Source organism: Arenimonas sp., assembly GCF_036275555.1.
Taxonomy (GTDB): domain Bacteria; phylum Pseudomonadota; class Gammaproteobacteria; order Xanthomonadales; family Xanthomonadaceae; genus Arenimonas.
This window is the reverse complement of sequence record NZ_DASUDO010000047.1, coordinates 1-57671: the sequence shown is the minus strand read 5'-3', so window position 1 is coordinate 57671 and position 57671 is coordinate 1. Positions and strand designations below refer to the sequence as shown.

Genomic DNA, 57671 nt, shown 5'->3' with positions numbered 1-57671 from the left:
CGACGGCACGCTGCTGCGTTCCGACCTGCTGCTTGAATCGACCCTGGCCCTGCTGGCCAGCCGCCCCTGGCTGCTGCTGGCGCTGCCGTTCTGGCTGTTGGGTGGCAAGGCGCGCCTCAAGCGCGAGATCGCCTCGCGGGTCACGCTCGACCCGGCCCACCTGCCCTACGACGAGCGCGTGCTGGCCCTGCTTCGCGGGCAGCCGGCGCGGCATCGCGTCCTCTGCACCGCCTCCGACGACACGCTGGCGCGGCCCGTGGCCGCGCACCTGGGCTGCTTCGACGAGGTCATTGCCAGCGACGGCCAGCGCAACCTCTCCGGCCGCGGCAAGGCGGAGGCCCTGGTCGCGCGCTTTGGCGAGCGTGGCTTCGACTACGCCGGCAATGCCCGGGTCGACCTTGCGGTGTGGGAGCGTGCCCACGGCGCCCTGGTGGTGAACGCCGGCGACGGCCTGGCCCGCGCGGCCGGCCAGCGCTGCGAACTGCTGGGCCACTTGCCCGACACCGGCGGCGGCCTGAAGGCCTGGCTGCGCGCACTGCGCCTGCACCAGTGGCTCAAGAACCTGCTGGTGTTCATCCCGCTGCTCGCCGCGCACCGATTCCTGGATCCCGGGGCCGTGCTGGCGTCGGTCGCCGGCTTCCTCGCGTTCGGGCTGTGCGCCTCCGGCGTGTACGTGCTCAACGACCTGCTCGACCTGCCCAGCGACCGCCAGCACCCGCGCAAGCGGCTGCGCCCATTCGCCGCCGGCACGCTGCCGCTGCTGCCGGGCATGCTGCTGGCGCCGCTGCTGGCCATGGCCGGCCTCGCGCTGGCCTGGTGGGCCGAGCCGCGCTTCGCCGCCGTACTTGCCGCGTACTACCTGCTGACGCTTGGCTATTCGCTGCGCTTCAAACGGGTGGCCATGCTCGACGTGATGCTGCTGGCGATGCTGTACACGCTGCGCATCATCGGCGGCACCGCGGTGATCGGCGCGGCGCTGTCGTTCTGGCTGCTCGCGTTCTCGATGTTCATCTTCCTGAGCCTGGCCCTGCTCAAGCGCTACGTGGAGCTGGCGTCGATGCTGGCCGAGGGCAAGATCTCCGCCGCCGGCCGGGGCTACGGCGTGGACGACCTGCCGCTGCTGCAGTCGCTGGGCGGTTCGGCCGGCTACCTGGCGGTGCTCGTGCTGGCGCTGTACATCAACAGCCCCGAGAGCATCGCGCTGTACACGCGGCCGCAGGTGCTGTGGCTGCTGTGCCCGCTGGTGCTGTACTGGGTCAGCCGTACCTGGGTGGTGGCGCACCGCGGCGGCATGGACGACGATCCGGTGGTGTTCGCCGTGACCGACCGCGTCAGCCAGGTCGTGGGCCTGCTGTGCGCGGTGATCGCGCTGTCGGCGATCTAGGCCGGGCATGGCGCGCACGGGCGAAAGCTGGGGCCGCTGGCCCCGCTCCGCGGACCAGGCGCTGCATCCGTTGCGCCGCCGCGACGCGGCGCTGCCGGTGGGCGAACGCACGCTGCTGGCGCACGGCCAGGGCCGCAGCTACGGCGACAGCTGCCTCAATGACGGCGGCCGCCTGCTGCTGACGCGCGGGCTCGACCACTTCCTGCATTTCGATGCCGACGCCGGCGTGATCACTTGCGAGGCGGGCGTCACGCTGGGTGAAGTGCTGGCGGTCGTGCTGCCGCGCGGCTGGTTCCTGCCGGTGACGCCGGGCACGCAGTTCGCCACCGTGGGCGGCGCGCTGGCCAACGACGTGCACGGCAAGAACCATCACCGCAACGGCAGCTTCGGCGACCACGTGCTGGCTTTCGAGCTGCTGCGCAGCGACGGCAGCCGCCAGCTGCTGCGACCGGGCGAGCCGCTGTTCGCCGCCACCGTCGGCGGGCTGGGCCTGACCGGCGTGGTGTCGTGGCTGCAGCTGAAGCTCCAGCGCGTGCCCGGTCCGTGGATGGCGGTGGAATCGGTGCGCTTCGGGAACCTGGCCGACTTCTTCGCGCTGTCGGCGGAATCGGCCGACAGCCACGAGTACACCGTGGCTTGGGTCGATTGCCTGGCGCGCGGCAAGGCGCTGGGTCGCGGCCATTTCCTGCGCGCCAACCACGCGCCGGCCGGCAGCAGCGGGCGCCTGCCCGGGCGCGGGCTGGCCATGCCGGTGACGCCGCCGTTCGCGCTGGTGAACCGGCTGACGCTGCGGCCCTTCAACACGCTGTACTTCCAGCGCCAGCAGGCGCGCTCGCGCGCGGGCATCCAGCACTACGCGCCGTATTTCTATCCGCTCGACGGCATCCGCGACTGGAACCGGATGTACGGGCCGCGTGGTTTCCTGCAGCACCAGTGCGTGCTGCCGCCCGCGTCGGCGCGCGATGCGGTCGCGGCGTTGCTGGGCGAGATCGCGCGCAGCGGGCAGGGTTCGTTCCTGGCCGTGCTGAAGGAGTTCGGCGACCGCGCCGCGCCCGGCCTGCTCTCGTTCGCGCGGCCGGGCACCACGCTGGCGCTGGATTTCCCGCGCGCCGGGCCGTCCACCCTCGCCCTGCTCGACCGCCTCGACGCCATCGTGTCCGCGGCGGGCGGCGCGCTCTACCCGGCCAAGGACGCGCGCATGTCGCCGGCGATGTTCCGCGCCGGCCAGCCGCGCCTTGACGAATTCATCCCCCACCTCGACCCCGCCTTCTCGTCGTCGTTCTGGCGGCGGGTCATGGAGTAAGCATGCAACGCATCCTGATCATCGGCGCCAGTTCCGCCATCGCCCAGGCCACGGCCCGGGAACTGGCGCGCGACGGCGCCCGCCTGTTCCTGGTCGCGCGCGACCCCGACCGCCTCGAAACCATCGCCGCCGACCTGCGCGTGCGCGGCGCCACCGTGGACGGCCACGTGCTCGACGCCAACGACCTCGCCGGCCACGCCGCGATGCTCGATGCCGCCTGGGCGGCGCTGGGCAGCGTCGACCTGGCGCTGGTAGCGCACGGCACCCTGCCCGACCAGGCCGCGTGCAGCGCCTCGGTCGAGACGGCGCTGAAGGAGTTCGCCACCAATGGCACGTCCGTCATCGCGCTGTGCATTGCGTTGGCGCAGCGCCTGCAGGCGCCGGCCACGCTGGCCGTGATCAGCTCGGTGGCCGGCGACCGCGGCCGCGCCAGCAACTACCTCTACGGCAGCGCGAAGTCGGCCGTCAGCGCCTTCACCAGCGGCCTGCGCCAGGCGCTCAACGGAAGCGGCGTCAACGTGCTGACCATCAAACCCGGCTTCGTGGACACGCCGATGACGGCCGCCTTCAAGAAGGGCGCGCTGTGGGCAACGCCCGAGCAAGTGGCCCGCGGCATCGTGCGCGCCGTGGCCAAGCGCAAGTCGGTGGCCTACCTGCCCGGGTTCTGGTGGGGGATCATGCGGGTGATCACGCACATCCCGGAGTTCGTGTTCCGGAGGATCAAGCTCTGAACCGGCTGCGCCTGCCCGCGCTCTACCTCGCCTTCGCCATCGTCGCGATCGCAGTGAACATCGGCACGCAAGCGGCCGTGGTCGCGGTCTACGGCGGACCGTTCGCGATCATCGCCTCGGTACTGGCCGGCACCGCGACCGGGCTGGTCGCGAAGTACGTGCTGGACAAGGCCTTCATCTTCCGCTTCGTGACCCGCGACACGGCGCACGAAGCAAAGACCTTCGCGCTGTACACGGTGATGGGCATCGCCACCACGGCCGTCTTCTGGGGCACCGAGGCGGCCTTCCACTGGATCTGGAAGACCGACGCCATGCGCTACCTCGGCGGCGTCATCGGCCTGGCGATCGGCTATTGCACCAAGTACTACCTGGACAAGCGGTTCGTCTTCCGCTGATCGCAGGGCACGAGGTCAGCGGACGTGGACATTGATCCAGTCGCTGTCCGGGCTGCCGCCGTTGTCGATCGACACGCGTACGCGCGGATGGTCCGCCGGCGCGATGTCGAGGGTCATCGGCTGGTCGAAGCTGACGTCCTGCACCGCCAGCACGGTCTCGCCGTCGAGCACGGTGGCGCGCACCCGGCCGCCGCCGCGCGCCAGCGCTTCCTGCGGCAGATGCGGCGCCACCGATACCGCCAGCCGCAGCTGGCGTCGGCCGCTGGCCGCTTCATAGGCCGCCAGGTCGAGGTCGAAGGCGGTCGGGGTGCTGGCGCCCGGATGCACGAACAGGGCCCGGTCGCCGATGTACCGGATCTCGCCGAACTGGTCGCCCGGTGACTGGGCCGATACGAACGCCGTGAGGTCGCGCGGCGGATCCATGCCGCGGACCTGGCCGACGAGGTCGTCACGCACCAGCACCGCGTAGAAGTAATCCCGGCCGGCGTTGAACGATTCGTCGAACACCTTGGCGATGGTGTAGCCCACGTCGACATGGTTCGTGAATACCGGCGCATTGGGCGTGCTGCCCGGGTTGTTCTGCATGATCAGCACTTCGGGCTTGAAGTGCGCGACCAGGTTCGGATGATCCAGCCGACGGTTGAGGAAGGACCCATCGAACACGTGCCGGCGCGAGTGGTAGGCCGGGTTCCCCCACATGGTGTAGACGCGGAAGTCCTCGGGCGTGTTCTCGGCCACCCATCGCCCCGCCTCGGCGCGGTCATGCTCGTAGAGGGCGGTGAACTCGATGTTGAAGGCGGTGACCTTGCGCTCGGCATCGAGGTTGAACCAAACGATGGCGGAAAGGACGGCGGCGGTGGACGCCAGCTTCAGTACCCCGCCACGCGCCGGCGCGAGCGCGGCCACCCGCGCGGCAAGGCCGCCGATCGTGATCGACGCCAGCACCAGCAGGCACAGCACCGCCGGCATCGCATACCAGTTGTAGGGCTCGAACGGGAACTTGATGCTGTAGGCAATCACGTGCGTGACCAGGGTGCCGACCATCAGCGCCGCCACCGGCAGCAGCAGGCGGCTGCGCGCCAGCGGCAGCAGCAGCACCAGCGCGGCCAGCCAGGGCCGTGCACCGGTGGTGAACACGAGCGTAGAGAACCAGGTCCAGTCGATGGAGCGCGGCAGGTCGTCCTGGTGCAGGAGCTTGGTCAGGAACGAGTTCGGCACCGGGGCGCCGAAGTGGAACCAGGCAAAGGCGTACCACGCGGCGGCGACCACGGCCGCAACGACCACGGCCTTGGCCGGGAAGCGCCGGTCGCGCAGCCACATCGCGAACAACAGCAGGCCGCCGGTGGGCACCAGGTCGAGCTTGTTGATCATCAGCAGGCCGGCCGCCACGCCGACCCACCAGGCGCCCTTGCCTTCGAGCAGCGTCCAGAGCGCGAACGCGAGCACGGCGAAGGTCACCGGGGTCTCGAGGCCGGAGCCGGCGTAGTAAGTCACCCCGGCGTCGAAGGCCGCGAGGCAGACGAAGGCGATGCCGGCGGCAAGGCCGAAATGGCGGGCCAGCAGCACGCCGATGATGGCCAGGCTGGCGGACGTGAGCCCGAGGCCCGTCGCCACCATCGCCGTCATCGGCGCCAGGCCCAGCTGGATCGCCGCCGCGACCACCAGCGGATACAGCGGCGCGCTCGCGCCCCACACCGGCGCTTCGCCCAGGTTCCAGGCCCAGAACTCGCCCGCCACCATGTTCTCGGCATAGCGCAGGAAGAACGCGCCGTCGTCGGCCAGCTCGGGCCCCATCCGTTCATGCATGCCGAACAGCAGCAGCGCGAGGGATCCGATCAGGAAAAACAGGAGCGTCGTCGGGTGGTCGACGGGGGAGCGTTCGTTCACGAGGGAGCCTTTCTTGATGGGCGTACGGCCCGGTCGAAGTCTATAGACCCCGGGAAAACGCGGTCAATGAATCGTTGGACCATTGGCCGCGGTACCGGCCGTCGTCAGTCGGGCCGGGTACCCGCGGCCGAGGCCGGGCCCACGTCGAGGGTAGCGCTCTCGGCGCGCGGAGGCAGGTTGCCGCCAGCGCGAATGCCTGGTCGCACGAGATACCGTCGCAGGGACATGGCGGGCTTCTCCACCATTCGCCACGACAGGTAGGCCAGCACGAGCACCACGGGGAGCGACAGGGCGATGTTGGCCAGCGCGCTCTGCCCGGGCTCCCACACCAGCTGCTGGATCGGCCAGGCATACAGGTAGACGCCGTACGAAATATCGCCGAAGCGATCGAGGCCGATCACCGGCGTCTTGAAGGCCAGGACCAGCAGGACATAGGTAAGCAGAACTGGATAAAGCTCGAGGAAGCGGAAGTCAAACTTCGCCGAAAGCAGGAGTGCCGCCATCGCCAACGCGGCCATGATCCAACCCAGGCGAACCCACTGGCGGTTGACCCAGAACAGTGCGCCGACCAGGAAGAAGCGAAGCGGCTCGAGGAATCGCTCGCTTTCGCCGAACAGCGCCCATCCATCGAACGGCTGGTAAGTGAAGTAAAGCAAGGCCAGCAGCGCGACGTTCGCCCGGCCCCGCTTCTCGAGGACGCCGAAGAAGCCGAGCATCAGCACCATCAAGTAGCACCTCAGCTCGACCGGAAGCGTCCACGCGGACCCATTGGTACTGCCCGGCAGCGGATTCGTGCTGAACGCATAGGGAAGATTTCGGTCCCAAGCCCAAAGCAAGGAATTACGGAAGTTGTCCCAGGGATTGGCGTCGAAGTACTGCTTCAGCGGCACGTCGACCGCGAGCGGGCCGATCACCAGGATGGCGACGAAGGAGTAGGCAATGACGGCCGGGTAGAGGCGGAGTCCGCGCGACACCGCGAAGAAGAGCACGCCACGACTCTGGAACGACGAAGTCACCAGCAGGCCGCTCACGGCGAAGAACCCCGCCACCGCGACGCTGCCGATCCACGCATACGGCAACATGGCCTCGGACAGGGGATCCGTGCCGTTCCCGGTGATGGGGAAAGCGTGGCCGACCAGGACCACCAAAGCCAACACCAGCCGCAGGAGCGTGAAGTTGTTCGTCTTGTCGCCGTGGTGTTCGGCCAGCGTCCTCATGGAGCCTGGGGTCATGGCAGTCGTTCCTGGAGGGGATGCAGGCGCGAAGGCCCGGTGGCCGGAGGCCCGTCGAGCGGACATTGTAGCGGCGGGGAGCGGGAGGCGGGATTCGCATCGCGACCCTTCGCCCGAGGCCTCATTCCGGGGCCGCCTTGCGTGCCTGGTAGCGCCTCACCAGGTCTTCGTGTTGGGCCGTCGAGATGGCCCGCGCGGTGCGGTACGCGCGCAGCTCCACGCCCTCGCCCATCGCGAAGACCTCGGGGTCCGGCGCCATGGCCGCGCCGATGCCGGTGCCGTCCACGATATCGGACTGGATGATCTCCAGGCTGTACTGCTGGTCCCGCTGCAGGTGGTACTGGAACGGCACGCCGACCAGGAAGAGTTCGCAGGCCATGAGGCCCGGCACGGGCGGGCCGTCGAGGCTGTCCACCTGGCCCAGGCGCACCATGCGCGCGTCGTAGGCGTTGCGGCCCACGTCGGGGAAAAGCTGCCACAGCTCGCGGAAGTTGCCCTGGTTGATCGCCACGCTGGAGGCCACGAGGCAGAACTTGCGATCGCGGTTCTCTGGCCGGGCCAGCCAGCGGGACACCTGGCGAAGCCCCTCGGCGTTGGCCTGCTGCCGCGGCCGGAGGTCTTCGAAGCCCGCGAAGGGGCTGATCCCGGTGCGGCCGGGCGCGGACGGCGTGGACAGCAAGCCGCCCACCGCGAGCAGCAGCGTGAAGCCAGCCATGCCCGCGACCCCGAAGCGGCGTGCCAGCGCCAGCGCCACCACCGCCAGCGTCGCGCCCATCAGGGGCATCAGCAGGAAATAATGGTGACGCCCCGGGCTCTGCACACCCAGGAAGAGCGCGACCGCCACCAGGGTGGAGAACGCGAGCAGGAAGAGCAGCCGCCGGTCCTGGCCGCCGCGCCAGGCGATCAGGCCGCCCACCGCGCACAGCAGCGGGACGACGATGCCGAACAACCGTGCGAAGGTCTCGACGTCCTGGAGCGGCGGGACGCGGTAAGACGCGTAAAGGTTTGCGTAGTCGTACTGCGCCAGGTCGCGCGACCACGCGAACAGGAACCAGCACAGCAGCGGCAGCGCCGAGGCGCCCACCAGCACGACCGCGCTAAACGTTCGCGCCAGCATCGCCCGGCGCGAAGCCGGGGAACGCCAGACCTGCGCCAGCACCAGGCACGCCACGCCGCAGGCGATCCCGGCGGCGGAGAACAGATACCAGCGCCGGAACACGAACATCAGGCCGAGCAGCACGCCCAGGCTGACGCTGGCCTTGAACAGCGCCCGGGCCGCGTCCTCGCCGGATGCGCCGCCGCCCCGTCCTTCGATCGCCTCGACCAGCCGCGAGGCGCTCAGCAGCGCGGCCACCACCAGCACCACGCCACCGATGTCCGGCATCAGGTACAGCGTGGTCCCGAGGAACGCGGGCAAGCCGACCAGCACCGGGAAGGCCGCGAGCGCCCAGGGCCGCGCACCCCCGGTGTCGCCGCGGCCATCGAGCAGGCGCCGCCCGAGCCAGGCCACCAGCAGGTAAGCCGGCACGGCATACAGCGCCACGATGCCCACCGCGAAGCCGACGCGCGTCGGGCCACCGGCCACCAGGCCAAGCAGCGCCGGCAGCACCGCGGGCAACAGGGAGTAGTTGCCGGTGTATCGGTCGCCGAACAGGCCCAGGGCCGCGCGCCAGTCGCCGGCGGCCAGCAGGGCGTGCAGGCGCTCGGTGCTGTCCCAGTAGTTCCGGTAATCCCAGAAATAGATATAGGACGTATTGGCCTGCGACCACCCGGCCAGCAGCACCAGGCCCGCGACGACCAGCGCCACCTGCGGCCACGCGGCGCGCCGGCCCGTGGCGACGCTGCGCGCGGGCGCGAGGTTCGACAGCACCATCAGGCCCGCCATGAACACGCCCAGGCACAGCAACAACAGTCGTCCCAGGCGTTCGACATGGACCTTCCAGGTCGAGACTTCGAAGGCCACCAGCGTGGTGTCGAAGTTCGCGGTACTCCCGGGCAGACCCCAACCGACCGACACCTTCAGCGTGGCGATGCCGGACGCACTGGCGACGCTGCGCTCAATCCACTGGCCGGACAAGAACGCGTCCTGCGACAGGTCGAAACGGCTCGTCGGGCCCGGCGCGCCCTCGGCGTCGTAGGGCACGGCTTCGACGGACACGCCATCGCTGGCGTTCAGTGCGCCGTCCGGCGAATGCAGCGCCTCGCGCGGCTTGGCGAACAGCAGCTTCACCTGCGTTGGTTGCGACGGGAAGGTTGCGACGAGCGAATCCGGCACGACGGCCCCATCGAATGCAGGGTGCAGTGCATAGCCCGGCAGCTCGCGGCCCCACGCGCTGACCGGCGCCGGCCTGATCCCAGCCTCCCGGCGTCCGTCCGAGTACACGACTTCGGCGAACGCCGCCGACTCCGGCCTTGGCGCGACCACGCCGGACAGCGCCGCGCCGACGAGCAGCGTGGCGAGCAGCAGCCCGACGGCGCGGCGGCCGAGGTCACGCAGGCCCTGCAGGAGCGCGGGCCCCGCGCACAGCAGCAGCGCGACCGCCAGCCCGACCGCGACCAGCCGGAGCGGCGCCGGCGCCCCGGCCATCCCGCGATGGAAGGCGAACGCCACGGGCGCGACCACCCCGCCGATCCAGGCGGCCTGGAACGCGAGGGCCTTGGCGCGGCTCATCGCGGCGAGAACACCATCGTCCGCGACATCACGTACATCGATGCCGTGAAGACCACGCCTGCGGCCACCTGGGCCACGGGCGCCGGCCACGCCAGCGCATCGAGGGCGAGCCGAAGCGCGAGCAGGTTCAGCAGGAAAGCCAGCAGGAACACGCCGGCATAGCGCAAGGCCTCGCCCGCCGCGCTGCCGCGGCTGCGGAACACCAGCCGTTTCGACAGCGCGAAACCCGCGACGAAACCGCAGCCATAGCCGGCCCCATTGGCCGCGACCGGCGACACGCCGGCCCACATCAGCAGGAAGATGACGCCGAAACCCAGCGCGGTGTTGAACACACCGGTGCCGAGGTAGCGGCCCACGTAGCCCGACTCAGCGCGCCAGCTGGACATAGTACTGGGCCCCGACGGGCACGCGGGCGAGCATGGGTTCAAGGCCGCGCAGCCACGCCAGCGGCCGCGGGAAGAACAGCGTGTAGGCGCGGTGCTCGACCGACAGTCCGGCGCGGCCCGCGAGCTCGAGCGCCGTGGCCAGCGAAAACATCTCCGCGTCCACGTCGAAGGCGCAGCGCTCGAACACCCAGCGCGTCACCGGGTTGCGCGGGTTGTGCTCGAACAGGAACATCCGGCCGTCGTCGCCCAGGGCATCGCGGCAGCGGACGAGCGAGTCGACGCGATCCGCCGGCTCGATATGGTGGAAGACATTCGCGGCGAGGATGGCATCGAACGACGCCCCCGCCAGCGCGGAGGCATCCGCGCAGAGCGTCACGCCGGGGCAATGCGCCGAGGCCGCGGCCAGCGACGCAGGCGACACGTCGTAGCCCCAGAGCTCGCTGTCGGGGAAATACTTGCGCAGGAACGGCAGGCTGCGCCCCGCGCCGCAGCCGAAATCGAGGATGCGGCGCACGGGCCGGCCCCGCAGCCGGCGCGCCATCACGGCGACCTTGTACTCCACGAAATAGCCGGACTCCTCCATGCCCGCCGGCATGGCGTCCGCCAGGACCCGGTCGTAGTCCTTCGCGAACCTATCGAACTCGGGTTCCGCCATCGGCGCCCCGCTCCGTCCAGGTGGTGGTACCGATCACGAACTGCGGCCGCCCGTTCAACTTCAGGTAGGCCCGCCCCAGGTACTCGCCGATCATGCCGATGCAAAGCGTCTGCACGCCGCCGATGAACAGGACCGCGGCGATCAGCGAAGCCCAGCCCTGCGGGTAGTCCGGGTTCATGAACTTCGCCACCACCACGAACACCACCATCGCCAGGCTCAGGCCGGCCATCAGGAAGCCGAGGTAGGAGGCCAGGCGCAGCGGCAGGATCGAAAAGCTGGTCGCCATCTTCGCCCACAGCGAAAGCAGGCGCCGCAGGGTGTAGGTGCTCTTGCCGTCGTGGCGCGGGCGATGGACCACGTCCACCGCGGTGACGGCGTGGGTGACGTCGAGGATCAGGCCGTCCAGGTAGGTGTAGGGGCCGTCGTACTTGATGACCTCGTCGACGATCTCGCGCCGCAGCGCCTTGAACGAGGAGAGATAGACGCCGCGCGGCTTGCCCAGCAGCCGGGTCGCCACCCAGTCGTTGAAGCGGCTGCCCGCCTGCCGCCACCAGCGGTGCTGGCGGTTGAGGTAGCGGGTGTAGCAAACGTCATGGCCCTGGTCGAGGGCGCGCACCATGTCGCCCAGCGCATCCGGCGGATGCTGGAGATCATCGTCCATGATCGCGACGATCCGCCCGCGTGCGTGGTGCAGCCCGGCGATGGTGGCGTTGTGCTGGCCGACGTTCTTGCGCAGGTGGATGCCGCGCAGGAAGCCATGGCCGGCGGCCAGCGAGCGGATGACCGGCCAGCTGTCGTCCGGACTGGCGTCGTTGACGAGGATGAGCTCGAACCGTCCGTCCAGGCCCTCGGCCGCCATCGCCTCCCGCACCTGCCGTACCAGCTCGGGAAGGATGGTCGCGCTGCGGTACACCGGCACGACGATGGACAGCTCGAGCCCCGCGTCAGGCTGGTTCATGGTGCTCCCCGCGCGGCGTGCGCTGCATCCGCGTCAGGCCTTCGGCGGCTTGCGGTTGAGCCACGCCAGCGTCCGCCCCAGGCCCTCGGGCAGGCCCACCTGCGCCGACCAGCCCAGCTCGCGCTCGGCCAGCCTGCAGTCGAGCACGCTCACCGGCACGTCGATCGCGCGGCCAGGCAGGTAGTTGCAGGCCACGGTGGTTCCGGTCACCTCGCCGATCGCGCGCACCAGCTCGTTGAGGCTGGTGCCCACGCCGGAGCCGACGTTGAAGACGGTGACGGGACCCTGGTACGTAGTGGCGCGCACGAAGGCATCGGCCACGTCGCCGACGTAGATGAAGTCGCGCATCACGCTGCCGTCGCCCCAGATGTCGATGGCCTGGCCGGACAGCACGCGGTGCAGGAACACGCCCACCGCGCCCTGCGCCGTCTCCACCCGCTGGCGCTCGCCGTACGGGTTGGCCACGCGCAGGATGGTGGCGCGGATGCCGTGCAGCTTCTGGTAAAGCTGCAGGTACTTCTCGATGGTGAGCTTGGTGATCCCGTACGAGACCTCGGGATCGGTCGGGTGCTTCTCGTCGATCGGCACGTACTGCGGCGTGCCGTACACGGTGCCTCCGGACGAGATGTAGATGATGCGCTTGATGCCCTGCACCACCATCGCCTCGAGCAGGCTGAGCGTGGCGATGACGTTGGTGCTCACGTCATACGCGGGGTCGTCGTTGGAACTCTTGGGCAGCGTGGTCGAGACCAGGTGGATGACGGCGTCGGAGCCCTCGATGGCCTGGGCCACGTCGTGGGCGCTCAGCAGGTCGCCGGTTTCCCACTCCACCTGCTCGCCCGCGGCGAACTCGCGGTAGGGCGCCACGCGCGGGCGCTCGAACACGCGGATGGCATGGCCTTCCCCCAGCAGCCGGTCGACGATCGCCGAGCCGATGAAACCGCCGCCGCCGAATACCGTGAACTTCATCGCCGATCTCCCCGCGTTGCCCTGCTCGCCAAGCTCATCGGGTCACCCCCGGCACGTGCGTCACCGCGCAGCGGAACCCGCTGGCCCGGGCCACGAACGGCACCAGCCGCTCGATCGCATGCAAGCGGGTGCCGTCGTAGCCCAGCGGCTCCGCCGGATAATCATCCCACTGCAGGCCGAGGCCCATCAACGGCGCCAGCGCGGCCGGCTTCGCCCAGAACATGGTGCCGACCGGGAAGTTGAACTCGACCGGGAACTCGACCAGGCCCAGGCGCTCACCGATGTCCTTGGCGAACGGCAGGTTGCCGGTCCAGCCCACCACGTTCGGATCATCCGGGAACACCAGGCCCAGCGACGGATCGGCCAGCAGGCGCGCCACGATGGCATCGGCCATGCGCCGCTGGCGGCCCAGCAGGTTGTCCATCAGGAAGGCATTCCAGCGGAAGCCGAAGGCGGGATCGCTGAGATCGAGCGACTTCTTCGTATGTAGATGGCCGACGATGTCATAGCCCGACCAGTCGGCGCCGAAGGCGCTCAGGAACGGACCGATGTCGCGGCCGCGGTTCGGCACCACCTGCACCTGCGCCACCTTGCCGTCGTAGGCGGCCAGCAGCGGCTCGATCGCCGTCTTCGCGGACTGGCTGGGGACGCTGATGAACAAGTCCGGTCGCAGACGGTTGCCGCCGATGCGGGCCAGGATGTCCGGCAGCATGTCGGGGTAATAGACGTGCACGTGCAGGGCGACGCGCGCGCCGTCGACCACGGGCGCTTCGTCGACATCCGCCGTGATCACTTCCTGCAGCCATGGGCCGGCCGGCTGGCCGGCGCGGATGAAGTCCGCGAGCGGATCATCGGCCAGCCGCAGGCCGTGCTGTTCGCGGTAGACGCCCGGATGGAAGCCCGGGAAGGGTTTGCGGCGGCTGACGCCGCAGGCCCAGGTGCGCAGGTAATCGAACTCGATCACCTTCGGCAGCGCGGCTTCGCTGGAATCGCGCGACCCGTGGAATCCCGCGTCGAACAGGCCCGAGCGCTCGATCTCGGCCGCCTCGACCGGACGACGCGCGAGCTTGCCGGCCGCCTCCAGCGCCATGCCCTCGAGCTGGCCCACGTAGGTGCCCATGTTGAACCGGCGCTCCACCACCTCCTGCACGCGCTGGCGCACGGACTGGCGCAGCTCGGAGGAGGTGGCGAGGTCCAGCAGCTTCGCGGCCATGTCGTGCGTGTCGAGGTAGCCGGCGACGAGTTCGTCGCGCAGGCCGGCCTCGACCAGCACGTCGGCGATGCCGGTGGTCTTGTCGAAGCAGACCACGGGCAGGCCGTGCGCCATCGCGTCGATGGCGACGTTGGGCAGCGGGTCCAGGCGCGAGCTCAGCAGCAGCACGTCGGCGCTGCGGTAGGCGGTCTCGATGCTGGCGGTCTCGGGGATGATCCGGACCACTTTCTCCAGGCCGGCGCGGCGCAGCTGGTCGGCGAGGTAGACCGAGTAGGCCATGTCGCGCTCGGGGTCGTAGCCGCTGCCGATCCAGACGAACCGGCAGCGCTTGCCGCGCCCGGAGGCCATCACCTGGCTGGCGCACTGGATGAACAGGTCCACGCCCTTGCGCTGCTGCACGAAGCCGGCGCCCAGGATGACGAAGGAATCATCGGCCTTGCCGTTCGGGCGCAGCGCCGCCAGCAGGCGCGAATCCTCGCGCCGGCGCACGTCCTCGTCGCGCGCGGTCACCGGCAGCTTGCAGCGGCCCTGCGGGATCACGGTGAACGCCTTCTCCACCAGGTCCGGGAACTCGAGGTAGGCGCTCTCGCGCGTCAGCGGCGTCGAGAACACGGTCTCGTCGGCCCAGTGCAGCGCATTGCGGAACTCGATCCGCGGGCGGGTGTAGGCCGCGAACTCATGCACCAGGCTCAGGGTGGCGACGCCGCGGCGCGACAGCGGTTCGAGCACCATGCGGCACTCGATGCTGTTGACCACCGCGAATTTCGGCTGGTGCAGCGCCAGCAGCTGCTCGATGATGACGGCGGCGCGCACCGGCGCGCCGCGCAGGTCCATCGGGCCGACGAGCCAGCTGCTGCCGGCGCGGAACTCCTCGAGCAGCGGGCCGTCGCCCAGCAGCATCGCCACCACGTTGTAGCGCTCGGCCAGTGCGGTCACCAGGTTGAGGCTGAGCACGGGCGCGCCGGTGCGGGACGCCTCGTGCGCGACCACGAGCACGGTTTCGCGCGTGGGGTCGAAGGGCGCGCCGCCCGGGCTGATGACCAGGCGCGGGCGCACCGCGTGCCGGCCTTCGGCGCGGCCGTGGTGGACGTAGTGCTCGTAGGGATCGACGCCGGCGCTGGCGATGTCCGGATACTGCAGCAGGTAGAACTCGGCATCGAAGTCGGCCTGCGGCGCATCCGCCGCGGCCGCGCCAGGCGCCAGGCCCGGCGCGGCGGGACCGCCGGCGAAGGCCTGCCACCAGCGGCGCCCGCCCGGCACGCGGGCGGGGCTGGCCGGCGCGGCCACCGGGGCATGGGGCAGGCGCCCCTCCTTCCTGCCCGAGGTGACGTAATGCTCGTAAGCATCGATGCCGGCGGCCGCGACGTCCGGGTATTGCCGCAGGTACCACTCGGCGTCGAACGCATCCTCCTCGGCGGCGATGTCGGCCACCTTCTCGCGGCGCAGGCGCGAGCCGAGGTGGCGCAGCGGCCGGGTGAGCTTCCACGACTTTGATTCAAGGATCTTGTGCAGCTTCTCGCGCAGCTCGCGCGTGGTGTCGCGCAGCGTGGCCAGCTGGGATTCGTAGTCGGCGAGCAGGCGCTCGCGATACGCGTCGTCTTCGCGGGTGCCGGCATCAAGGCGGCGCGCCGCGTCGCCCGGGGTCGCCAGGTAGGCGCCGACGCCGGCCTCGCCCAGCGCATCGATCCAGACCGGCGCCAGGAACGACAGCCGCTCGTCGCAAACCACGCTGACGGGTGCGTCGGCCAGGGCCTTCTCCGCGAAAGCGCGGACCGCGGCCAGCGCGTCATGCGCCGCGGGCGTCGCCCGCCAGTCGCCGGCGAGCACGCCGTCGCTACCGAGGCAGGGACGGAGGATGGCCAGCAGCCGCTCGTTCACTGCCGCCGCATCCTGCGAGAGGCCGGCGAAAGCCGAAGCCCCGTCCGATGGCGCCGTCGGCACCAGCAGGCAGAGCCTGGTCGATTTCCCGCCTTGCACGCACTCACTCATCATCAAAACCCTTTGATCAATTCTTGGTTTGTTGCCGGCGCGTCCAGCCCGTGCAGGCGCCGCGCCAACGCCCGCGCCGCCTCCACCTCGCGCGCGTGCGCCTGCGCATCCTGGCCGGCGACCACGCTGTCGCGGTGGCGGCGGTGTAGGTTGCAGGGCGTGGGGTCGAACAGGATGCGGCCGTGCTGCAGGACCTGCAGATAAGTGACCCAGTCGCCCGCCGTCGTCAATGCGACGATTTCCCCCAGGTGCTCCCCCAGCACCTTCGCCAGGACCTCGCGGCGGAACACCACCGCGCTCACGTTCGGGATCGTGTTGCGCAGGCCCAGCCCGGCCCGTGCCTCCTCCCCGCCGGTGGCGACGTAGCGCGCGGTCCAGCGGGTCGGCGACAGGTCGCGCGTCCAGTCCGCGTAGTCCGGCGCCAGCACCCGGCCCTCCGAGTCGATCGGCCGCGACTGGCAGTAAGCCATCACGATGGAGGCGTCCTGTTGCATCGGCGTGACCAGCGTCTCGAGGAAGGCCGGCGTCGAGAGATCGTCCGCCTCGGCGATCCAGACGTAGTCGCCGTGCGCCATCGCCACGCCGTTCGCCCACTGGCGAAACACCGACCGGCCGTTGACGCTGGCCAGGTGCAGGCGCGGCACCGGCGTGATGCCCGCGCGCAGGTCGCGCAGGCTTTCGGCGCTGCCGTCGGTCGAGGCGTCGTCGAGCACGATGATCTCGTACACCGGCAGGTCCTGGCCCGCGATCGACGCCAGCCGGGCGCGCAGGTAGCCGGCGTAGTTGTAGTTCGGCACCACCACCGACACCCGCGGGATGGCGACCCCGGCCAGGTCCAGAAGATCCATCGCATAGCGACGGAAGCAGAATTCCTGCTCGACCACGGCGATCCCGCGCGCCGCCTGGTGCGCGTGCAGGGCCGGGTCCTGCAGCAAGGCGGCGATGGCGTCGGCGAAGGCCGCGGTGTCGAAGCCGGGCACCGTGGCCGAGCCGATCCGCGCCAACAGCCCCGCGCCGCCGCCCGTGCCGGCGAAGGCCACCGCCGGCGTGCCGACCGACAGGGCTTCGAGCAGGACCGACGGGAAGGGGTCCTCGCGCGAGGTCAGCGCGTAGGCGTCCGCTCCCGCATAGAAATCGTCGGTGTCGAAATCCAGGCCGGCGAAATGCAGGTGGCCGGCCAGGCCGGCGCGCTCGAGCCGCGCCATCGCGGCGGCGCGCTGGGCGGCATCCTGGTGGCCAACCCAGACGCCATGCACGCGCGGGTCGCGCGCGGCCAGCCGCTCGATCACCTCCGCGAACAGGTCGACGCCCTTGCGCGCATCGGCGTAGCCCACCGCCAGCACGATGCGGGTGTCGGCCGCCAGCGAGAGCCGCTCGCGCAGCCGTCGCGCCGCCATCCCGCGGCCGCGGCCACCGTAATTCGGGCTGACCACGTAAAGGCCCTGCGGCCGCATCACGCAGCGGGCATCGACCGCCGCCGGATCCGCGAACCGGCGCAGTCCCTCGGCCACTTCCGGGGCAGGCACCACCACCCGCGCGGAATGCGCGACCACGTCCTGCAGCGCCTGCTCGAGTCCCTGCGCCAGCACCAGGCCCGGCATCTCGTGCGCCAGCGTGACCACGCGCAGGCCGGCCTCGGCCAGCGCGCGCACGATCCGGCCCGACACCAGCGAATTGGCGAGCGCGGCGCGATGGCCCGCGGCGTGCAGCGAGGCCGCCAGCCGCTGCACGGCCTCGGCATCACCGGCATCGAGCCGGTCCACGGGCGCCAGTTCGCGGAACGCGGCCTCCAGCGGCCCGGGCCCCAGCAGCACCACCCGGACCGACAGCCCGAGCCCCTGCACCAGTTCGGCCAGCAGGTTCAGCGCCAGGTACTGCGCGCCGTGCGGATGCGCGTCATGCACCACCAGCACGATCGACAGGCCGTGGCGGCGCCCGTAGCCCGAGGGCGCGGGCGCGTCGTCGGCGCCGGCCGGCGCGCCCGGCCGCCTTGCGCGGCGCTGCAGCGGCCGCGACGTGAGCCCGGCGATCGCGGCTTCGGACTGCGCGAGCGCGGCCTCGGCCGCGCGCCGCGCCTCGTCCTCGCGCCAGCGGCGATGGGCGTCGGAGCCCGCGAGCAGCGGCCCCAGGGCGCGGAACAGCGCGCGCTTGATCCGCAGCCGCGCGTCCCATCCGAACGGAAGCAAAAGGTAAAGGCCGCGGAGCAGCGTCTCCACGGTGCCGGGGCGGCGCTCGTTCACGCGCCGGATCCGTCGCCCGCCGGGTCCGACGCCAGCGCCTGGCGGGTCGCGTGCAGGTACGCGTGCCCGTGGCGGGAATCCGGCTCCAGCTTCGCGCCCTCCGCCCACTCGTTCCAGGCGTTGATCATCACGATCTTCTCCCCGGCCACCGGGTGCTGCTCGGCGTAGGCCACCGCGGCGGCGAGCCAGTCCCGGTAGCGCTCGGGGGTCGAGAAGGCGAAGGTGTAGCCCTTGCCCGGGCGCCGCGCCTCGTTGTCCCAGCCCGGGAACACGGCGCGGATGAGCGGGAAGCCCCGGTCCGGCCATGCCTTCGCGCTGTCGACGATGGACTGGTAGTGGAAGACGCTGCCCTGGTACCCCGGGTTGACCACGTCCAGCGCCTCGTTGATGCGCTTGAAGCCGTTGGACAGCTTGTGCGGCGGGAACTCCATCGCGGCGTCGAAACCAAACGGCGTCGGGTCCTCGGCGTCGAACTGCACCATGGCCACGAAGATTTCGCCGATGCCCGCCTCGCGGCAGTAATCGCGCCAGCGCGCCACGGTCGCCGCCGCATCGGGCAACAGCGACGCGCGGTAGACGACCACCAGTGGCCGGCCATCGATGCGCAGGTAGCGCGGGTCGCGCAGGTAGCGCCCGAGGTCCCGGATGAAAGCCAGGTCGTTCTCCGGCCCATGCTCCTGCGAGATCAGCACCTCGTCGTCGCGACCGTCCCAGCGCCGGGTCCAGTTCTCGTTCGCCCAGCACAGGCAAAAGGGGAAATCGATATCGGGCTGCGCCAGGAAGCTTTCCAGCGGCGCTTCCATCAGGCGCTTGCCGCCGAACCAGTAGTAGTGGAAGCAGAACGCGTGGATGCCATAGAGGCGCGCCAGCGCGACCTGGCGCTGCATCACCCCGGGAACGCGCAGGTCGTAGAAGCCCAGGTCCGACGGCAGCTGCGGCTGCTCGTGGCCGACGAACTGCGGCACCGCGCGGGTGACATTGGTCCACTCGGTGAAGCCGGGACCCCACCAGGCCTCGTTCTCCGGGAAGGCGTGGAACTGCGGCAGGTAGAACGCGATCGCCTTGGCGCGCAGCGCGGCCGGCGGTGCCGTGGGCGCCGTCTCGGGGCCGCGGTAGTCCGGCGCGCGGCGGGACTGCGGATCCGCGAACAAATCCCCGAGGTAGCCGGCCAACACTTCGCCGGCACCGGCGTGTGCCAGCGCCGGCGTCGCGATGCCGCCCCGGCCATCGGCCGCCGCGGGCACGTCGAGCATGGCGTCGTACCGCGGCGCGGGGCGCCCCGTCCGCAGGGACGTCCAGGCGCCGCGCAGCCAGCGGATGGGGGCAGTGATGCGCCAGCTCTTGCTCGCCACCAGCTGCTGGACTTCACGCTCGCGCAGCTCCAGCTGCGAACGCAGGTCGCGCAGCTGGAACTCCCGGTCGCGAAGATCGGCGCGGACTGCCGCCAGCGCGGCCTCATGGGCCGTGGCGAGCCGGCGGGTCGCGGCGTCCGCGGCGGCGAGGTCGGCCTCGCCCTGCGCGCGCAGGGCCTGCATGCCGGCCTCGTGCCGGGCGAGCGCGGCGGCGGCTTCGGCTTCCAGGCGGGAGCGCAGGGCGATCTCCGCGTCCAGGCGCCCGCGCACTTCGTTCGACTCCGCCGCCAGGCGCGCCGCGTTCGCCAGCTCCGCGTCCAGGCGACCCTTCAGGCCCTGGGCTTCGGATTCGATGCCGGCGCGCAGGGCCGACTCCGACGCCAGGCGCGCACGCAGTTCCGAAGCCTCGGCGGCGTGCCGGGAGCGGGTGGCGTCCTGTTCCGCCTCGAATGCCGCGCGCGCCGCCGCCAGCTGCTCCTCGAGCCGCTGGCCGGCCGCGGCCAGCGCCTGCTCGCTGCGCACCTGGAGTTGCTCCAGCCGTTCCAGCGCCGAGGCCAGCCCGGCCTCCGCGCCGACGCGGGCCTGCAGCAGCGACTGCCGCTCGGCTTCGAAGGCCTCGAGCGACGTGGACAACCTGGACGCCAGTTCGGCGTCGAAAACGGATCGCGTGGCCTCCTTTTCGGCCCGGCCCGCGTCGTCGGCGGCCGCGCGGTGCAGGCGCAGGTCCTCGAGGAAGGCGGACAGCGCCTGCGCGGGTTCGGCCGCGTCCTGCGCGGAGGCCGCCAGGCCGAGGCGCTCGCGCGCGAGCGACAGGTTCACCCGCAGCTCGGCGCGGATCGCGTCGAGCGCGGCCATCAGGCCGGCGATCTGGGCCGAGGCCGACTCCACCTCCAGGCGCCGCGACTCGAGCTGCGCGCCGAAGCTGTCCATCGCGTGGCGCAGGCTGCTGTCCGCGTTCTCGAACATCAGCTTGTAGTTGGCCGCGTGCTGCACCGCCTCGGCGGTGCGCGCCTCGACCTGCGCGAAGCGATCGAGCAGCGCGAACCGCTGGCCCAGGGCATGGAACAGGTTCGAGACGACCACTTCGTCCGGCGTGCCCGACACGCCGGCCAGCGACCGCAGCGCCGCCGGCACCTGGTCACCCACCAGCAGCACGCCCAGGCCGTGGGTGTGCTTGAACTCGAACGACGGGTAGCGCCCGCGCAGCTCTTCCCAGAGCTGCCAGACCCCGAACTCGCGCTCGCGCACCATGGTGTCGTGGAAGATCACCACGCCGCGGCGCGACAGCTTCGGCAGCCAGGTCTCGAAGTCGTGGCTCACGGCCTCGTAGGTGTGCAAGCCGTCGATGTGCAGCAGGTCGATGCTGCCGTCGGAGAAATACGGCGCGGCATCGTCGAACAGCATGCGCATCAGCTGCGCGAAGCCGGCGTACTTGGCCAGCACCACGCGCTCGAGGCGGTCGTGCACTTCGTCGCCGTAGTGGCCGGCCTGCTCGTCGCCCTGCCAGGTATCCACGGCGAAGGCCTTGGTCGGCGCGCCGTGCGCCTTGATCGCCTGGCAGAAGGCCAGGAAGGAGGTGCCGTTGTGGGTGCCGAGCTCGACCAGGATGGCGGGCCGCAGGGCCTCCACCAGCCAGAACGCGAACGGCACGTGCCCGGTCCAGGCGCTGGGGAGCAGGTCCTCGGGCACCATCGACAGACTGCCGGTGACCGTGACCCCGCTCATGCACGCGACTCCTGCATGCCCAGCCCGACGCGGGCCAGCCAATAGCCGAAGCGCTGGCGCCAGCCCATGCCGCGCGCGCGGAACACGCCGACGGTGTCGCCCCAGGGCGCGCTGCCGATGTCTTCGTGCGGCTCCCAGTCGGTGTGGACCTCGACCATCTCGAAACCGCCGAGCTTCGCCAGCGCGCGGTAGCCATCGGGATAGAAGCGCCAGCAGTCCTGCGGGTAGCGGTGCTCGGGGCCGCGCGAGGGCGCGATCAGGAACACCAGGCCGCCGGGCTTGAGCACGCGGTGCATCTCCAGCCAGGTCATCCAGAAGTGCTCGATGTGCTCGAACGCCTGCCCGGACACCACCACGTCCACCGAGCCGGTGGCGAAGGGCAGCCGGTAGGGCGAGGACAGCACCACGTCCACGCCGGGGCCGGCCTCGAGGTCGACGCCGGTGTAGTGCCAGCCCGGGTCCGTGAACAGCGTCCGGTAGGAACCGTTGACGTCGTAGGAGCCGATGTCGACCACCTTCAGCGCGCGGCCGGGGGCCAGGTGGGTCGAGACCAGGCGCTGCATGTGCTGGTAGGAACTCTTGTGCATCAACTACTCCGTGTTCCGGATCCGTCGGCGTCCCCCGAGACCAACGTGACCGAATGATAAGGCAGGCCTACGAGGCCGGTGGCCACCGAGCTGGTGATCGATTCGATCACCAGGCCGTCGAAGACCCAGGCGGCCTGGACGTGCTCGGCATGGGTGCCGTCCGCGAGGGCGACATCGAAGCTGTACTTGCCCACCGGCAGCCAGGGCATCCGGAAGGCGAACTCGGCGCGCAGGCGCTGGCCGGCCGCCGCGGGCGGGCGCGGACCCTGGCCGCGCAGGTAGGTGTTGGTGCCGAACAGGTGCTGGCCCAGGTGGTCCTTGAGGAAGAACCCGACGACCGGGCTGGCGAGGTCGTCGTTGGCCACGGCGTCCACCTGCAGGCGCACCTGCTCGCCGCCCTCGACCCGCGACAACCGCCGGCCGTCGGCGGCCAGCAGCGCGACCGACGTGATGCGCGCGCGACCGTCGCCAAAGGCGGCGGCGCCGGGGTTGAAGCGGAACACCTTCATCGTGCTGGCGTCGGTGATTTCCGCGTCCGCCACGTCCTCGTGGCCGGCGTCGTCGTCGGCCGCCCGCGCGGCCACGTCCATGCCGTAGGACTTGGCGTGGTAGGCCTCGGACACGTCCTTGGCCGGGCCATCCATCACGACGTGGCCCTTCTCGAGCCAGATCGCGCGCCGGCACAGGTTCACCACCGCGGCCGAACTGTGGCTGACGAACACCAGGGTGCCGCCGCCCTCCTGGAACTGGCGCAGGAAGCGCATGCACTTTTGCGCGAAGAACACGTCGCCGACCGCCAGCGCCTCGTCCACCACCAGCACGTCGGCGTCAACGTTGGCGATCACCGCGAAGGCGAGGCGCACGTACATGCCGCTGGAATAGGTCTTGACCGGCTGGTCGATGAACTCGCCGATGTCGGCGAAGGCGGTGATGGCCTCGAAGCGTTCGTCCACCTGGGCGCGCGTCAGCCCCAGCACCGAACCGTTGAGGTAGACGTTTTCGCGGCCGGTAAACTCGGGGTTGAAGCCGCTGCCCAGCTCCAGCAGCGCGGCGATGCGGCCGTTGACGCGCACCTCGCCGGCGGTGGGCGTCAGCGTGCCGCAGATCACCTGCAGCAGGGTGGACTTGCCGGAGCCGTTCTTGCCGATGATGGCGACGGTCTCGCCGCGCTCGATCCGGAAGCCGATGTCGCGCAGCGCCCAGAACTCGCTGAAGTACTGCTTCGGCGCGAAGCCCAGGTGCTCGCGCACGCGCGGCAGCACGGCCTGGCGCAGGCGGTCCTGCGGCCGGGCGTAGATCTGGTAGCACTTGGCCACGCCCTCGACCAGGATCGCCGGCTCGGCGTCGATGCGCGCGTCAGAGGACATCGGCGAACCCACTGCGTGATTTCTGGAAGAACCAGAAGCCGGCCTGCGCCACCACCAGCGCCACGACCCAGAACACACCGAGCAGGGCCAGGTCCGGCCCCTGCCCCGCGAAGATGACCTCGCGCGACTGTTCGATCACGAAGGTCAGCGGATTGAGGTAGAGCCAGTCGCGCAGGCCTTCCGGCAGCGCCGACACCGGGTAGAACACCGGCGCCATGAACATCAGCACCGTGGCCAGCACGCCGGTGACCTGGCCGGTGTCGCGCAGGAAGACGCCCAGCGCCGCCAGCCCCCAGGCCAGGCCCAGCGCCAGCAGCAGCAGCGGCAGCATCAGCGCCGGCATCCACAGCACCGTCCAGTGCAGGCCACCGCCCAGCAGCACCACGCCCGCGAGCAGGATGGCCAGCGCGACCAGCGAATGGAACGCCGCCGCGCCCACCACCGTCGCCGGCAGCAGCTCGAGCGGGAAGATCACCTTCTTGACGTAGTTGGCATTGCCCAGCACCAGGCTCGGCGCGCGGGTGATGGCCTCGGCCACGATGGCGTGCAGCAGCACGCCGACGAACACGAACAGCGCGAAGTCGAACTTGCCGGCCGGCACCGCCGCCGCCGACCAGCGCGCGCCGAACACGACGGAGAACACGAAGGTGTAGACGGCCAGCATCATCAGCGGCGTCAGCACCGACCAGGTGATGCCCAGCACCGAGCCGCGGTAGCGGCCGCTGATCTCGCGCCAGGTGAGGTCGCGCAGCAGGCGGGCGTGCGACGCCAGCGACCGCGCGGCCGACGCCAGGGAGGTGGCGTGCTTGGAATGCGGATTCATCGTCGGTCAGCCGCGCAGGGCGGCGTCCAGTTCCGCGCGCAGGTCTTCCAGGTCCTCGACGCCGACGCTCAGGCGCACCAGGTTGTCGGTGATGCCCAGCGCCGCGCGCCGCTCGGGCGGCACCGAGGCGTGGGTCATGATGGCCGGGTGGTTGACCAGGCTCTCCACGCCGCCCAGCGACTCGGCCAGCGCGAACAGCTTGCAGCGCTCCATGAACCGGCGCGCGGCGTCGCCGCCGCCCTTCACGTACACCGAGATCATGCCGCCGAAGCCGTGCATCTGGCGCTTGGCCAGCGCGTGCTGCGGGTGCGAGGCCAGGCCCGGGTAGATCACCTTGTCGATGGCGGGGTGCGTCTCGAGCCACGACGCCAGCGCCATCGCGTTGTCGCAGTGCGCCTTCATGCGCAGGTGCAGGGTCTTGAGGCCGCGCAGCGCCAGGAAGCTGTCGAACGGGCCCTGGATGCCGCCCACCGCGTTCTGCAGGAAGGTCAACTTCTCGGCGATGGCGGCGTCATCGCCCACCACCACCATGCCGCCGACCATGTCGGAGTGGCCGTTGAGGTACTTGGTGGCCGAGTGCATCACCAGGTGCGCGCCCAGCTCGAGCGGACGCTGCAGGATGGGCGAGCTGAAGGTGTTGTCGACCGCCAGCCAGATGCCGCGCTTGCGCGCGAACTCGGCGAGCCGGGCGATGTCCACGAGCTTGAGCATCGGGTTGGTCGGGGTCTCGCACCAGATCAGCTTGGTCTTCGGGGTGACGGCGGCTTCGACCGCGGCCATGTCGTCGAGGTCGACGAAGCTGAAGTCGAGGCCGGCGCTGCGCCGGCGCACGCGCTCGAACAGGCGGTAGGTGCCGCCGTAGACGTCGTCCATGCAGACCACGTGGTCGCCGCTGTCGAGCATCTCGAGCACGGTGGACGTGGCCGCCAGGCCGGAGGCGAAGGCGTAGCCGCGGGTGCCGCCCTCGAGCGAGGCCACGCAGGCTTCGTAGGCGAAGCGCGTCGGGTTGTGGCTGCGCGAATACTCGAAGCCCTGGTGCACGCCGGGGCTGGCCTGCACGTAGGTCGAGGTGGCGTAGATCGGCGTCATCACCGCGCCGGTGCTGGGGTCGGGCGACTGGCCGGCGTGGATCGCGCGGGTGCCGAGGCCGGAATGCTTGGGGTCGCTCATGGGGGGCTTGGCGTCCTTAAAATTCGGGTTATTGCGCGCGGCGGCGCAGGTAGTTGAGCAGGTCGATGCGGGTGATCAGGCCCAGGAACTTCTGGTCGTCCATCACGATCGCGACGTGGCCGCGGTCGAACACCGGCAGCAGCGCGGCCATCGGCGAGGTAACGTCGAGCTTGTCGAGCTTGCGCACCATGGCCGTGGCCACCGGCTCCTTGAACTTCTCGTCGCGGCCGAACACGTGCATCAGCACGTCGGACTCGTCGACGATGCCGACGATGGCGTCGCCGTCCATCACCGGCAGCTGCGAGACGTCGTACATCTTCATGCGCTGGTAGGCCACCTGCAGCGTGTCGGTGGGCGACACGACCACGGTGTCGCGCTGGGCGTAGGGGCGCAGGATCAGGTCGCGCAGGTCGCCGTGCACCGGGCGCTCGAGGAAGCCGTTGTCCAGCATCCAGTAGTCGTTGTACATCTTCGACAGGTACTTGTTGCCGGTGTCGCAGACGAACACCACCACCTTCTTGGGCGTGGTCTGCTCGCGGCAGTACTTCAGCGCCGCGGCCAGCAGGGTGCCGCTGGAGCTGCCGCCCAGCACGCCTTCCTTCATCAGCAGCTCGCGGCCGGCGAGGAAGCTTTCCTTGTCGGTGATGGCGTAGGCCTTCTTCACGCGCGAGAAGTCGGAGATCGGCGGCAGGAAGTCCTCGCCGATGCCCTCGACCAGCCAGCTGCCCGACTTCGTGCTCAGCACGCCTTCGTTGATGTACTGGGTGAGGATGGAGCCGACCGGGTCGGCCAGCACCAGCTCGACGTGCGGCGCGGCCTTGGCGAAGAAGCGCGAGAGGCCGGTCATGGTGCCCGAGCTGCCGCAGCCGAAGACGATGGCGTCCATGTCGCCGTCCATCTGCGCCCAGATCTCCGGGCCGGTGCCCTGCTCGTGCGCCGCCGGGTTGTCCGGGTTGCCGAACTGGTTGATGAAGTAGCCGCCCGGGGTTTCGCGGGCGATGCGCTCGGCCATGTCCTGGTAGTACTCGGGATGGCCCTTGGCCACGTCCGAACGGGTGAGGATGACCTCGGCGCCCATGGCGCGCAGGTTGAAGATCTTCTCCCGGCTCATCTTGTCGGGGACCACGAGCAGCAGCTTGTAGCCCTTCTGCTGGGCCACCAGGGCCAGGCCGATGCCGGTGTTGCCGGCGGTGCCCTCGACCAGGGTGGCGCCGGGCTTGAGGTCGCCGCGCGCCTCGGCCGCCTCGATCATCTTCAGGCCGATGCGGTCCTTGATCGAGCCCCCGGGGTTCATGCACTCGAGCTTGAGGTACAGCTCGCAGGGGCCGGCATCGAGATGGCGGGCCTTGACGATCGGGGTGTCGCCGATCAGTTGGAGGACGCTTTGCTGGACCGTCATGGGAATCAGGGGCATGCGGCGGGAGCGCCGGCCGGGGATTCTAGCAGCCCGGGCCCTTGGCCCGCCCCTTGTCCGCGCGCGCTGCGCCGGGGGGCCATAGGGAAAAAATCAGCTGGTAAATGCGGGCGGCGGCGACCCGACGAGGTGGGCCGCCGCCGCCGCAGCGGGAACTCAGTGTCGTCGCGTGTCGAACATGCGGGTCAGCCGGTCCTTGGCGTTGAGCTTTTCCTTCTTCATGCGCCCCAGCGTGGTGTCGTCCAGCGGTAGCACGCCCAACTCGGCATCCAGCACCTGCTTGTCCAGCTCGCGGTGCCGGTGGTAGAGCTGGCGGAATTCCGGGTCGCTCTTCATGAGCGCATCAAGTTCGCTTTGCGGTTGCCCTTCAAACATCGGATTGACCTCCTCCAGAAACGCGAACGCCCCGGCCGGGAAGGACGAGGCGTGGCGGATTGAGACAAAGGTCAGGTCGCTTTCGCGGGCGGCGCCCCCGAGCGACCGACCCACCCCATCGCGGGGGGACGTGCGCTCGGCGGGGGCGAGGTCTGCTTTCATCGGCCTGGCTCGGTGGTCCCGGCGACGAAGCGCCACCGGGGCTTTGAACCTACTCCCCCGTTTTCGGGGTCGCAAGCCTCTCGATAACCCATTGACTGGAAAAGGAAAGCCCCCGCTGCACGGGGGCTTCCGGGGCCCGCGGCGGGGCCTTTGGATTCAATCACTTAGTGAAGTGAAGACTTCGCTGAATGCGCCAAGTGATTGATCCTGCTGTCATTCCACGATGATCTCGACCCGCCGGTTGCGTGCGCGGCCGTCGGCGCTGGCGTTGTCGGCGACCGGGCTGGCCTCGCCTTTGCCGCTGGCGCTGAGCCGGCCGGCGGACACGCCCGCCTCCTGCAGCGCGCGCAGCACCGCGTCGGCGCGTCGCTTCGACAGCGCCTGGTTCGCGGCATCCGCGCCCTGGCTGTCGGTGTGGCCCTCGATGCGGATCGCGCCGCCCGCGGGCAGCGAATCCGCCAGCGTGCGCAGGCTGGCCTGTGCCTGGGCGGTGAGGCTGGCGCTACCGCTGCCGAAAGCGTTGCCCGCCAGCGTGTAGATGGTGCGCCCGCCCTCGCGGCGCGACGGCGGCGCCGGCGCGTCGGTGATGTCGCCGCCGGCGACCGCGGCGGCCAGCTCGGCCTCCTTGCGCGCCAGCTCGGCCTCGCGGGCGCGGGCCTGGGCCAGCTTGCGGGCCTGCGCAGTCTCGGCTTCGGCCGCTTCCAGCGCGATGGTCTGGGCCGCGGCGGTGGCCTCGAGCTCGCGCTGGATCGCCTCCTCGCGGGCCAGGCTCTGCAGGCGCAGGCGCTCGGTTTCGCGGCGGGCCTGTTCGGCCTCGCGCTGGCTGGCCTCGATCATGATCTGGTCGCGCTCGCGGTCGAGCTGCTGCGACTGGCCGGCCAGCAGGTCGGCCTCGGCCGCGGCGCGGGCGGCGGCGATGCGCAGGTCGGCGATGCGCACGCTGTGGGCCCGGTCGCGGCGCTTGGCCTCCTGGGCGGCGGCGACGGCCTGGCGGGCCTTCAGGCGCTCGAGCCCGGCGAGATCGGCCAGCGAGGGGTCGGACTCGAGGCCGCGCAGGTCGGCGACCAGGCGGGCGACGGCCTGCTCGTGCTCGGCCGCGGATTGGGCGTGGACGGCGGCGGGCGCGGCCAGCAGCGCGGCCAGCAGGACGCAGGACAGGAAGGGGATCGGGAAGGGGCGCATCAGCGGCGTCCTCCGTTGACCAGCAGGCGGCGGCGCAGGTCGGCGTTGCGGGCCGACTTGCTGTCGACGTCGGCGCGGGCGGCGTTGAGCGCGGCGCGGGCGCGCGCCAGGTCGGCGGTGGCCTCGGCCGACTGGGCCAGGTGCAGGGCGTCCTGGCGCTTGCGGCGCACGTGCGCGTCGCGGGCCGCCTGAAGCTGGGCCCGGGCGTCGGCGAGCAGGGCGGCGGCGTCACCGCGTGGCTGGGCGCGTTCGGCGGCGGCGACGGCGGCTTCGGCGGCCAGCAGTTCGGCGCTGTCCTGGGCGAAGGCCCCGGAGCTTGACGCAAGCAGCAAAAGCGCGAGCGCGTGATGGATTTTTAGCGAGGATAATGTCATAAGGCGATCTCGCAGGTGGGCAAAGGGACGCAGGCCATTGTAGCCGTCCGGGGCCCGCCCAACGGTTAGGAACGGGGAATCCAAGGATACGCACATGGACATCGGCTATTTCCTGAAGCTGATGACGGAAAAGAACGCGTCGGACATGTTCCTGACCACCGGCGCGCCCGTCTACATCAAGGTCGAGGGCAAGCTCTACCCCCTCGGCAACACCGGCCTGCCGGCCGGCATGGTCAAGAAGATCGCCTATTCGCTGATGGACGAGGGCCAGGTGCCCGCGTTCGAGCGCGACCTTGAGTACAACATGGCCATCGCCGTGAAGGACACCGGGCGCTTCCGCGTCAACGTGTTCAAGCAGCGCGGCGAAGTGGGCATGGTCATCCGCGCCATCAAGTCCGAGATCCCCAGCATCGACCAGCTCAAGCTGCCGCCGGTGCTCAAGGACATCGTGATGGAGCAGCGCGGCCTGGTGCTGGTGGTCGGCTCCACCGGCTCGGGCAAGTCCACCACGCTCGCGGCCATGATCGACCACCGCAACGCCAACAACACCGGCCACATCCTCACCATCGAGGACCCGATCGAGTTCCTGCACAAGCACAAGAAGTCGATCGTGAACCAGCGCGAGGTCGGCCTGGACACCCACGCCTTCCACAACGCGCTCAAGAACGCCATGCGCGAGGCGCCGGACGTCATCCTGATCGGCGAGATCCTCGACGCCGTCACCATGGAATCGGCCATCGCCTTCGCCGAGACCGGCCACCTGTGCATGGCCACGCTGCACTCGAACAACGCCGACCAGACCCTGGACCGCATCCTGAACTTCTTCCCGGAGTCGGCCCACAAGAACGTGCTGATGAACCTCGCCCTGAACCTCAAGGCCATCATCAGCCAGCGCCTAGTGGTCGGAAAGGACGGCAAGCGCTTGCCGGCGGCCGAGATCCTGATCAACACGCCGATGATCCGCGACCTCATCCGCCGCGGCGAGGTGCACGAGATCAAGGACGCGATGGACAAGTCGCTCGAAGCGGGCATGCAGACCTTCGACCAGGCCCTGTTCCGCATGTACAAGGAAGGCAAGGTCGAGCTGGAGGAGGCGCTGCGCAAGGCCGACTCGCGCGATGGCCTGGCCCTGAAGATCCGCCTCTCGGAAGGCGCGACCGGCGAGCACGACCCGTATGCCGACATGTACGGCGGCGGCGGCCCGGGCAACGAGAACGCCACCGCCGGCTACTGAGCCGGCCCGCCGGGGCGGCCGCTGGTCGCCCGGCGCTTCCCCGCGCGCCTAGTTGCCGCCCGCGGCCGGCGCGTCCGGCTGGTTCTCCGGCCGCGCGTTCCTGAACTCATCCATGGCCATGCAGTTCTGCACGATCCGGCGGATGGTGCGGTAGGGCGCCATGTCGACGCCGAAGCGCTCGGCGTTGAAGACCTGCGGCACCAGGCAGCAGTCGGCCAGGGTGGGCTGTTCGCCGTCGCAGAAGTCGCCGGTGGACGGGTTGTCGCACAGCGTGTCCTCCACCGCGTCCAGGCCGACCTTGATCCAGTGCCGGGTCCAGGTGTCGCGCTCGGCCTGCGGCACGTTCCAGGTCTTGTCCATGAACTGCAGCACCCGCAGGTTGTTCAGCGGGTGGATGTCGCAGGCGATCATCTGGGCGATGGCGCGCACGCGCTGGCGCTCGCGCGCGGTGGCGGGCATCAGCGGCGGGGTCGGCCAGGTCTCGTCGAGGTATTCGATGATGGACATCGACTGGCGCAGGATGCGGTTGCCGTGCATCAGCACCGGCACCAGCTCCTGCGGGTTGAGGTCGTTGAACTCGGGCGTGTGCTGCTGGCCGCCGTCCTGCAGCAGGTGCACCGGCATGGTCTCGAAGGGCAGGCCCTTGAGGTTGAGCGCGATGCGCACGCGGTAGGCGGCGCTGGAACGCCAGTACGAATAAAGCCGGATGTTTCCCGCGCTCATGCGACCGTCCCCTTCCCTCTGGCTCGCGGCCCGGCTGGCGCCGGGTCTTGTTCCCACAGCATACCCCCGCCCAAGCCCTTGTGGGAGGGACTTCAGTCCCGATGCCCTTCGCCGAAAAGCATCGGGACTGAAGTCCCTCCTACAGGGGGCGTCAGGCCTTGGCGATGCGCTGTTCGATGGCGCCGAAGATCGAGGCGCCAGCGGCATCGAGCATCTCGATGCGCACGGTGTCGCCGAAGGACATGAAGGGCGTGCTGGGCTTGCCGTCGCGCAGGGCCTCGACCGTGCGCTGCTCGGCGAAGCAGCTGGCGCCCAGCGAAGTGTCCTCGTTGGCCACCGTGCCGGACCCGACGATGGTGCCGGCCGACAGCGGGCGGGTCTTGGCCGCGTGCGCCACGAGCTGGCTGAAGTCGAACTGCATGTCCACGCCCGCCTCGGGCGCGCCGAACCACTTGCCGTTGATGTGGGTCAGCAGCGGCCGGTGCAGCTTGTTGCCCTGCCAGGCCTCGCCCAGCTCGTCCGGCGTCACGAACACCGGGCTCAGCGCCGAGCGCGGCTTGGACTGCAGGAACCCGAAGCCCTTGGCCAGCTCGCCCGGGATCAGGTTGCGCAGCGAAACGTCGTTCACCAGGCCGATCAGCTGGATGTGCCCGGCGGCCTCGGCCGGCGTCGCGCCCTGCGGCACGTCGTCGGTGACGACCACGACCTCGGCCTCGAGGTCGATGCCGTAGGCCTCGTCGGCCACCAGCACCGGATCGCGCGGGCCGTAGAAGCCGGCGCTGACCGCCTGGTACATCAGCGGATCGGTGTAGAAGCTCTCCGGCACCTCGGCGCCGCGGGCCTTGCGGACGCGGGCGACGTGCGGCAGGTAGGCGCTGCCGTCGACGAATTCATAGGCGCGCGGCAGCGGCGATGCGAACACGCTGAAGTCCACCGCGAACACCGGCTCGCCGTTGATGGTTTCTGCGGTGCTGCCTTCGAGGGCCTCGTACACGCCGTTCAGGCGCGGCGCCGCGTTCGACCAGTCCTCCAGCGCGCGCTGCAGCGTCGGCGCGATGCCGGGCACGCGCACCGCGCGCGCCAGGTCCTTCGATACCACCACCAGCGTGCCGTCGCGGCCGCCTTCCTTGAGGGAACCCAGTTTCATCTTCGTTCAATCCCTGATGGCGCGGCGTGCGCGCGTTGCAATCACCGGCCGCGCCTCAGGCGCAGCCCTCGACGTAGAAAACCTGCGGCGGCAGGCCGATACGCCACTGGACCACCCGCCCTTCGGCGTCGATCTCGAACACCAGGCGCGCCGCCTCTCCGTATTCGGGCGTGACGACCAGGTAGCGGCCGCCGGGCAGGTATTTGTGCGGCTGCTCCTCGACCCGGCTGCCGAACGTGGCGAGCACGTCGCTGGCCAGCGAACCCACCACGAGGCCGCCCGGCGCCGCCGGCACGCGGCCGTACACGTCGTAGCGCACGAACTTCGACCCTTCCAGCATGAAGGCCACGGCCTCGTCGGCGCCCTGCGCCGGCCGCGGATCCATCTCGAGGTAGTAGCAAAGCTCGGTTCCCGTCAGCGTGTAGGGCTGCAGCGGGCGGCCCCAGGCCTGGCGCACGCGCTCCTCGCCATCGCCGAAGCTGGCCGGGCCGAAGCCGCGGAAGTTGACCACCCCGGCATCGTGCTCGCCGCGCGGGCCGTTGGACGGCACGAGCGCCGCCGCCGCGGGCGCGGTGGCCGCGGCCGGCGCCGGGCTCGCGGCCGGCGTCGGGCCGGGCGTCGCGGCGTCGGCCTCGGTGTCGCCGGACGGCGGGGCCGAGCACGCGGCCAGGGCCGCCGCCAGCACGAGGCAAGGAAGGTGTTTCGCGTGCCGCATCAGCGCACCCCCGGATCGAAGTGGCGGGCCAATCCCTGCCAGCAACGCAGATAGTCGGCCTGCCGGTGGCCCGCGTCCAGCGCCTGGGCGGTGGGGCGGATCACGTGCCGGGATTCGAACATGAAGGCCATGGTGTCGCGGATCACGTCGGGCTTCGACAAGTCGGCGCTCGAAGCCTTTTCAAACGTGGCCGCGTCGGGGCCGTGCGCACTCATGCTGTTGTGCAGCGAGGCGCCGCCCGGCACGAAGCCCTCGGCCTTGGCGTCGTAGGCACCGTGCACCAGGCCCATGAACTCGCTGGCGATGTTGCGGTGGAACCACGGCGGCCGGAACGTGTCCTGGGCCACCAGCCAGCGCGGCGGGAAGATCACGAAGTCGATGTTGCTCACGCCCTCGCTGTCGCTGGGCGAATGCAGCACCAGGAAGATCGACGGGTCCGGGTGGTCGTAGCTGATCGAGCCGATGGTGTTGAAGCGGCGCAGGTCGTACTTGCTGGGCGCGTAGTTGCCGTGCCAGGCCACCACGTCGAGCGGGCTGTGGTCGATGTCGGCGCGCCAGAGGCCGCCCTGGAACTTGGCCACCAGCTCGAAGGCGCCCTCGCGGTCTTCGTACGCGGCCACCGGCGCGAGGAAATCGCGCGGGTTGGCCAGGCCGTTGCTGCCGATCGGCCCGAGGTCGGGCAGCTTGAACATCGCGCCGAAGTTCTCGCACACGTAGCCGCGGGCCTGGCCATCGGGCAGCGCCACGGCGAAGCGCAGGCCGCGCGGGATCAGCGCGATCTCCTGCGGCTCGACCTCCAGCACGCCCAGCTCGGTGGCGATGCGCAGCCGGCCCTGCTGCGGCACGATCAGCAGCTCGCCGTCGGCGTCGTAGAAGTAGCGGCCTGCCATGTCCTTGTTGGCGGCGTAAACGTGCACGCCCATGCCGCCGGCGGAAGGCCCGCCGTTGCCGGCCATGGTGAACAGGCCGTCGAGCCAGTCGGTGGGCGCCGCCGGCATCGGCAGCGGGCTCCAGCGCAGCTGCTCGGGCGTCACCGGCCCGTGGCCGAATTCATTGTGGAAGCGCGGATGCGCCAGCGCGCTGAAGGCGCCGTGCCCGGCCGCGGGGCGGATGCGGTACAGCCAGCTGCGCCGGTTGCAGCTGCGCGGCGCGGTGAACGCCGTGCCGGAAACCTGCTCGGCATACAGCCCGTAGGGCGCCCGCTGCGGCGAATTCCGCCCCACCGGCAGCGCCCCCGGCAAGGCCTCCGTCGCAAACTCGTTCCCGAAACCACTCTGGTACTGAAGGGTCATCTGGCGGATTCCGAAAAGGATTTTTTTGCCACTGATGAACACAGATGAACACGGATCAGGAGCAGGAAAACCAGCAGCCAATCAAGCGGGCTCTTGACCTATCCGTGTTCATCCGTGTTCATCTGTGGCTGAAAAGCGCTTAAAGCACGCCGCGGCGGATCTGGTCGCGTTCGATGGACTCGAACAGGGCCTGGAAGTTGCCCTCGCCGAAGCCCTCGTTGCCCTTGCGCTGGATGATCTCGAAGAAGATCGGGCCGATCGCGTTCTGGGTGAAGATCTGCAGCAGCTTGCGCTGCTTGGTTTCCGGGTCGGCGTCGATCAGGATCTTGTTGGCGCGCAGGCGCGGCACGTCCTCGCCGTGGTTGGGCACGCGCTCGTCGATCACGTCGAAGTAGGTGTCGGGGGTGTCGAGGAACTGCACGCCCTGCGCCCGCATCGCCTCAACCGTGGTGTAGATGTCGTCGGTGAAGCAGGCGATGTGCTGGATGCCCTCGCCCTTGTAGGCGTCGAGGTATTCGTTGATCTGCGACTTCGGGTCGTTCGACTCGTTGAGCGGGATGCGCACGACGCCGTCCGGCGCGGTCATCGCCTTCGACACGAGGCCGGTCTTGACGCCCTTGATGTCGAAGTAGCGGATCTCGCGGAAGTTGAACAGGCGCTCGTAGTAGTCGCTCCACTTCTGCATGTTGCCGAAGTAGAGGTTGTGCGTGAGGTGGTCGATGAAGGTCAGGCCGAAGCCCGCCGGGTTCGGGTCGGCGCCCGGGATCAGCTCGTAGTCGGCGGCGTAGGCGTCCTCGCCGGAGGGCACGAGGTAGAGCATGCAGTCACCGATGCCCTTCACCGCCGGCACGCCGATGGCGCCGGTGCCCGGCTTGTGGTCGATGGCCTGGCCGCCGTTGCCCTTCACCACGTCGAACACCTTGGCCACCGGCTGGGTGAAACGGATCGCGAAGCCGCAGGCGCAGGGGCCGTGCTGGGCGGCGAAGTCGGCCGCGAAGCTGTCCGGGTCCTCGTTCACCAGGAAGTTGACGCCGCCCTGGCGGTAGACGGTGATCTTGCGGGTCTTGTGGCGCAGCGTGGCGCTGAAGCCCATCGACCGGAACATCGCGTGCAGGTCCATCGGGCTGCCCGCGGGGGCCGCGAACTCGACGAACTCGAAGCCGTCGATGCCCATCGGGTTCTCGAAGGTGGTCGGCTTCATGCCGAGGTTCGGGGCGTGGGTCTGGGGCTGGGCGCTCATGGCGGTCCTCCGGTGGGGGCGGCTTGCATGGGGGAGGCTGCCGTTATAGTTTCATTTGCAACCATTTTCAAGGCGCAGTGCCGCAATGCCCGACCGGGACATCCTGGACCTCGAACATTTCCTGCCCTACCGGCTCTCGGTGCTGTCGAACCGGATCAGCCAGGACATCGCCCGGCTGTACGCCGAGCGCTTCGACCTGGGCGTGACCGAGTGGCGGCTGCTGGCCGTGCTGGGCCGCTATCCCGGCCTGTCGGCGAGCGAGCTGGCCGAGCGCACGGCCATGGACAAGGTCGCCGTGAGCCGCGCCGTGGCCAGCCTGCTGGCGGCCGGCCGGATCACCCGCGACACCCACGGCGCCGACCGCCGCCGCTCCGTGCTCGAGTTGTCCGAGGAAGGCCAGCGCGTCTACGCCGAAGTCGCACCGGCCGCGCTAGCCTACGAACGCCGCCTGCTGTCGAACCTCAGCGCCGAGGACCGCACCGCCCTCGCCCGCCTGGTCGACCTCCTCGGCGCCGCCGAAGAAAAAACCAAGTAAACCCCGAAACCAAATGAACCCGGTTCATTTGCTGGCCGCAGCGGTAGCCACCATCGCGGCCCGCGCAGCAAATGAACCGGGTTCATTAGGTTTCGGCTTCTGACGAGGGAATCAAGAGATGGGTTACCTGCGTTGCTTGAAGGGCATTGGCTCCGGCGTCGAGTATCCGGCCGAGCCGCCGATGAACCTGGATCCGGTCGATGGCCGGCCGGTGCAGATGGTGCTCGACCTCGAGCGGCTGGCCCGTGAGAAGCCCGGCGCCGCCTGGTACGACCCGCGCCGCAAGGACATGTGGCGGTTCGGCGCGCTGATGCCGCTCGACGTCACCGACCCCGCCGATGCCGCGCACATCGTCGCGCTGGGCGAAGGCCACACCCCGCTGCTCGACTACGGCGACCATGCCGTTGCACGCGCGGCCGGCCTGCGCCTGCAGCTCAAGGATGAAGGCCGCGCCCACCCCGGCTACGGCGCCAATCCCACGCAGAGCTTCAAGGACCGCGGCATGGCGATGGTGGTGGCGATGGCGCGCCGCGCCGGCCTCACCCGCCTGGCGGTGCCCACGCAGGGCAACGCCGGTGACTCGCTGGTGCGCTACGGGCTCGCCGGCGGCATGGACGTCGTGGTGGCGATGCCCGACGACACGCCCATGCCCATCCTCGGCCAGGTCGCCGCGATGACCCGCCTGCACCCGGGCCGCATCCACCTCGAGCTGGTGAAAGGCACGATCCGCGAGGCCGCCGCCAAACTGAAGGCCGACTACTGGCCCAACGGCTGGTTCAACTGCGCCACCTTCCAGGAGCCGGGCTGGCGCATCGAGGGCAAGAAGACCCTGGGCCTGGAAATGGCCGAGCCGCCGCCGGGCGAAACCCGCTGGTCGCTGCCCGACGCCATCGTCTACCCCACCGGCGGCGGCACCGGCGTGCTGGGCATGTGGAAGGCCTTCGACGAACTCGAGGCGCTCGGGATGATCGACGCCCGCCGCCCGAAGATGTTCTGCGTGCAGTCCGAAGTCACCACGCCCCTCGTGCGCGCCTTCGACGCGGGCGCCGACGACACCCACGCGCTGCCGCAAACCGGGCCGACGATTTCTACCGGCCTGAACGTCCCCGCCGGCGTCGGCCAGTTCCGCGTGCTGCAGATCATCCGCGCCAGCGGCGGCGCCGCGATCGCGGTGTCGGAAGCCGACACCGCCCGCGAACTTTCGCAGGTGTGGCGCGAGCGCCGGCACTGGATCTCCCCCGAAGGCGCCGCCTGCCTGGCCGCGCTGCCGCAGCTGCTCGACCGCGGCCTGCTCACCCGCGGCGAGCGCGTCGTCGCCGTCAACACCGGCTCGCTCGAGAAATACCTCCCCGACCTGCGCCACCTCCTCTGACCACGGGGCAGGAGCGCCAAAGCCGTACCAGGAAAAAAAACGGCGGCCCGGAGGCCGCCGTCGGGTGTCGCGGGTGGCGGCGCTTACTTGACGCCGTGCATCAGCTTCTGGATCAGGGGCGCGATCAGGAACAGCAACACGCCGCTCCCCAGCAGCACCCAGAAGCCGAACGTGTATCCCGAAAGCGCCGAGTCCACGGTCATGCCGGTTTCGCCGCTGACATGGCTGGCGAAGATGCCCGACAGGTTGTTGCCGATCGCCGTCGACAGGAACCAGCCGCCCATGCCGAAGCCGACCAGGCGCACCGGTGCCAGCTTGGTCACCATCGACAGGCCGATGGGCGACAGGAACAGCTCGCCGACGGACTGGATCACGTAGACCATGAACAGCGTCCAGAACGGGATCTTCAGCGTCTGCGGGTCGACCAGGCTCGACAGGGCGAACATCAGCAGCAGGAACGCCAGCCCGTTGAAGATGATGCCGAGACCGAACTTGCGCGGGATCGACGGATTGCGGCTCCCCATCTTGATCCACATCCACGCGACCAGCGGCGCCAGCGTGATGATCGCCAGCGAGTTCACGGACTGGAACCAGCCGACCGGGAAGATCCAGCCGCCGAGGTCGCGCTCGACGATATTCTGTGCGAGGAAGTTGAACGAGCTTCCGGCCTGTTCGAAGAACATCCAGAACAGCACGTTGAACGCGAAGATGATCAGCATCGCGATGGCCATGTCGCGCCGCACCGCGCCATCCCGGAAACCTTCCCTCAGGATCAGCACGCAAAGGCCGACGAAGAGCGCCGTCAGCAGCCACTGCAGGTTGCCGGCGTCGATAGAGAGCAGGAAGTAGATCACCGGGATGGAGACCAGCACGCCGGCGAAGACGTACAGCAAGTTGCGCTTGCCGCCGTCACCCTCCGGCGGCCGGCCGACGCCCTTGAGCTGGTCGCGGCCCAGCCAGAACCAGATCAGGCTGATCACCATGCCGATGCCCGAGGCGATGAACACGACCTTGTAAGCCGGCAGCTCCGGCGAGCCCCCGAACATCCGCTCGGCAAGCCAGCCGGTCAGGATCGGAGCGATGAACGCACCGGCGTTGATGCCCATGTAGAACAGCGTGAAGCCGGCATCGCGGCGCGTATCGCCCGACGAATAGAGCTGGCCGACCATGGTCGAGATGTTCGGCTTGAACAGGCCGTTGCCCGCGATGATCGTCGCCAGGCCGAGCTTGAACACCAGTTCGTTCGGAACGACGATCATGAAGAGGCCGATCGCCATCACCACCGCGCCGAGCAGGATGGAGCGCTGGTAGCCGATGATCTTGTCGGCGACGTAGCCACCAAACAGGGCGGCGGCATAGACCAGCGCCAGGTAGGCGCCGTAGAGCCGGCTGGCCGGGGCTTCGCCGGCACTGTCGCCCGCGTAGAACTGCGCCACGATGTACAGCGCCAGCGCCCAGCGCATGCCGTAGAAGGCGAAGCGCTCCCAGAACTCCGTCATGAACAGCATCCACAGCGGCTTCGGGTGGCCAAGCAACTGGCTGTACTGCGGAATCGGTGCGCCCGATTCAGGCGTGGTGGCGGCGCCGCTCATTGGATCTCTCCCCTGGGTTTTCTTGTGGTTATGGTTCCGGCAAGGCCGGGCCGGCCGGCCCCGGCCGGCCTGTGAAGGCCGGCAAGGTGTACCCGGAAGGGACCGCGCCCGTCAAACCATCGTCACAAACCCGGCCCGCGGAATGAACGGGCCGGGCCGCCGGTTCAGCCGGCCGGGACGTACTCGTAGCTGGCGCCGAAGCCCAGCGGGAAGCCCAGCGCCCAGTAGCCCAGCAGGAAGGCGGTCCAGGTCACCAGCAGCGTGAGCGAGTACGGCAGCATCAGTGCGAGCAGCGTGCCGATGCCCGACGACTTCACGTAGCGCTGGCAGAACACCACGATCAGCGGGAAGTACGGCAGCAGCGGGGTGATGATGTTGGTGGTGGAGTCGCCCACGCGGTAGGCCGCCTGGGTCAGGTCGGGCGAGACGCCCAGCTCCATCAGCATCGGCACCATGATCGCGCTGATCAGCGCCCACTTGGCCGAGGCCGAGCCGATCAGCAGGTTCACCGAGGCGGTGAGCAGGATGATGCCGATCAGCGTCACCGAGGTCGGCAGGCCGAGCGCGCGCAGTCCGCCGGCGCCTTCGACCGCGATCAGCGCACCGAGGTTGCTCTGGCCGAAGGCCCAGATGAACTGGGCGCAGAAGAAGGCCATCACGATGTAGTAGCCCATGCCGCTCATGGCCTTGGCCATGCCCTGCACGACATCGCGGTGGGACTTCACCGAGCCCGACACCAGGCCGTAGACCACGCCGGGCACCAGGAAGAACACGAAGATCAGCGGCACGATCGACTGCATCAGCGGCGCCTGCGCCACCAGCAGGTTGCTCTGGCCGGGCAGCAGCGGCGTGCCGTCGGGCGCGCGCCAGGCCGAGCCCTCGGGCAGCAGCGTCAGCAGGAACAGCAGCGCGGTGACGCCCATGGCCAGCGCGGCCCAGCCCAGGCCGCCCTTCTCGGACGCCGTCAGCGGGTCGAGCTTGGGCATCTGCGACGCATCGCCGTCCACCGGCGTCCCGCGCAGGCGCGGCTCGATCACGCGGTCGGTGAGAAACCAGCCGACCAGGATGATCAGCACGCTGGAGGCCGTGGTGAAGAAGAAGTTGTTGAGCGGGTTCACGCTCACCGTCGGGTCGGTGAGGTGCGCGGCGGTCTGGGTCAGGCCCGAGAGCAGCGGATCAAGGCTGCTCGGGATGCCCATCGTGGCCGAGAAGCCGCCCGACACGCCCGCGAAGGCCGCGGCGATGCCCGCCAGCGGATGCCGGCCGGCGGCGTAGAAGATCACGGCGCCCAGCGGGATCACCAGCACGTAGCCGGCATCCACCGCGATGTGGCTCAGGATGCCCACGCCGATCAGGGCCGGGGTGAGCAGCATCTTCGGCGTCACCGTCAGCGCGGCGCGCAGGGCGGCGGAAATGAAGCCGGTGTGCTCGGCCACGCCCAGGCCCAGCATCGCCACCAGCACCACGCCCAGCGGCGGGAAGGTGACGAAGGTGTTGACCATCGCCGCGGCGAAGCCGGTCAGGGCCGTGCCCTCGAGCAGGTTCTTCACCACGATCGGGTTGCCCGTTCGCGGGTCGATGGCCTCGAACGTCACGCCCGACAGCCACCACGAGACGATCCACACCGCCACCATCAGCAACAGGAAGAGGATGGCCGGGTCGGGCAACTTGTTGCCGATCTTCTCGACCCGGTCCAGGGCGCGCACGACCCAGCCGCGCGGGGCGACGGGCGTGTTGGCGGGGGCTTGGCTCATCGATGGGCTCCGGAAATCAAAGGACGCCGGATGCTAGCAGCCCCTGCCCCGCCCCGGCATCACCCCGGCTGGCCCAGCACCGTGCGCACTTCGAACAGTTCCGGGAAGAAAGTGAGCTCCAGCGCCTGCTTCAGGAAGCCCACGCCCGAGCTGCCGCCGGTGCCACGCCGGAAGCCGATGATCCGCTCGACCGTCTTCATGTGCCTGAACCGCCAGAGCTGGAAGCTGCCCTCCACGTCCACCAGCTGCTCGCAGGTGGCGTAGGCCTCCCAGTGCGTGTCGGTGTCCTCGTAGATGGCCTTGAACACCGGGATCAGGCCGGGCTCGCGCGCGTGCGGCTGCGACCAGTCGCGCTCGACGCAATTGGCCGGGATGGCGTGGCCGCGGCGGTGCAGGTGGCGCAGGAACTCGTCGTACAGGCTGGGCGCGTGCAGCACCCCGGCCAGCGCGGCGCGGGCGGCGGGGTCGTGCTCGAACACCTTCACCATGCCGGCGTTCTTGTTGCCCAGCAGGAACTCGATCAGCCGGTACTGCAGCGACTGGAAGCCCGACGCCGGGCCCAGGATGTCGCGGAACTGCAGGTAATCGGCGGGGGTCAGGGTCTCGAGCACCGACCACTGCTCGCTCAGCTGGCGCTGCACCTGCTTCACGCGGGCCAGGATCTTCTGCATCGGGTCGAGCTCGTCGCGCTGCAGGCAGGCGATGGCGGCGCGCAGCTCGTGGATCAGCAGCTTCATCCACAGCTCGGCCACGTGGTGCTGGACGATGAACAGCATCTCGTCATGGTGCACCGGGTTGGAGAGCGGCTTCTGGGCGGCCAGCAGGGTGTCGAGCTGCAGGTAGCCGCCGTAGGTCAGGCGCTCGCGCAGGTCGGTGGTGATGGCGTCCTCCAGCGGGCGGAGGTTGTCGGGCGAGGTCATCGGGGGTCGGCGGCTTTCGGACAGGGCGTCCATGTTATGTGAAGACGCCCGGGCTGTCCCCGCGAGGGGTTTCCTCGCCTTCGTTGTCACGCTTCTGACCCGGAGATGGGCTAAATTCCGACCCCTTGGCGGGCTGTCCGCCGATAGCACCGCTCACCTCTGGGGAGATCCACCGCATGAACCCGACCCACCGCGGCCCGCTGGCCGCGACGATCCTCGCCTTGTGCCTCGCGAGCCCCGCCTGGGCCGCGTCCGACCTCGCGATCAGCCAGGTCTACGGCGGCGGCGGCAATACCGGCGCGCCCTTCAACCGCGACTTCGTCGAGGTCTTCAACCGCGGCCCGGTGCCGGCCTCCCTCAACGGCCTCTCGGTGCAGTACGCCAGCAGCACCGGTTCGTTCAACAACGTGGCGACCCTGCCCGACGTGACGCTGCAGCCGGGCCAGTACTTCCTGCTCCAGCTCAGCGGCGGCACCGCCGGCGCGGCCCTGCCCACGCCGGACGGCACCGGCGCGCTGAACCTCAGCGGCACCGCCGGCAAGGTGGCGCTGGCCACCGGCACCGCGCCGCTGGCCTGCGGCGCGACCGGCGCCACGCCCGCGCCCTGCGGCAGCCCGGAACTCGCGCGCATCGTCGACCTCGTCGGCTTCGGTTCCGCCACGCTCTTCGAAGGCAGCGGCGGCACGCCCGCGCCCAGCAACACCACGGCCGCGTTCCGCGCCGGCGGCGGCTGCACCGACACCGACAACAACAGCGCCGACTTCACCGTCGCCGCGCCCGCGCCGCGCAACACGGCGACCGCGGTGAACACCTGCGCCCTGGGCACCGAGCCGACCGATCCGGCCGGCAGCGGCAACGCCAGCCCGGCCAGCCTCGCGAACGGCGACACCACCCTGCTCACGGTCACCGTCACGCCCGGCCGCAACCCCGACTCCACCGACATCTCGGTGTCCGCCGACCTCACCGCCATTGGCGGCGCCGAGTCGCAGGCGTTCCGCGACGACGGCCTGCAGGGCGATGCGACCGCCGGCGACAACGTGTTCTCGCACGAAGCCGTCGTGGACGTCGCGCAGCCCGGCGCCGTCTCGCTGCCGGTCTCCATCAGCGACGCCCAGGCCCGCACCGGCGAGGCCAGCATCGGGCTGTCGGTGGTCGCGGAAGTGCGCATCGCCGACATCCAGGGCACCGGCACCGGCTCGCCGCTGGCCGTCGGCACCCAGGTGCTGACCGAAGGCATCGTCACCGCGCGCCGCAGCAACGGCTACTTCATCCAGAGCGCGCCGGGCGACGAGGACGGCAATCCAGCGACCGCCGAAGGCCTGTTCGTGTTCACCGGCGGCACCCCGCCGGTGGATGCCGCCGTCGGCAACCGCCTGCGCATCGGCGGCACCATCACCAGCTTCTCGCGCACGCCGCACGGCTACCCGCTGACCCAGCTGGGCAGCAGCAGCTTCAGCGTGCTCTCGACCGGCAACCCGCTGCCGCCGGCGGTGCTGATCGATGCCTCGGTGCTGTCCGAAGGCGTCGCGCTCGACGCCATGGGCCGCTACCAGGGCATGCGGGTCGCGCTGCCCGCGGCCACCGTGGTCGGGCCGACCAATGGCTTCGGCGATTTCTACGTCACCCTGCCCACCACGGTGCGCCCCGCGCGCGAGCCCGGCATCGCCGCGCTGGACGCCGTGCCGCTGCCGGCGATGAACAACATCCCGCGCTTCGACCGCAACCCCGAGCGCCTGCGCGTGGAAAGCCTGGGCCTGGAAGCGGGCACCGCGCTCAACCTCGATGCCGGCACCCAGCTGCAGGGCATGGCGGGCGTGATGTATTACGACCGCGGCGACTTCACCCTGCTGCTCGGCGACAACAGCGGCATCGTCGCCACCGGCGGCGCCTTCGTCAGCGCCGTGCCCGCGGCGCCGACCGGCGCGGTGCGCATCGGCAGCTACAACATCGAGAACTTCGCCCTCACCGGCGATTTCCTGACCCGCCTGGACAAGCTGTCCGAGGTGTTCTGCCAGTACCTCGGCAACCCGGACATCGTCGGCCTGGTCGAGATCGCCAACCAGGCCGCGGCCGACCGCCTGGCCTCGGCCATCAACACCAACGAGTTCGGCACCTGCCCGGACAACCCGCAGTACACCGCCACCGTGCTGTCCAACAGCGGCAGCCAGCGACTGGGCTTCCTGGTCAAGACCGCGTCGGTGGCCGGGGGCGCGCCGCGCGTGGCGGTGGATTCGGTCACCGAACTCTTCGCCGCCGAGCCGCTGGTGGCTCCGGACGGCAGCACCGCCTCGGGCGTGCTGTTCGACCGCGCGCCGCTGCTGATGGCGGCGCGCGTCACCGGCGAGAACGGCCAGGAATTCCCGGTCCGCGTGCTGCTCAACCACACGCTGTCGCTGCTCGACGTCAATTCGCTGGCGACCCGCAGCGATGCCTGGCTCACCGCCGGCAACCGCTCGCGCGGCAAGCGCCTGCAGCAGGCGGTGATGCTGTCGGAGCTGGTGGAAGCGATCCAGACCGACCCCACGCCGGCGAACCTGGTGCTGATCGGCGACTACAACGCGTTCGATTTCAGCGACGGCTACGTGGACGTGATGGGCATCATCGGCGGCACCCCGGCGCCGGCCGACGAAGTGCTGCTCAGCGGTCCCAGCGCCGTCACCCGCCCGCTGGTGAACCTCATCACCACCAAGCCCGAGGCCGAGCGCTACTCGTACGTGTTCGAGGGCAACATCCAGACCCTCGACCACGCGCTGGTGAACGACACCGTGCTGGCCAACGCCGAAGCCCGCCTCTTCCACGCCCGCGTGAACAGCGACTTCGCCACCGACAACGCCGCCGACCCGACCGTGCCGGTGCGCACCTCCGACCACGATCCGCTGGTGGCCCAGCTGCGCGTGGGCGCGTTCCTGGACGCCGACCTGGCGGTGGTGGTCGACAGCCCGCGCAAGCCGGTGCCCAGCGGCCGCATCGCCCACTTCGACGTGACCGTGGCCAACCTGCTGTCGGCCGACGCGCTGCAGCCGGAACTGGTGATCGCGGTCGAGGCGGTCCCGGCGCGGGTGCGGATCGCCCCGATGGGCGGCTGGACCTGCGACGCGCCGGTGGCGACCGAAGCCGGCAGCGAGCTCGCCTGCCGCCGCGGCGCGGCCATGGCGCCGGGCGCGATGGAGCGGCTGCGCCTCGAGGTGGACGCCGTGCGCCTGGGGGCCTTCCAGGACGTCGGCGTGGAAGCCACCGCGACCACGCTCAGCCGCGACCGGGATCCGGCCAACAACGCCGACACCGGAAGCGCCACGATCGTCGGCCAGCCGCAGAACCCGTTCAACCGCTGACCGGCCGGCGGGAGAATCTTTCTTCTCCCGCCCACCGGGCGCCCCGGTGGGTAAACTCCCCCCAAGGCTGTGAACGACCCCGCCTCACCGGCGGGGTCTTCTTTTTTGGGGAACCGACGAGATGTCCATCGCGCGACTGGCCGCTGCCGGCCTGCTGCTGTCTGCTGGCCTGGCGCTGCCGGGCGCCACGGGTGCCAGGCCCGGCGCCGGGGAAGACCGGGCCGAGACCATCCCCGCGGCGATCCACGAGATCCAGGGGGATGGGCTGGTGTCGCCACTGGCCGGCATCGAAGTGATGGTCGAAGGCATCGTCACTGCGAGGACCCTCGACGGCTACTTCATCCAGACCCCGGATGACGCCACCGACGGCTTGCCCGAAACCTCCGAAGGCCTGTTCGTTGAGATGCAGGGCCTGGAGCGCGTCGGCGATCGCGTCGTCGTGTACGGCCGGGTCGAGGAGGTCAAGCCCTACGATTACCCGCACCAGCTCACCGTAACGCGCCTGGTCGATATCAGCAGCCAATTCGTGATCGCGAGTGGCGAGCCGCTGCCCGCACCCCTGCTGATTGATCCCGCGTCCCTGGCGCCCGACGCGGGGCTCGATGCGCTGGAGCCGCTGGAAGGCATGCGCGTGCACGCCGCCGAACTGGTGGTGGTCGGCGCTACCCGCAGCCACGTGTCGCCGGCCACGCAGGTTGTGTTCGGCAACGGCATCTTCCACGCCATGGCAGGCCTGTCGGTCGCGCCCGACGCGCTGCCGTTCCGCGAACCGGGCCTGCATCCGCTCGAGGGTGCCACCGCGCCGGCTGGCAAGTCCCTGCCGGCGAACGACGGCAACCCGCAGGTGCTCAGGGTGGAAGGAAACGGCCAGCGCGGCTCGATCCACGCCACGCTCGAGGTCGGCCTCAATGACCGCGTGCGCGATGCGGTCGGCGTGCTCGACTACGCCGGCGCTCGCTATGCGCTGTTGCTCGACGCACAGTCGCCGCTGGCGGTCGAGTCCGGCTACCGCGGCGAAGGCGCGTTTTTCCTCGCCCCGGGCGAAGTGAAGCTGGTATGGATGGACCTCGGCGGGCTGTACGACGCCAGCGACGACCCGCTGCGCGACGAACCGGTGCATGCGCCAGCCGTTTACCAGGCGCGGCTGGCGAAGATCGCCAACGGCCTGTGCACTTTCCTCGCCAATCCCGAGGTCATTGCCGTCGGCGGGGTCGAGAACGTGCAGGTGCTGGAGGATCTCGCCGCGCTGGTCGAAACCAACCCGACCACCTACTGCCCCGAGCCGCGGCAATACGAGGCCGTGCTGGTCGAAGGCAGCGACGCCAGCGGCCTCGACCTCGGCTTCCTCGTCGCCGGCTACGTCGTCGATGGCCTGAGCCCGCGCGTGCAGGTGCTCGAGGCCGGTACGTTCGCGGAGGCAGACACCAACGTCAATCCCGACGGCTCGAGTGAGCCGCTGTTCGTTCGCCCGCCGCTGGCCGCGCGCCTGCGGCTTACCGACGCAGGCGGTCGCCAGGCCGAGTTCACTGCCGTCAACGTGAAGATCGCGGACGACTACGACGCGTCCTCGCTGACGCCGGGCGGCGCCGGCTGGGCCACCACGGGCGATCGCGTGATGGCGCGGCGCGCCCGCCAGGCCGCGCGCGTCGCTGCGTGGGTCGAGGCGCGCCAGCAGGCCGATGCCAACGAAGCGATCGCGATGCTCGGCGGCTTCGAGGCCGACCCGTTCAACGACGGCCGCGTGGACGTGATGGGCATCCTCACCGGCCGCCCCGCGCCGGCGGCGGAGACCTGGCTGGCCATGCCCAGCCCGCTCACCACGCCGCTCGACAACCTCACCGAGCTCGCGCCTGCGCACACGCGCTACAACGCCAACGACAGCGGCGAATTCCGCGCGCTAGACCACATCCTGGTGAACGCGCCGATGCGCCGCCGCTTCGCGATCACCAGCGCGCATCCGCGCATGAACGCCGACTTCCCGGCCAGCGCGCGCGCCGCCGGCGACCCCGGTTTCACCTTCTCCGCCCGCGACCCGCTGATGGCGCGGCTGGCGGTGGCCGCCTTCATCGACGCCGACACCCGCGTGGAAATCTACTCGCAGGGCACCTTCAGCCCGCGCGTGGACAACATCTTCTACGTCGGCGTCACCAACCAGGGCCCCGACCCCGCGCCGTCACTGGAGCTGGTGATCGAATCGAGCCTGGCGCCCGGGCAGTGGAGCCTGAGCACCGAATGGCCGGGCTGGACCTGCGGCGCCGTCGAGGCCGCCGCCAGTGGCAGCCGCGTCGCCTGCAACAACCCGCGGATGATCGAGAGCCACGGCTTCCAGATCCACGTGCCGGCCGACCTGTCGCTGGATGGCCGCAATGCCACCTTCACCGCGACCCTGCGCGGCGGCCACAACGACCCCGACCTGTCGGACAACACCTCGACCCGCGTCTTCGCCTTTGACGGCCGCGCGGACCTCAACGTCAGGCTGACATCGACCAGCGGCCCCGACGACCTCATCCCCGGCGATTCCGGCGGCTGGATCGTCTACGTCGACCGCGGGCCGCTCAACCCGCCCGGCCCGGTGACGATCACGATGGACGTGGACGCGGTGGCGAGCGACGTCACGCTGAACCTGTTGAACGGTGGCGTCACCTGCGACACCGGTGTCGCGATCACCCCCGGGCGCAGCCGCTTCACCTGCACCGCGGTGAACGACGACTTCCTGCAAGTGGCGGCGATCGGGCTGACGTTCCGCACCCGGCTGCTCGATGGCGGACGCGTGGTCGGCCTGCGGGCCGAGGCCCGGGCCGGCGGCACCGACCCCACGCCCGCGGACAATGTCGCCACCGCCTCGCGCCGCGTCTCGGACCGCACCGACCTGGTGGTGTCGGCGCCGTCCGTGTCGCCGGAGCTCGCCAACCTCGCGAGCCAGCCCTTCCTGTATTTCTCCGTACGCAACGCCCTCCGCGGCGTGGCCCGCAACGCCCGTCTGGAAATCCTGGTGGACCTGCCGCCCGCCGCAATCGGCGAGGTCGATACCCTTGCGTTCGGCCAGACGCCGGATATCTGGGCCTGCCAGCCGCCGGTGGCCAACGGCGCCGGTTCGCGCATCGCCTGCACCACGACCTCGCCGCTGCTGCAGCCGGAGTTCCCGTCGTACACCTATGGTTTCCAGCTTCGGTTCACGCCACCGTACCGGGCCGGGCTGGAGAACTACACGGTCACCACCCGCGTCCTCGCCAGCTCCGACTCGGAGGAGCAGGTGCCGGCCGACAATGGCGGCGAGGCGAGCTTCACGGTGGACCAGACCACGGACCTGGCGATCTACGCCGCCTCGGGCAGTGTTGTCACCGAACCTGGCCTGGCGACGTTCCTGTTGCTCGTGGAAAATTACGGACCCAATTCCCCGCGCAATCCGCGCGTGCGCCTCGTCCTCGATGCGGTGCTGGCGCCGGGTGACATCGTGTTCTCCGACAGCGTGGGCAGAGCGATCACCTGCAGCGCCGACGCCGCGCCGGCCGGCAGCACCGCGGTGGCCTGCCCGGTGCGACTGGACCATCCGGTCATGACCGTCACCGCCCGCACGTCGCCGGCGATCGCCGTCCGCGGCACGCTGGCGCTTCAGGCCACGGCCACCCATGACCTGCCTGAGGCGAAGCCGGCCAACAATCTCGCCACCGGATCGGTCAATGTCCTCGCGCAGGCCGACCTGTGCCTCGGCAGAAACTGTGGGTCCTCGGCGAGGCCTTATCCCGTAAGGCTGGAGCCGACACAAGTGAATTCGCTCGCCTTTGACCTGGCTAACCTCGGCCCCAGCACCGCGCGGGAGGCCGTGGTGATCGTCGAGGCGACGGTGCCGCCGGCACAACTGGGCGGTGGCTTCGACAGCCAGGCCTGCGCGCCCGCGGAAGCCGTCGGCGGCGGGCTGTCGCGGATGTACTGCGGCCTCGGCGATCGCATCGGCGACCGGGTCGTGCGTCCGCTGTCGGTGGACATCGACTCGACCGGACTGTCGGGTGACGTTACGTTGCGCCTGCGCCTGCAGAGTCGCGTGCTCGACCCTCAGCTCAGCAACAACGCTTTGCTTTTCACGCTACCGGTCGTGCCGGTGGTCGACCTCTCGGCGCAGGTCGCGGCCAAGCGCACCCGCTTCCCGGCAGCGGCGGTGTTCTCCATCACCGCCGCCGCCGACGGCCCGCCGACTGGCGCCAACAGCGAACTGCTGATCCGCATCGAGTCGCCGGGCGCCGCGGGTTACGCCAACCTCGTAACGGACGGCATCGGCTGGCTTTGCAGCCCGACGATCTTCGACACGGAGGTCCAGGAATGGACCTGCGCTCGCTTCCTGCCGATCGCGACCGGCGCACCCAGCTTCATCGGCGTGGAAGTGCCGGCGTCGCAGTTCAGCCAGATCGGACGCCCGATCCGCGTGTCGGCCACGCATCGCTACCCGCCTTCCGCGCTGGCCGTCGACCGCACGCCCGGCAACAACACCGCCACCGCGACGCACGTGGTCGATGGCCGCCGCACGCAGTCGGCGAAGGGCGCGCCGAAACCAACGCCGGCGTACGGTGTGCGGCGCGTGCCGGCGCCTGCCGCCACGCGCGCGCCGGCCTCGCGCGCGGCAACGCGCTGATTTCACCTTCCCGCCCGGACCGGCGCTTGCCACGCCCGGTCCGGGGCTGCTATCAAACGGGTCTGCCTGGGAGGGCCCGTGATGGCGACCGTTGCCAGTTTCGAGATCGAATACCTGCAGTACCTGGGGCCCGACGGCCGTTTGGTGCGTGACGACCTGCCCGAGTTCGCGAAGGACCGGAAGAACCTGGTCGAACTGTTCAAGACCATGCTGTACGTGCGCACCTTCGACACCAAGGCGGTGGCGCTGCAGCGCACCGGCAAGCTGGGCACCTACGCCAGCTGCCTGGGCCACGAGGCCGCGCACATCGGCATCGGCACGGCGATGCAGTACGACGACGTGTTCGCACCGTCCTACCGCGAGTACGGCGCCCAGATCGTCCGCGGCGTGAAGCCGCGCGACATCCTGATGTACTGGGGCGGCGACGAGCGCGGCAACGACTTCTCCGGCCCGCCGCACGACTACCCCTGGTGCGTGCCGATCGCCACCCAGTGCCTGCACGCGGCCGGCGCGGCGCTCGCCTTCAAGCTGCGCGGCGAGCCGCGCGTGGCGGTCACCTGCGTCGGCGACGGCGGCAGCTCCAAGACCGACACCTACGCGGCCATCAACTCCGCGGGCGCGTACACGCTGCCCTTCGTGCTGTGCATCATCAACAACCAGTGGGCGATCTCGGTGCCCCGCAAGGCCCAGACCGGCGCCAAGACCCTGGCCCAGAAGGGCCTGGCCGGCGGCCTGGACTGCGTGCAGGTGGACGGCAACGACATCATCGCGGTGCGCGCCGCGATGGACCACGCGATCAAGCGTGCGCGCAACGGCCACGGCGGCAGCGTGCTCGAACTCGTCACCTACCGGCTCTCCGACCACACCACCGCCGACGACGCCCGCCGCTACCGCGACGACGCCGAGGTGAAGGCCGGCTGGGAGCGCGAGCCGATGTCGCGCCTGCGCACCTTCCTGATTTCCGAAGGCGTCTGGAGCGAGGCCGAGGAAGCCGCGTGGAAGGAGGAGTGCGGCAAGCGCGTGGACGAAGAAGTGAACGCCTACCTCGAGACCAAGGTGCAGCCGGTGGAAGCGATGTTCGATTATCTCTACGCCGAGCTGCCGGCCGAGCTGGAAGCCCAGCGCGCCGACGCGATCCAGTGGGAGGGCCGCTGATGGCCGCCATCACCCTGATCGAAGCGATCACCCAGGCCCTGGCCTGGGAGATGAAGCACGACGACACCGTGGTGGTGCTGGGCGAGGACGTGGGCGTGAACGGCGGCGTGTTCCGCGCCACCGCCGGCCTGCAGCAAACCTTCGGCAGCGAGCGCGTGCTCGACACGCCGCTCGACGAGACCACCATCGCCGGCCTCACCGTCGGCCTGGCCTCGCAGGGCTTCAAGCCGGTGGCCGAGGCGCAGTTCGACGGCTTCATGTATCCGATGGTGGACCACATCGTCTGCCACGCCGCCCGCTTCCGCTACCGCACCCGCGGCCGGCTGACCTGCCCGATGGTGCTGCGCGTGCCCTGGGGCGGCGGCATCCGCGCGCCGGAGCATCATTCCGAAGCCAACGAGTCGATCTTCACCAACGTGCCGGGCCTGCGCGTGGTGATGCCGTCGTCGCCGCAGCGCGCCTACGGCCTGCTGCTGGCCGCGATCCGCGACCCCGACCCGGTGATCTTCTTCGAGCCCAAGCGCATCTACCGGCAGTACAAGGAAGAAGTGCCCGACGACGGCGAGGCGCTGCCGCTGGACGTGTGCTTCGTGCTGCGCGACGGCAGCGACGTCACGCTGGTGACGTGGGGCGCGCAGGTGAAGGAAACGCTGGAAGCCGCCGACAAGCTGGCCGAACAGGGCATCAGCGCCGAGGTCATCGACGTGGCCACGCTGACGCCGCTCGACTTCGACACCATCAAGGAATCCGTGGCCAAGACCGGCCGCTGCGTCATCGTGCACGAGGCCGCCAAGACCGCGGGCTTCGGCGCCGAGATCGCGGCGCGCCTGTCGGAGGAGTCGATGTTCGACCTGGTCGCCCCGGTCGAACGCGTCACCGGCTACGACACCCATATCCCGCTGTTCCGGCTGGAAATGAAGTACCTGCCGAGCGTCGACAAGATCGTCGCGGCGGCCCAGCGCGTGGCTTCGGCGGGCTGAGCCATGCAGGCCCGTCTGCGCCGCGACTACCGGCCGGTGAACCGCGATCCGATCGCGTTCAAGGCCGGCGAGCGCGTGGTGCTGGGCGAGCGCGACACCGAGTGGCCCGAGTTCATCATGGCCACCGACCCCCGCGGCAAGCGCGGCTGGGTGCACCAGGACCGGCTCGACGGCGACCTGGCGGTGCGCGACTACGACGCGCGCGAGCTCGAAGCCAATGCCGGGGACGTGGTGCACCTGCTTGAACTGGCGGGCGGCTGGTGGTGGGCCGAGAACCAGATTGGCGAATGCGGATGGTTGCCCGAACGCGACCTAGACATCGATCCAGGGATTAAATAGTTCATGAGCGAGAAGAAACTGTTCCTGCTGCCCGACCTGGGCGAGGGCCTGCCCGACGCCGAGATCGTCGAGTGGCTGGTCAAGGTCGGCGACGTCGTGAAGCTCGACGAGCCGCTGGTGTCGATGGAAACCGCGAAAGCGGTGGTGGAAGTGCCGTCGCCGTATTCCGGCAAGGTGCTGCGCCTCGCCGGCGGCGCCGGTGACGTCATCGAGACCGGCCACTGGTTGGTCGAGGTCGAGATCGACCCCTCGCTGCCGCAGCGCGCGGACGCCCAGGACACCGGGCATTCGCACAGCCACAAGCCCGCCGCCGCCCCTGTGGGAGGGACTTCAGTCCCGAATGCTCCACCCGCGGAAAGCATCGGGACTGAAGTCCCTCCTACAGGGGAGGAGGAAGGCGACGCGGGCACCGTGGTCGGCGCGATGGAAAGCTCCAACGCCGTGCGCAGCGAGCAGGCCATCGCCGTCGGCGGCGTCAAGGCGATGCCCGCCGTGCGCGCGCTGGCGAAGAAGCTCAAGGTCGACCTGGCCCGCGTCACGCCCAGCGGCGCCAACGGCGACGTGACGCTGGCGGACGTCAAGCGCGCTGCCGCCAACCCGGCGCCGGCAGCACCCGCCCCGCGCCCCACCCCTGTGGGAGGGACTTCAGTTCCGAGGCCTTTGGCCGAGAAGCCGCAGCCCACCGCGAGGAGCATCGGGACTAAAGTCCCTCCCACAGACAGCGAGGTGAAGCTGGACGTGGACGACCCGGTGCGCGGCGTGAAGCGCAACATGATCCGCACCATGTCGCAGGCCCACGCCGAAGTCGTGCCGACCTCGCTGATGGACGACGCCGACATCCACGCCTGGGCGCCGGGCGAGGACATCATGGCGCGCCTGATCCGCGCGCTGGGCGTGGCCGCGCAGGCGGTGCCCGCGCTCAACTCCTGGTTCAACGCCAAGGAAGGCACGCTGCGCCGGCACTCGCGCGTGGACGTGGGCATCGCCATCGATTCGCCCGACGGCCTGTTCGTGGCCAACCTGCGCGGCGCCGAGAAGCTCGACGCCTGGCAGATCCGCGGCGAACTCAACCGCATCCGCGACGGCGTGCGCACCCGCAGCCTGCCCCCGGAAGACCTGCGCGACTACACCCTGATGCTGTCGAACTTCGGTGTCTTCGCCGGCAAGTACGCCACGCCGGTGGTGGTGCCGCCCTGCGTCTGCATCGTCGGCGCCGGCCGGCTGTACCACGCGGTGGTGCCGGTGCTCGGCGGGCTGGAGACGCACCGCACGATGCCGATCTCGCTCACCTTCGACCACCGCGCCTGCACCGGCGGCGAGGCCGCGCGCTTCCTGCGCGCCCTGCTCGACGACCTCCAGCGCCCGCACTGACGTGCCGCATCACAGCCGCCTCGCGGGCTTCATCATCGATTGCGAGGGCGGCTCGCTGGGCAAGGCGGCGCGGTTCTGGAGCCGCGCGCTGGGCCTGCCCGTGCTTGATCCGGACGAAGGCGGCGAGGACAAGTACGCCCGCCTCGACGGCAGCCGCCATGGCCTGCACATCGAAGTGCAGAAGGTGGACCACCCCTCGCGCGTGCACCTGGACATCGAGACCGACGACCTCGAAGCCGAGGTCGCCCGCTTGACCGCGCTCGGCGCCACCGAAGCCTCGCGCCCGCGCCATCGTCGCTGGGTGGTGATGCAGGCGCCGACCGGCCAGCGCTTTTGCGTGGTCAAGGCGCGCGAGCCGCTCGACGCCGGCAACGCCGACCGCCACCCCTGAAAGAACGAATCGCGCCGGGAGCCTGGCTCCCCGCTCAGTCCTCGGCGGCCTCGACCCGGTCACGGCCGCGGCGCTTGGCCCGGTACAGCGCCTGGTCGGCGCGCTGGAAGACGCGCTCCGGGACATCCCGCCCGGCCAGGCCGGTCGCGATGCCCGCGGAAACGGTGACCGCCATCGGCAGGTCCGGCCGCGCGGCGATCTCGCTGCGGATGCGCTCGACCACCGTGCGCGCGCCCGCCAGCGGGGTGCCCGGCATGATCACCAGGAACTCCTCGCCGCCGTAACGCACCGCGATGTCGCCGCCGCGCACGCCCTTGGCGATTTCCTGGCCGACGATGCGCAGCACCGCGTCGCCAGCCGCATGCCCCAGCGTGTCGTTGATGCGCTTGAAGAAGTCGATGTCGAGCACGGCGACGGTGTACGGCGCGTCCGCCGCATGGCCCTGCGCCAGCGCGTCCTGGCGGGCCTTCTCCAGCCCGGTGCGGTTGAGCAGCCCGGTCAGCGCGTCGGTGTTGGCCTCGTTCGCCAGCTCCGAGTTCTCGTCCTGCAGCTGGCGCTGGTAGCGCAGCAGGTCGCGGGTGAACAGTTCGCGCTCGGCCAGCTGGCGCTGGGCGTCAAGCTGGCCGCGCCGCAGCTCGAGCAGCTGCACGGCCAGGCGCGCCAGGGCCCGCAGCGCGGTTTCCTGCTCCGGCGTCAGGTCGCGTGGCTCGACGTCGACCACGCAGACCGTGCCCAGCGCATGCCCGCCGGGCGCGACCATCGGCGCGCCCGCGTAGAAACGCAGGTGGTCCGGCCCGGTGACCTGCGGATAGTCCTTGAACACCGGGTGCCGGGACGCGTCGGTCACCACCATCACCTCGTCCGGCTGGCGGATCGCCATGTCGCAGAAGGCGATGCTGCGGTCGGTCTCCTCGCCCTGGATGCCCTGGGACGCCTTGAACCACTGGCGCTCCTCGTCGATGAAGGTCATCACCGCCTGGGGCGTGCCGCAGACCTGGCGCGCCAGCGCGACGATGTCGTCGTAGGCGCGTTCGGGCAGGCTGTCGAGGATGCGGTAGCGGTGCAGCGCATCGAGGCGCGCGCGCTCGGCGGGATCGTCCAGTGTCCGTGCGGCGGCCAGGGGGTCACTCATTCGGAACGGCTCCTTGTTCGAGTCAGTGTAGGGACAGCATGCGCCAATGCAATGACCCCGGCCTTAACCCGGCGAGGGGCGATCGGCCGCTAGTCCTGCGCCGCCTCGACCCGGTCGCGACCGCGCGCCTTGGCCTGGTAGAGCGCCTGGTCGGCGCGCTGGAAGACGTCCTCGACCCGGTCGCGGCCGACCACGCCCGCGGCCAGTCCGGCCGACAGCGTCACGGGAACGGCAACGTCGGTACGCGCGGCGACGGCCTGCCGGATGCGCTCGACCACCACCATCGCGCCATCCGGCGACGTATCGGGCAGGAACAGCAGGAACTCCTCGCCGCCGTAGCGGGCCGCCACGTCGCCGCCGCGCACGCCCCGCCGGATTTCCTCACCCACGATCCGCAGCACGCTGTCGCCGGTGGCGTGGCCGTAGCCATCGTTGACGCGCTTGAAGTGGTCCACGTCCAGCAGCGCCACCGTGAAGGGCCCGCTGAACCGCACCCGCCCCGCGCGGGCGTCCTCCCTGAGCTTGTCCAGGCCGCTGCGGTTCACCAGGCCGGTGAGGTGGTCATGGCTGGCCTGCCGGTCGAGGGACTGGTTGAGGTCCTCGAGCTCGCGCTGGTAGCTCACGAGGCTCTGGTTGAGCAGGTCGCGTTCGGCCAGCAGGCGCTGGCTGTCGAGGTTGAGCCGCCGGAGTTCGAGCAGCGCCACCACCTGCCGGCCCAGCGCACGCAGGCCGTCGAGCTGCGCCGGGCTGAGGTCGCGCGGGCAGCGGTCCACCACGCACACCGTGCCCAGCGCGTCGCCCTCGGCGGTGACCAGGGGCATGCCGGCATAGAAGCGGATGCCGCCGGGCGCGGTCACCAGCGGGTTGTCGATGAAGCGGGGATCCACGGACGCATCGCGCACCACGAACAGGTCGTCCGGCTGGCGGATGGCGTGGTCGCAGAACGCGATCTCGCGGGCATTCTCCCGGTCGGTTGTGCCGATGCTGGCCTTGAACCACTGCCGGTCTAGGTCGATCAGGGTGACGGTGGAGATCGGCGTGCCGCACAGCGTGCTGGCCAGCCGGACGATGTCGTCGTAGGCGCGCTCGGGCAGCGTGTCGAGGATGCGGTAGCGGCGCAGCGCGGCAAGTCGGCGCGCTTCGCCCGGTTCGGGGGGAATGACGCTGCGGACCATGGCAGCCTCCGGGGGGAGTCTTGCCCTGAAGAGTGCCGTCTCGACCGCCCGGCATCAAGCCTTGCGGAAGCGCATCCCGCGCCAGGCCCAGGCAACCGCGATCACCGCGAGGAACGCCTTGTAGGCCAGCAGGCTGGCCAGCACCTGGCGCCAGATCGGCCCGGCCTCGATGCTGGTGCTGGCGATCGAATAGCCCCAGCGGCCAGCGATGAAGCTGGCCGCGAACGCCAGCGCCAGCATCGCCAGGTCGAAGTTGCGCCGCGCCGGCGTGCGCGCCAGGGTGCGCGGGTAGACCCAGTAAAGCGCGGCGAGGATCGCGAACCAGGGCAGGAACAGCAGGATCGCGAGGTCGGCGATGTCGGCCATCAGGTTTCCTCCAGAAACGCGGTGAGCTCGCTGAAGACCACATCCCAATCCACCCCTTCGGCGAGGCGAACGAAGGCGACGTCTCCAAGCGCTGGCGCGCCCTTGATCGAGCCATGTTGCTCGATGAATGCCTTTGACTTCATTCGTGCGATGAATTCCCCCGCCTCGCGTGGCGTCACGAAGCCGTCGCTTAGCAGCAGCTCACGGCCATCGGCGGCCACGAGCTTGAAGTGGAAGCGACCGTCGGCCTCGCGGTACTGCTTGAACTGCGGCATCGCCGCCTTGGCCTTGCCGGCCTTCGCCGCGACCGCCTGCTCGCGCAGGTCGCGCAGGCCCACGGCGTGGCGCAGCTCAGCCAGTAGCGGCGTGGCGATCCGGCGCGCCTTGATGGCGCCCTCGCGAAGGATGGCCTCGATCTCGATGGGCTTGGCCATCAGCGCCTCGTACTTCTCGCGCATCGGCGCCACTTCGGCGTCGATCCGCTCGAACAGCGCCTGCTTCGCCTCGCCCCAGCCAATGCCTTCGGCGAAGGCGCGCGCGAACGCGGCGGACTGCTCCGGCGTCGAGAACGCCTGGTGCAGCTGGAACAGCGCCGAACCCTCGGTGTCCTTCGGCTCCCCGGGCGCGCGCGAATCAGTGACGATCGAGAAGATCAGCTTCTTCAGCTCCGCGCGTGGCGCGAACAGCGGGATGGTGTTGTCATAGCTCTTGCTCATCTTGCGGCCGTCGAGGCCGGGCAGCGTGGCCACGTTCTCCTCGATCGCGGCTTCCGGCAGCACGAAGTGCTCGCCATACAGATGGTTGAAACGCGCGCCGAAATCGCGCGCCATCTCGATGTGCTGGATCTGGTCGCGCCCCACCGGCACCGAGTGCGCCCTGAACATCAGGATGTCGGCGGCCATCAGCACCGGGTACATGAACAGTCCCGCGCTGACGCCGGCATCGTCGTCCTCGCCCGCCTCGCGGTTGCGGTCCACCGCCGCCTTGTAGGCGTGCGCGCGGTTGAGCAGGCCCTTGCCGGCCACGCAGGTCAGCAGCCAGGTCAGCTCGGGGATCTCGGGGATGTCGGACTGGCGGTAGAACCACACCTTGTCCGGCTCCAGCCCGCAGGCCAGCCAGCTGGCGGCGATCTCGAGCGTCGAGCGCTGCACGCGCGCCGGGTCCTGCACCTTGATCAGCGCGTGGTAGTCGGCGAGGAAATAGAAGCTCTCGACGCCGGGGCGGCGGCTGGCGGCGATCGCGGGGCGGATCGCGCCGGCGTAGTTGCCCAGGTGCGGCGTGCCCGACGTGGTGATGCCGGTGAGGACGCGGGTGCGGGTCATTGCTGAATGGAAAGCCTGCGGGCCGCGAGTTTAGCGCGCGCTTCCCGGCGGCTGTGCCGACCCCGTTAAGCCATCCCGTGCGTTAGTTCGACCACCTTCCACCGGCACGCCGCCATGACCGCACGCACCCGCCTCCTCCTCGCCACCACCCTGCTGCTCGCCGCCGCGGGCGCCGCCCCGGCGCAGTCCTACCGCGCGCACGGCCCCGTCGAGCTGTCGCTTGTCGATCGCGACGCCGGCCACGAGCTGCCGCAGTACCCGGCCCGCGGCCAGGTCTGGGTGCCCGGCACGCCCGGCCACCGCTATGCGGTGCGCCTCACCAACCGCAGCCCGCGGCGCGTCCTGGTGGTGCTGAGCGTGGACGGCGTCAACGCGATCTCGGGCCAGACCGCCGATACCGGCCAGGGCGGCTA

General features: G+C 70.2%; 44 protein-coding genes and 1 pseudogene (1 of these 45 running past the window's edge). 15 read left to right on the top strand and 30 right to left on the bottom strand.

Annotation, left to right across the window (positions count from 1 at the left end):
• The 4 genes in view from VFV21_RS12625 to VFV21_RS12610 are tightly spaced (at most 7 nt apart) and all read left to right on the top strand, a layout consistent with a single transcriptional unit that may run on beyond the window.
• A protein-coding gene (locus VFV21_RS12625; protein ID WP_329669771.1) for a UbiA family prenyltransferase crosses the window boundary here: on the top strand, positions 1-1384 show its 3' portion. 47 nt of this gene lie to the left of the window's left edge; only the last 1384 of its 1431 coding nucleotides appear in the window; the start codon falls outside the window, past its left edge; the stop codon is at positions 1382-1384.
• 7 nt (positions 1385-1391) lie between these two features.
• Positions 1392-2687, top strand: a complete 1296-nt coding sequence (locus VFV21_RS12620) for an FAD-binding oxidoreductase (protein WP_329669770.1) — start codon at positions 1392-1394, stop codon at positions 2685-2687.
• A gap of 2 nt (positions 2688-2689) precedes the next feature.
• Positions 2690-3418 (top strand): SDR family oxidoreductase, encoded by a 729-nt coding sequence (locus VFV21_RS12615; protein WP_329669769.1) that lies wholly within the window; start codon positions 2690-2692, stop codon positions 3416-3418.
• Positions 3355-3813, top strand: coding sequence for a GtrA family protein (locus VFV21_RS12610; RefSeq protein ID WP_329669768.1), 459 nt, complete (start codon positions 3355-3357; stop codon positions 3811-3813). Before VFV21_RS12615 ends, VFV21_RS12610 begins: the two co-directional genes overlap by 64 nt.
• Positions 3814-3828: 15 nt before the next feature.
• Here the strand turns inward: VFV21_RS12610 and VFV21_RS12605 are convergent, their stop codons facing one another.
• The 18 genes from VFV21_RS12605 to VFV21_RS12520 all read right to left on the bottom strand — a co-directional run bounded on the left by VFV21_RS12605 (position 3829) and on the right by VFV21_RS12520 (position 28502).
• Positions 3829-5700, bottom strand: a complete 1872-nt coding sequence (locus VFV21_RS12605) for a hypothetical protein (protein WP_329669767.1) — start codon at positions 5698-5700, stop codon at positions 3829-3831.
• A 104-nt stretch (positions 5701-5804) separates the two neighbouring features.
• The gene (locus VFV21_RS12600) at positions 5805-6932 is read right to left on the bottom strand and encodes an acyltransferase (RefSeq protein WP_329669766.1); all 1128 of its coding nucleotides are present in this window, start codon (positions 6930-6932) and stop codon (positions 5805-5807) included.
• Positions 6933-7053: 121 nt separating this feature from the next.
• Complete coding sequence (locus VFV21_RS12595; protein WP_329669765.1) at positions 7054-9603, bottom strand: hypothetical protein; 2550 nt, start codon at positions 9601-9603, stop codon at positions 7054-7056.
• Entirely contained in the window at positions 9600-9989 is a 390-nt protein-coding gene (locus VFV21_RS12590) for a GtrA family protein (protein WP_329669764.1), read from the bottom strand. Before VFV21_RS12590 ends, VFV21_RS12595 begins: the two co-directional genes overlap by 4 nt.
• A complete protein-coding gene (locus tag VFV21_RS12585; RefSeq protein ID WP_329669763.1) occupies positions 9970-10644 on the bottom strand; it encodes a class I SAM-dependent methyltransferase in 675 nt (224 codons plus the stop codon). Before VFV21_RS12585 ends, VFV21_RS12590 begins: the two co-directional genes overlap by 20 nt.
• Complete coding sequence (locus VFV21_RS12580; RefSeq protein WP_329669762.1) at positions 10622-11602, bottom strand: glycosyltransferase family 2 protein; 981 nt, start codon at positions 11600-11602, stop codon at positions 10622-10624. The genes VFV21_RS12585 and VFV21_RS12580 overlap by 23 nt, the downstream gene beginning before the upstream one ends.
• A 33-nt stretch (positions 11603-11635) precedes the next feature.
• Complete coding sequence (locus tag VFV21_RS12575) at positions 11636-12571, bottom strand: NAD-dependent epimerase/dehydratase family protein (RefSeq protein WP_329669761.1); 936 nt, start codon at positions 12569-12571, stop codon at positions 11636-11638.
• 34 nt (positions 12572-12605) lie between these two features.
• Complete coding sequence (locus VFV21_RS12570) at positions 12606-15662, bottom strand: rhamnan synthesis F family protein (RefSeq protein WP_329669760.1); 3057 nt, start codon at positions 15660-15662, stop codon at positions 12606-12608.
• Between the two features lie 113 nt (positions 15663-15775).
• Positions 15776-18013: a glycosyltransferase gene (locus VFV21_RS12565; RefSeq protein ID WP_329669759.1), complete on the bottom strand. Its 2238-nt coding sequence runs from the start codon at positions 18011-18013 to the stop codon at positions 15776-15778.
• A complete protein-coding gene (locus VFV21_RS12560) occupies positions 18010-21090 on the bottom strand; it encodes a glycoside hydrolase family 99-like domain-containing protein (protein WP_329669758.1) in 3081 nt (1026 codons plus the stop codon). Before VFV21_RS12560 ends, VFV21_RS12565 begins: the two co-directional genes overlap by 4 nt.
• Positions 21087-21677 carry a class I SAM-dependent methyltransferase gene (locus VFV21_RS12555; RefSeq protein ID WP_329669757.1) on the bottom strand — a complete coding sequence of 197 codons (591 nt, stop codon included), beginning with the start codon at positions 21675-21677 and terminating at the stop codon, positions 21087-21089. Before VFV21_RS12555 ends, VFV21_RS12560 begins: the two co-directional genes overlap by 4 nt.
• Positions 21677-23044 (bottom strand): ABC transporter ATP-binding protein, encoded by a 1368-nt coding sequence (locus tag VFV21_RS12550; protein WP_329669756.1) that lies wholly within the window; start codon positions 23042-23044, stop codon positions 21677-21679. Before VFV21_RS12550 ends, VFV21_RS12555 begins: the two co-directional genes overlap by 1 nt.
• Entirely contained in the window at positions 23034-23867 is an 834-nt protein-coding gene (locus VFV21_RS12545) for an ABC transporter permease (RefSeq protein WP_329669755.1), read from the bottom strand. The genes VFV21_RS12550 and VFV21_RS12545 overlap by 11 nt, the downstream gene beginning before the upstream one ends.
• A 6-nt stretch (positions 23868-23873) precedes the next feature.
• Positions 23874-25037, bottom strand: coding sequence for a cystathionine gamma-synthase (locus VFV21_RS12540; RefSeq protein ID WP_329669754.1), 1164 nt, complete (start codon positions 25035-25037; stop codon positions 23874-23876).
• A 28-nt stretch (positions 25038-25065) separates the two neighbouring features.
• Entirely contained in the window at positions 25066-26436 is a 1371-nt protein-coding gene (locus tag VFV21_RS12535) for a pyridoxal-phosphate dependent enzyme (RefSeq protein WP_329669813.1), read from the bottom strand.
• Between the two features lie 171 nt (positions 26437-26607).
• The gene (locus VFV21_RS12530; RefSeq protein ID WP_034214442.1) at positions 26608-26826 is read right to left on the bottom strand and encodes a YdcH family protein; all 219 of its coding nucleotides are present in this window, start codon (positions 26824-26826) and stop codon (positions 26608-26610) included.
• A gap of 375 nt (positions 26827-27201) precedes the next feature.
• Positions 27202-28170 (bottom strand): OmpA family protein, encoded by a 969-nt coding sequence (locus VFV21_RS12525; protein ID WP_329669753.1) that lies wholly within the window; start codon positions 28168-28170, stop codon positions 27202-27204.
• Positions 28170-28502 carry a DUF4398 domain-containing protein gene (locus VFV21_RS12520; RefSeq protein WP_329669752.1) on the bottom strand — a complete coding sequence of 111 codons (333 nt, stop codon included), beginning with the start codon at positions 28500-28502 and terminating at the stop codon, positions 28170-28172. The genes VFV21_RS12525 and VFV21_RS12520 overlap by 1 nt, the downstream gene beginning before the upstream one ends.
• 136 nt (positions 28503-28638) lie before the next feature.
• On the opposite strand from VFV21_RS12520, the gene VFV21_RS12515 reads away from it, so the two are divergent.
• The gene (locus tag VFV21_RS12515; protein ID WP_329669751.1) at positions 28639-29778 is read left to right on the top strand and encodes a PilT/PilU family type 4a pilus ATPase; all 1140 of its coding nucleotides are present in this window, start codon (positions 28639-28641) and stop codon (positions 29776-29778) included.
• 48 nt (positions 29779-29826) lie between these two features.
• Here VFV21_RS12515 and maiA read toward each other — a convergent pair whose 3' ends face one another.
• From maiA to hppD, 5 genes are all read right to left on the bottom strand, one after another.
• Positions 29827-30501 carry a maleylacetoacetate isomerase gene (maiA, locus tag VFV21_RS12510; protein ID WP_329669750.1) on the bottom strand — a complete coding sequence of 225 codons (675 nt, stop codon included), beginning with the start codon at positions 30499-30501 and terminating at the stop codon, positions 29827-29829.
• 151 nt (positions 30502-30652) lie between these two features.
• A complete protein-coding gene (locus VFV21_RS12505; protein WP_329669749.1) occupies positions 30653-31648 on the bottom strand; it encodes a fumarylacetoacetate hydrolase family protein in 996 nt (331 codons plus the stop codon).
• Between the two features lie 55 nt (positions 31649-31703).
• Positions 31704-32363, bottom strand: a complete 660-nt coding sequence (locus tag VFV21_RS12500; RefSeq protein WP_329669748.1) for a hypothetical protein — start codon at positions 32361-32363, stop codon at positions 31704-31706.
• A complete protein-coding gene (gene hmgA / locus VFV21_RS12495) occupies positions 32363-33655 on the bottom strand; it encodes a homogentisate 1,2-dioxygenase (protein WP_329669747.1) in 1293 nt (430 codons plus the stop codon). Before hmgA ends, VFV21_RS12500 begins: the two co-directional genes overlap by 1 nt.
• Before the next feature lie 139 nt (positions 33656-33794).
• Entirely contained in the window at positions 33795-34895 is a 1101-nt protein-coding gene (hppD, locus tag VFV21_RS12490) for a 4-hydroxyphenylpyruvate dioxygenase (protein WP_329669746.1), read from the bottom strand.
• A gap of 85 nt (positions 34896-34980) precedes the next feature.
• Here hppD and VFV21_RS12485 point away from each other — a divergent pair, with 85 nt between their 5' ends.
• The gene (locus VFV21_RS12485) at positions 34981-35430 is read left to right on the top strand and encodes a MarR family transcriptional regulator (RefSeq protein ID WP_329669745.1); all 450 of its coding nucleotides are present in this window, start codon (positions 34981-34983) and stop codon (positions 35428-35430) included.
• A gap of 118 nt (positions 35431-35548) precedes the next feature.
• On the top strand, positions 35549-36802 hold the full coding sequence (locus tag VFV21_RS12480) for a threonine synthase (protein ID WP_329669744.1): 1254 nt from the start codon (positions 35549-35551) through the stop codon (positions 36800-36802).
• Between the two features lie 83 nt (positions 36803-36885).
• On the opposite strand, the gene VFV21_RS12475 is transcribed toward VFV21_RS12480, so the two are convergent.
• The 3 genes from VFV21_RS12475 to VFV21_RS12465 all read right to left on the bottom strand — a co-directional run bounded on the left by VFV21_RS12475 (position 36886) and on the right by VFV21_RS12465 (position 41101).
• On the bottom strand, positions 36886-38394 hold the full coding sequence (locus VFV21_RS12475) for an oligopeptide:H+ symporter (RefSeq protein ID WP_329669743.1): 1509 nt from the start codon (positions 38392-38394) through the stop codon (positions 36886-36888).
• A 164-nt stretch (positions 38395-38558) separates the two neighbouring features.
• Positions 38559-40148, bottom strand: coding sequence for an AbgT family transporter (locus tag VFV21_RS12470; protein ID WP_329669742.1), 1590 nt, complete (start codon positions 40146-40148; stop codon positions 38559-38561).
• Positions 40149-40207: 59 nt separating this feature from the next.
• Positions 40208-41101, bottom strand: a complete 894-nt coding sequence (locus tag VFV21_RS12465) for a tryptophan 2,3-dioxygenase (protein ID WP_414638581.1) — start codon at positions 41099-41101, stop codon at positions 40208-40210.
• Positions 41102-41244: 143 nt separating this feature from the next.
• Between VFV21_RS12465 and VFV21_RS12460 the strand changes: the two genes are divergently transcribed.
• From VFV21_RS12460 to VFV21_RS12430, 7 genes are all read left to right on the top strand, one after another.
• Entirely contained in the window at positions 41245-44400 is a 3156-nt protein-coding gene (locus VFV21_RS12460; protein WP_329669741.1) for a lamin tail domain-containing protein, read from the top strand.
• A 121-nt stretch (positions 44401-44521) separates the two neighbouring features.
• Positions 44522-49027, top strand: coding sequence for a hypothetical protein (locus VFV21_RS12455; RefSeq protein WP_329669740.1), 4506 nt, complete (start codon positions 44522-44524; stop codon positions 49025-49027).
• 81 nt (positions 49028-49108) lie between these two features.
• Entirely contained in the window at positions 49109-50182 is a 1074-nt protein-coding gene (gene pdhA / locus VFV21_RS12450) for a pyruvate dehydrogenase (acetyl-transferring) E1 component subunit alpha (protein ID WP_329669739.1), read from the top strand.
• The gene (locus VFV21_RS12445; RefSeq protein ID WP_329669738.1) at positions 50182-51162 is read left to right on the top strand and encodes an alpha-ketoacid dehydrogenase subunit beta; all 981 of its coding nucleotides are present in this window, start codon (positions 50182-50184) and stop codon (positions 51160-51162) included. The genes pdhA and VFV21_RS12445 overlap by 1 nt, the downstream gene beginning before the upstream one ends.
• A 3-nt stretch (positions 51163-51165) precedes the next feature.
• Positions 51166-51501, top strand: coding sequence for an SH3 domain-containing protein (locus VFV21_RS12440; RefSeq protein WP_329669737.1), 336 nt, complete (start codon positions 51166-51168; stop codon positions 51499-51501).
• A gap of 3 nt (positions 51502-51504) precedes the next feature.
• The gene (locus VFV21_RS12435) at positions 51505-52872 is read left to right on the top strand and encodes a dihydrolipoamide acetyltransferase family protein (protein WP_329669736.1); all 1368 of its coding nucleotides are present in this window, start codon (positions 51505-51507) and stop codon (positions 52870-52872) included.
• Position 52873: 1 nt separating this feature from the next.
• Positions 52874-53263, top strand: coding sequence for a VOC family protein (locus VFV21_RS12430; protein WP_329669735.1), 390 nt, complete (start codon positions 52874-52876; stop codon positions 53261-53263).
• Positions 53264-53297: 34 nt separating this feature from the next.
• Here the strand turns inward: VFV21_RS12430 and VFV21_RS12425 are convergent, their stop codons facing one another.
• The 4 genes from VFV21_RS12425 to VFV21_RS12410 form a co-directional block, all read right to left on the bottom strand.
• Entirely contained in the window at positions 53298-54395 is a 1098-nt protein-coding gene (locus VFV21_RS12425; RefSeq protein WP_329669734.1) for a sensor domain-containing diguanylate cyclase, read from the bottom strand.
• Between the two features lie 89 nt (positions 54396-54484).
• Positions 54485-55570: a sensor domain-containing diguanylate cyclase gene (locus VFV21_RS12420; protein ID WP_329669733.1), complete on the bottom strand. Its 1086-nt coding sequence runs from the start codon at positions 55568-55570 to the stop codon at positions 54485-54487.
• A 54-nt stretch (positions 55571-55624) separates the two neighbouring features.
• Positions 55625-55936, bottom strand: coding sequence for a hypothetical protein (locus VFV21_RS12415; protein WP_414638580.1), 312 nt, complete (start codon positions 55934-55936; stop codon positions 55625-55627).
• Positions 55936-57258, bottom strand: coding sequence for a tryptophan--tRNA ligase (locus VFV21_RS12410; protein WP_329669732.1), 1323 nt, complete (start codon positions 57256-57258; stop codon positions 55936-55938). The genes VFV21_RS12415 and VFV21_RS12410 overlap by 1 nt, the downstream gene beginning before the upstream one ends.
• Before the next feature lie 114 nt (positions 57259-57372).
• Here VFV21_RS12410 and VFV21_RS12405 point away from each other — a divergent pair.
• Positions 57373-57671, top strand: a pseudogene (locus VFV21_RS12405) (hypothetical protein); the annotation flags it as partial.

Bases quoted from the DNA above. Each gene is read 5' to 3' on its own strand.
- VFV21_RS12440 (WP_329669737.1), top strand. From the start codon at position 51,166: ATGCAGGCCCGTCTGCGCCGCGACTACCGGCCGGTGAACCGCGATCCG.
- VFV21_RS12455 (WP_329669740.1), top strand. From the start codon at position 44,522: ATGTCCATCGCGCGACTGGCCGCTGCCGGCCTGCTGCTGTCTGCTGGC.
- hppD (WP_329669746.1), bottom strand. From the start codon at position 34,895: ATGAGCGCCCAGCCCCAGACCCACGCCCCGAACCTCGGCATGAAGCCG.
- VFV21_RS12575 (WP_329669761.1), bottom strand. From the start codon at position 12,571: ATGAAGTTCACGGTATTCGGCGGCGGCGGTTTCATCGGCTCGGCGATC.
- VFV21_RS12555 (WP_329669757.1), bottom strand. From the start codon at position 21,677: ATGCACAAGAGTTCCTACCAGCACATGCAGCGCCTGGTCTCGACCCAC.
- VFV21_RS12485 (WP_329669745.1), top strand. From the start codon at position 34,981: ATGCCCGACCGGGACATCCTGGACCTCGAACATTTCCTGCCCTACCGG.
- VFV21_RS12515 (WP_329669751.1), top strand. From the start codon at position 28,639: ATGGACATCGGCTATTTCCTGAAGCTGATGACGGAAAAGAACGCGTCG.
- VFV21_RS12480 (WP_329669744.1), top strand. From the start codon at position 35,549: ATGGGTTACCTGCGTTGCTTGAAGGGCATTGGCTCCGGCGTCGAGTAT.
- VFV21_RS12445 (WP_329669738.1), top strand. From the start codon at position 50,182: ATGGCCGCCATCACCCTGATCGAAGCGATCACCCAGGCCCTGGCCTGG.
- VFV21_RS12425 (WP_329669734.1), bottom strand. From the start codon at position 54,395: ATGAGTGACCCCCTGGCCGCCGCACGGACACTGGACGATCCCGCCGAG.
- hmgA (WP_329669747.1), bottom strand. From the start codon at position 33,655: ATGACCCTTCAGTACCAGAGTGGTTTCGGGAACGAGTTTGCGACGGAG.
- VFV21_RS12415 (WP_414638580.1), bottom strand. From the start codon at position 55,936: ATGGCCGACATCGCCGACCTCGCGATCCTGCTGTTCCTGCCCTGGTTC.
- VFV21_RS12620 (WP_329669770.1), top strand. From the start codon at position 1,392: ATGGCGCGCACGGGCGAAAGCTGGGGCCGCTGGCCCCGCTCCGCGGAC.
- VFV21_RS12590 (WP_329669764.1), bottom strand. From the start codon at position 9,989: ATGTCCAGCTGGCGCGCTGAGTCGGGCTACGTGGGCCGCTACCTCGGC.
- VFV21_RS12460 (WP_329669741.1), top strand. From the start codon at position 41,245: ATGAACCCGACCCACCGCGGCCCGCTGGCCGCGACGATCCTCGCCTTG.
- VFV21_RS12550 (WP_329669756.1), bottom strand. From the start codon at position 23,044: ATGTCCTCTGACGCGCGCATCGACGCCGAGCCGGCGATCCTGGTCGAG.
- VFV21_RS12560 (WP_329669758.1), bottom strand. From the start codon at position 21,090: ATGAGCGGGGTCACGGTCACCGGCAGTCTGTCGATGGTGCCCGAGGAC.
- VFV21_RS12530 (WP_034214442.1), bottom strand. From the start codon at position 26,826: ATGTTTGAAGGGCAACCGCAAAGCGAACTTGATGCGCTCATGAAGAGC.
- VFV21_RS12585 (WP_329669763.1), bottom strand. From the start codon at position 10,644: ATGGCGGAACCCGAGTTCGATAGGTTCGCGAAGGACTACGACCGGGTC.
- pdhA (WP_329669739.1), top strand. From the start codon at position 49,109: ATGGCGACCGTTGCCAGTTTCGAGATCGAATACCTGCAGTACCTGGGG.
- VFV21_RS12465 (WP_414638581.1), bottom strand. From the start codon at position 41,101: ATGGACGCCCTGTCCGAAAGCCGCCGACCCCCGATGACCTCGCCCGAC.
- VFV21_RS12435 (WP_329669736.1), top strand. From the start codon at position 51,505: ATGAGCGAGAAGAAACTGTTCCTGCTGCCCGACCTGGGCGAGGGCCTG.
- maiA (WP_329669750.1), bottom strand. From the start codon at position 30,501: ATGAGCGCGGGAAACATCCGGCTTTATTCGTACTGGCGTTCCAGCGCC.
- VFV21_RS12500 (WP_329669748.1), bottom strand. From the start codon at position 32,363: ATGCGGCACGCGAAACACCTTCCTTGCCTCGTGCTGGCGGCGGCCCTG.
- VFV21_RS12580 (WP_329669762.1), bottom strand. From the start codon at position 11,602: ATGAACCAGCCTGACGCGGGGCTCGAGCTGTCCATCGTCGTGCCGGTG.
- VFV21_RS12410 (WP_329669732.1), bottom strand. From the start codon at position 57,258: ATGACCCGCACCCGCGTCCTCACCGGCATCACCACGTCGGGCACGCCG.
- VFV21_RS12470 (WP_329669742.1), bottom strand. From the start codon at position 40,148: ATGAGCCAAGCCCCCGCCAACACGCCCGTCGCCCCGCGCGGCTGGGTC.
- VFV21_RS12545 (WP_329669755.1), bottom strand. From the start codon at position 23,867: ATGAATCCGCATTCCAAGCACGCCACCTCCCTGGCGTCGGCCGCGCGG.
- VFV21_RS12600 (WP_329669766.1), bottom strand. From the start codon at position 6,932: ATGACCCCAGGCTCCATGAGGACGCTGGCCGAACACCACGGCGACAAG.
- VFV21_RS12615 (WP_329669769.1), top strand. From the start codon at position 2,690: ATGCAACGCATCCTGATCATCGGCGCCAGTTCCGCCATCGCCCAGGCC.
- VFV21_RS12525 (WP_329669753.1), bottom strand. From the start codon at position 28,170: ATGCGCCCCTTCCCGATCCCCTTCCTGTCCTGCGTCCTGCTGGCCGCG.
- VFV21_RS12540 (WP_329669754.1), bottom strand. From the start codon at position 25,037: ATGAGCGACCCCAAGCATTCCGGCCTCGGCACCCGCGCGATCCACGCC.
- VFV21_RS12595 (WP_329669765.1), bottom strand. From the start codon at position 9,603: ATGAGCCGCGCCAAGGCCCTCGCGTTCCAGGCCGCCTGGATCGGCGGG.
- VFV21_RS12535 (WP_329669813.1), bottom strand. From the start codon at position 26,436: ATGACGGTCCAGCAAAGCGTCCTCCAACTGATCGGCGACACCCCGATC.
- VFV21_RS12420 (WP_329669733.1), bottom strand. From the start codon at position 55,570: ATGGTCCGCAGCGTCATTCCCCCCGAACCGGGCGAAGCGCGCCGACTT.
- VFV21_RS12475 (WP_329669743.1), bottom strand. From the start codon at position 38,394: ATGAGCGGCGCCGCCACCACGCCTGAATCGGGCGCACCGATTCCGCAG.
- VFV21_RS12505 (WP_329669749.1), bottom strand. From the start codon at position 31,648: ATGAAACTGGGTTCCCTCAAGGAAGGCGGCCGCGACGGCACGCTGGTG.